Origin of the sequence: Congregibacter sp., assembly GCF_965660375.1 — a bacterium.
In the GTDB taxonomy this organism is placed as follows: Bacteria; Pseudomonadota; Gammaproteobacteria; order Pseudomonadales; family Halieaceae; genus Congregibacter.
In genome coordinates this window covers 1-52398 of the sequence record NZ_CBFHZO010000050.1, presented here as the reverse complement: position 1 = coordinate 52398, position 52398 = coordinate 1, and the positions used below count along the sequence as shown (strand labels likewise).

The 52398-nt window shown below is 58.4% G+C and carries 47 protein-coding genes; 24 read left to right on the top strand and 23 right to left on the bottom strand.

The features are described from left to right. The 5 genes from ACTG3T_RS04335 to ACTG3T_RS04315 form a co-directional block, all read right to left on the bottom strand. Positions 1-155, bottom strand: a 155-nt coding sequence (locus ACTG3T_RS04335) for a cold-shock protein (RefSeq protein WP_439101039.1), incomplete at its 3' end; no start/stop codon positions are given. Between the two features lie 399 nt (positions 156-554). After that, the gene (pyk, locus tag ACTG3T_RS04330) at positions 555-2003 is read right to left on the bottom strand and encodes a pyruvate kinase (protein ID WP_439101037.1); all 1449 of its coding nucleotides are present in this window, start codon (positions 2001-2003) and stop codon (positions 555-557) included. Beyond that, on the bottom strand, positions 2000-2374 hold the full coding sequence (locus ACTG3T_RS04325) for an MmcQ/YjbR family DNA-binding protein (RefSeq protein ID WP_439101036.1): 375 nt from the start codon (positions 2372-2374) through the stop codon (positions 2000-2002). The genes pyk and ACTG3T_RS04325 overlap by 4 nt, the downstream gene beginning before the upstream one ends. Positions 2375-2458: 84 nt before the next feature. Next, positions 2459-3532: a glycerophosphodiester phosphodiesterase gene (glpQ, locus tag ACTG3T_RS04320; RefSeq protein WP_439101035.1), complete on the bottom strand. Its 1074-nt coding sequence runs from the start codon at positions 3530-3532 to the stop codon at positions 2459-2461. A gap of 40 nt (positions 3533-3572) precedes the next feature. Next, the gene (locus tag ACTG3T_RS04315; RefSeq protein ID WP_439101034.1) at positions 3573-5033 is read right to left on the bottom strand and encodes a coniferyl aldehyde dehydrogenase; all 1461 of its coding nucleotides are present in this window, start codon (positions 5031-5033) and stop codon (positions 3573-3575) included. Positions 5034-5232: 199 nt separating this feature from the next. On the opposite strand from ACTG3T_RS04315, the gene ACTG3T_RS04310 reads away from it, so the two are divergent. Then, positions 5233-5595, top strand: a complete 363-nt coding sequence (locus ACTG3T_RS04310; RefSeq protein WP_439101033.1) for a hypothetical protein — start codon at positions 5233-5235, stop codon at positions 5593-5595. Between the two features lie 29 nt (positions 5596-5624). Beyond that, positions 5625-7145 carry a S10 family peptidase gene (locus ACTG3T_RS04305; RefSeq protein WP_439101032.1) on the top strand — a complete coding sequence of 507 codons (1521 nt, stop codon included), beginning with the start codon at positions 5625-5627 and terminating at the stop codon, positions 7143-7145. 46 nt (positions 7146-7191) lie between these two features. Here the strand turns inward: ACTG3T_RS04305 and ACTG3T_RS04300 are convergent, their stop codons facing one another. Continuing rightward, positions 7192-7836: a TetR/AcrR family transcriptional regulator gene (locus ACTG3T_RS04300; protein WP_439101031.1), complete on the bottom strand. Its 645-nt coding sequence runs from the start codon at positions 7834-7836 to the stop codon at positions 7192-7194. A gap of 121 nt (positions 7837-7957) precedes the next feature. Between ACTG3T_RS04300 and ACTG3T_RS04295 the strand changes: the two genes are divergently transcribed. The 7 genes from ACTG3T_RS04295 (at position 7958) to ACTG3T_RS04265 (ending at position 16940) form a co-directional block, all read left to right on the top strand. Then, entirely contained in the window at positions 7958-9403 is a 1446-nt protein-coding gene (locus tag ACTG3T_RS04295; RefSeq protein ID WP_439101030.1) for a sodium:solute symporter family transporter, read from the top strand. Positions 9404-9536: 133 nt separating this feature from the next. Further along, on the top strand, positions 9537-11813 hold the full coding sequence (locus ACTG3T_RS04290) for a TonB-dependent receptor (RefSeq protein ID WP_439101029.1): 2277 nt from the start codon (positions 9537-9539) through the stop codon (positions 11811-11813). Between the two features lie 57 nt (positions 11814-11870). Further along, positions 11871-13421 carry a class I adenylate-forming enzyme family protein gene (locus tag ACTG3T_RS04285; RefSeq protein ID WP_439101028.1) on the top strand — a complete coding sequence of 517 codons (1551 nt, stop codon included), beginning with the start codon at positions 11871-11873 and terminating at the stop codon, positions 13419-13421. Further along, complete coding sequence (locus ACTG3T_RS04280) at positions 13414-14301, top strand: alpha/beta fold hydrolase (RefSeq protein ID WP_439101027.1); 888 nt, start codon at positions 13414-13416, stop codon at positions 14299-14301. Before ACTG3T_RS04285 ends, ACTG3T_RS04280 begins: the two co-directional genes overlap by 8 nt. 80 nt (positions 14302-14381) lie before the next feature. Then, a complete protein-coding gene (locus ACTG3T_RS04275; RefSeq protein WP_439101026.1) occupies positions 14382-14939 on the top strand; it encodes a UbiX family flavin prenyltransferase in 558 nt (185 codons plus the stop codon). A gap of 3 nt (positions 14940-14942) precedes the next feature. After that, a complete protein-coding gene (locus ACTG3T_RS04270) occupies positions 14943-16160 on the top strand; it encodes an MFS transporter (RefSeq protein WP_439101038.1) in 1218 nt (405 codons plus the stop codon). Between the two features lie 15 nt (positions 16161-16175). After that, positions 16176-16940 (top strand): SDR family oxidoreductase, encoded by a 765-nt coding sequence (locus tag ACTG3T_RS04265; protein ID WP_439101025.1) that lies wholly within the window; start codon positions 16176-16178, stop codon positions 16938-16940. Positions 16941-16942: 2 nt separating this feature from the next. Here the strand turns inward: ACTG3T_RS04265 and ACTG3T_RS04260 are convergent, their stop codons facing one another. Next, complete coding sequence (locus tag ACTG3T_RS04260; protein ID WP_439101024.1) at positions 16943-17629, bottom strand: cupin domain-containing protein; 687 nt, start codon at positions 17627-17629, stop codon at positions 16943-16945. 118 nt (positions 17630-17747) lie between these two features. Between ACTG3T_RS04260 and ACTG3T_RS04255 the strand changes: the two genes are divergently transcribed. Then, a complete protein-coding gene (locus tag ACTG3T_RS04255; RefSeq protein ID WP_439101023.1) occupies positions 17748-18719 on the top strand; it encodes a 2-hydroxyacid dehydrogenase in 972 nt (323 codons plus the stop codon). 12 nt (positions 18720-18731) lie between these two features. Then, positions 18732-19520, top strand: coding sequence for a spermidine synthase (locus ACTG3T_RS04250; protein ID WP_439101022.1), 789 nt, complete (start codon positions 18732-18734; stop codon positions 19518-19520). On the opposite strand, the gene ACTG3T_RS04245 is transcribed toward ACTG3T_RS04250, so the two are convergent. Together ACTG3T_RS04245 and ACTG3T_RS04240 are read right to left on the bottom strand one after the other, a co-directional pair. Further along, positions 19487-20068, bottom strand: coding sequence for a DUF4136 domain-containing protein (locus tag ACTG3T_RS04245; RefSeq protein WP_439101021.1), 582 nt, complete (start codon positions 20066-20068; stop codon positions 19487-19489). The two genes, ACTG3T_RS04250 and ACTG3T_RS04245, sit on opposite strands and share 34 nt — an antisense overlap. A 74-nt stretch (positions 20069-20142) precedes the next feature. After that, entirely contained in the window at positions 20143-21021 is an 879-nt protein-coding gene (locus tag ACTG3T_RS04240) for a helix-turn-helix domain-containing protein (RefSeq protein WP_439101020.1), read from the bottom strand. A gap of 128 nt (positions 21022-21149) precedes the next feature. On the opposite strand from ACTG3T_RS04240, the gene ACTG3T_RS04235 reads away from it, so the two are divergent. From ACTG3T_RS04235 to mmsB, 5 genes are all read left to right on the top strand, one after another. Beyond that, a complete protein-coding gene (locus ACTG3T_RS04235) occupies positions 21150-22646 on the top strand; it encodes a CoA-acylating methylmalonate-semialdehyde dehydrogenase (RefSeq protein ID WP_439101019.1) in 1497 nt (498 codons plus the stop codon). A gap of 77 nt (positions 22647-22723) precedes the next feature. Continuing rightward, positions 22724-23884, top strand: a complete 1161-nt coding sequence (locus ACTG3T_RS04230; RefSeq protein WP_439101018.1) for an acyl-CoA dehydrogenase family protein — start codon at positions 22724-22726, stop codon at positions 23882-23884. After that, a complete protein-coding gene (locus ACTG3T_RS04225) occupies positions 23881-24669 on the top strand; it encodes an enoyl-CoA hydratase (RefSeq protein WP_439101017.1) in 789 nt (262 codons plus the stop codon). Before ACTG3T_RS04230 ends, ACTG3T_RS04225 begins: the two co-directional genes overlap by 4 nt. Beyond that, entirely contained in the window at positions 24662-25774 is a 1113-nt protein-coding gene (locus tag ACTG3T_RS04220; RefSeq protein ID WP_439101016.1) for an enoyl-CoA hydratase/isomerase family protein, read from the top strand. Before ACTG3T_RS04225 ends, ACTG3T_RS04220 begins: the two co-directional genes overlap by 8 nt. Before the next feature lie 20 nt (positions 25775-25794). Beyond that, positions 25795-26685 carry a 3-hydroxyisobutyrate dehydrogenase gene (gene mmsB / locus ACTG3T_RS04215; RefSeq protein WP_439101015.1) on the top strand — a complete coding sequence of 297 codons (891 nt, stop codon included), beginning with the start codon at positions 25795-25797 and terminating at the stop codon, positions 26683-26685. A gap of 183 nt (positions 26686-26868) precedes the next feature. Here mmsB and ACTG3T_RS04210 read toward each other — a convergent pair whose 3' ends face one another. The 6 genes from ACTG3T_RS04210 to gor form a co-directional block, all read right to left on the bottom strand. Then, positions 26869-27519: a transglutaminase-like domain-containing protein gene (locus tag ACTG3T_RS04210; protein WP_439101014.1), complete on the bottom strand. Its 651-nt coding sequence runs from the start codon at positions 27517-27519 to the stop codon at positions 26869-26871. A gap of 61 nt (positions 27520-27580) precedes the next feature. Then, a complete protein-coding gene (locus ACTG3T_RS04205; RefSeq protein WP_439101013.1) occupies positions 27581-28459 on the bottom strand; it encodes a DUF4340 domain-containing protein in 879 nt (292 codons plus the stop codon). Continuing rightward, complete coding sequence (locus ACTG3T_RS04200) at positions 28456-31317, bottom strand: Gldg family protein (protein ID WP_439101012.1); 2862 nt, start codon at positions 31315-31317, stop codon at positions 28456-28458. The genes ACTG3T_RS04205 and ACTG3T_RS04200 overlap by 4 nt, the downstream gene beginning before the upstream one ends. Then, positions 31307-32254 carry an ABC transporter ATP-binding protein gene (locus ACTG3T_RS04195; RefSeq protein WP_439101011.1) on the bottom strand — a complete coding sequence of 316 codons (948 nt, stop codon included), beginning with the start codon at positions 32252-32254 and terminating at the stop codon, positions 31307-31309. The genes ACTG3T_RS04200 and ACTG3T_RS04195 overlap by 11 nt, the downstream gene beginning before the upstream one ends. Positions 32255-32304: 50 nt before the next feature. Next, positions 32305-33057, bottom strand: a complete 753-nt coding sequence (locus tag ACTG3T_RS04190) for a sulfite exporter TauE/SafE family protein (protein WP_439101010.1) — start codon at positions 33055-33057, stop codon at positions 32305-32307. A 36-nt stretch (positions 33058-33093) separates the two neighbouring features. Then, complete coding sequence (gene gor, locus ACTG3T_RS04185; RefSeq protein ID WP_439101009.1) at positions 33094-34452, bottom strand: glutathione-disulfide reductase; 1359 nt, start codon at positions 34450-34452, stop codon at positions 33094-33096. Between the two features lie 125 nt (positions 34453-34577). Between gor and ACTG3T_RS04180 the strand changes: the two genes are divergently transcribed. The 3 genes from ACTG3T_RS04180 to ACTG3T_RS04170 all read left to right on the top strand — a co-directional run bounded on the left by ACTG3T_RS04180 (position 34578) and on the right by ACTG3T_RS04170 (position 37860). Beyond that, positions 34578-35906, top strand: coding sequence for a serine hydrolase domain-containing protein (locus ACTG3T_RS04180; RefSeq protein ID WP_439101008.1), 1329 nt, complete (start codon positions 34578-34580; stop codon positions 35904-35906). Then, the gene (locus ACTG3T_RS04175; RefSeq protein WP_439101007.1) at positions 35906-36709 is read left to right on the top strand and encodes an MOSC domain-containing protein; all 804 of its coding nucleotides are present in this window, start codon (positions 35906-35908) and stop codon (positions 36707-36709) included. Before ACTG3T_RS04180 ends, ACTG3T_RS04175 begins: the two co-directional genes overlap by 1 nt. 143 nt (positions 36710-36852) lie before the next feature. Beyond that, a complete protein-coding gene (locus ACTG3T_RS04170) occupies positions 36853-37860 on the top strand; it encodes a DUF481 domain-containing protein (RefSeq protein WP_439101006.1) in 1008 nt (335 codons plus the stop codon). 6 nt (positions 37861-37866) lie between these two features. Here the strand turns inward: ACTG3T_RS04170 and ACTG3T_RS04165 are convergent, their stop codons facing one another. Continuing rightward, positions 37867-38925, bottom strand: coding sequence for a 3-deoxy-7-phosphoheptulonate synthase (locus ACTG3T_RS04165; protein ID WP_439101005.1), 1059 nt, complete (start codon positions 38923-38925; stop codon positions 37867-37869). Between the two features lie 65 nt (positions 38926-38990). Continuing rightward, a complete protein-coding gene (locus ACTG3T_RS04160) occupies positions 38991-40421 on the bottom strand; it encodes an MFS transporter (RefSeq protein ID WP_439101004.1) in 1431 nt (476 codons plus the stop codon). 120 nt (positions 40422-40541) lie between these two features. Between ACTG3T_RS04160 and nei the strand changes: the two genes are divergently transcribed. Next, complete coding sequence (gene nei / locus ACTG3T_RS04155; protein WP_439101003.1) at positions 40542-41363, top strand: endonuclease VIII; 822 nt, start codon at positions 40542-40544, stop codon at positions 41361-41363. After that, entirely contained in the window at positions 41348-42742 is a 1395-nt protein-coding gene (locus tag ACTG3T_RS04150; RefSeq protein WP_439101002.1) for a ribonuclease J, read from the top strand. The genes nei and ACTG3T_RS04150 overlap by 16 nt, the downstream gene beginning before the upstream one ends. A 30-nt stretch (positions 42743-42772) precedes the next feature. Here the strand turns inward: ACTG3T_RS04150 and ACTG3T_RS04145 are convergent, their stop codons facing one another. Together ACTG3T_RS04145 and ACTG3T_RS04140 are read right to left on the bottom strand one after the other, a co-directional pair. After that, on the bottom strand, positions 42773-43204 hold the full coding sequence (locus ACTG3T_RS04145) for a hypothetical protein (RefSeq protein ID WP_439101001.1): 432 nt from the start codon (positions 43202-43204) through the stop codon (positions 42773-42775). A 5-nt stretch (positions 43205-43209) separates the two neighbouring features. Further along, on the bottom strand, positions 43210-43452 hold the full coding sequence (locus ACTG3T_RS04140) for a hypothetical protein (RefSeq protein ID WP_439101000.1): 243 nt from the start codon (positions 43450-43452) through the stop codon (positions 43210-43212). Between the two features lie 300 nt (positions 43453-43752). Here ACTG3T_RS04140 and ACTG3T_RS04135 point away from each other — a divergent pair, with 300 nt between their 5' ends. Continuing rightward, positions 43753-44394, top strand: a complete 642-nt coding sequence (locus ACTG3T_RS04135; protein WP_439100999.1) for a hypothetical protein — start codon at positions 43753-43755, stop codon at positions 44392-44394. 52 nt (positions 44395-44446) lie between these two features. Here the strand turns inward: ACTG3T_RS04135 and ACTG3T_RS04130 are convergent, their stop codons facing one another. Continuing rightward, positions 44447-45487: a PQQ-dependent sugar dehydrogenase gene (locus ACTG3T_RS04130; RefSeq protein ID WP_439100998.1), complete on the bottom strand. Its 1041-nt coding sequence runs from the start codon at positions 45485-45487 to the stop codon at positions 44447-44449. 121 nt (positions 45488-45608) lie between these two features. Here ACTG3T_RS04130 and ACTG3T_RS04125 point away from each other — a divergent pair, with 121 nt between their 5' ends. Next, positions 45609-46043 (top strand): hypothetical protein, encoded by a 435-nt coding sequence (locus tag ACTG3T_RS04125; protein ID WP_439100997.1) that lies wholly within the window; start codon positions 45609-45611, stop codon positions 46041-46043. Here the strand turns inward: ACTG3T_RS04125 and ACTG3T_RS04120 are convergent. Genes ACTG3T_RS04120 through ACTG3T_RS04110 form a run of 3 tightly spaced genes read right to left on the bottom strand, consistent with a single transcriptional unit; the run spans position 46021 to position 51501 of the window. After that, on the bottom strand, positions 46021-47625 hold the full coding sequence (locus ACTG3T_RS04120) for a transglycosylase SLT domain-containing protein (RefSeq protein WP_439100996.1): 1605 nt from the start codon (positions 47623-47625) through the stop codon (positions 46021-46023). The two genes, ACTG3T_RS04125 and ACTG3T_RS04120, sit on opposite strands and share 23 nt — an antisense overlap. Then, positions 47622-50501: a S8 family serine peptidase gene (locus tag ACTG3T_RS04115; protein ID WP_439100995.1), complete on the bottom strand. Its 2880-nt coding sequence runs from the start codon at positions 50499-50501 to the stop codon at positions 47622-47624. Before ACTG3T_RS04115 ends, ACTG3T_RS04120 begins: the two co-directional genes overlap by 4 nt. A 13-nt stretch (positions 50502-50514) precedes the next feature. After that, a complete protein-coding gene (locus ACTG3T_RS04110; RefSeq protein WP_439100994.1) occupies positions 50515-51501 on the bottom strand; it encodes an NAD(P)H-quinone oxidoreductase in 987 nt (328 codons plus the stop codon). A 151-nt stretch (positions 51502-51652) separates the two neighbouring features. Here ACTG3T_RS04110 and ACTG3T_RS04105 point away from each other — a divergent pair. After that, the coding region (locus ACTG3T_RS04105) for an iron-containing alcohol dehydrogenase (protein ID WP_439100993.1) at positions 51653-52398 on the top strand (746 nt) is incomplete at its 3' end.

Genomic DNA, 52398 nt, shown 5'->3' with positions numbered 1-52398 from the left:
GTGAATTCCACTTTCTGACCATCTGTCAGCGTTTTAAACCCATCGCCCTTGATAGCACTGAAGTGAACGAAAACGTCTGGGCCGCCTTCACGCTCGATGAAGCCAAAGCCTTTGGATTCGTTAAACCACTTTACGGTACCGGTTACTGTCGACATACTTTTTTACCTTTAATTTCGCCGCCGCCTTATTTGTCTGCCGTGCGTTTTACGCCTTGGAGATCAGTGTTGGCTAAGCGGTTTGTAGAGTACTTACACCGGATGACGACTTTACCTACTCTCTTATGCTTGCTATCACGCGGATGATGCGAGTCTGAAAAACACACAGCCAAATGACGACAGAGGAGATTGTCCCCGGCCTTCAATGGTGCAGGAAATAGACGAGCGCAGAATCTGCGAGAGCGTAAGGTAAGATTTCGTGTTCAACAACGTCTGTACTTTTCGTTCTTGTGTCGGTGTCCGGATAAACCTGCTGCTCAAGGCAGCACCCCAAGTGTAGCACTACCCGGCGCATTGCGCTTGCGGCAATAGGGCAATGATTCAAGGCGCTGAGAGGCACTATTTAACAGGTAAAATCTTCATCATGTTGGTGCCCCCCGCGGTACCCATAACTTCGCCCCGGGTCATGAGCAGGGCATCGCCTTTTGAGAGCAGGTCATTGTCGCGAAGATACTCAATGGCGCGCAGTTCTATATCTTCCTGTTCAAAGGATTCCGCATCGAAGTAAAGGGGAATGACTCCCCGGCAAAGGCTGAGCTTAGAGAGCGTACTGGGTTTGTCGGACAGGGCGAAGATAGGCAGTCCTGAGCTCAGGCGCGACATGAGCAGCGGTGTGGTGCCTGACTCCGTGAGGCAGGCAATGCCGCGGACATTGCTGTAGTGGTTTGCCGCATAGATCGCCGACATGGCGATGGTTTCCTGAGCGCTCTCAAACTGGCGTTCCAGCCGGTAGCGGGAGGTTCGGGCCACCGGGTGTCGCTCGGCGCCCAGGGCCGCGTCTGCCATGGCCTTGACCACTTCTACGGGGTATTCACCCACAGCGGTTTCTGCCGAGAGCATCACCGCATCGGTGCCATCGAGCACCGCGTTAGCGACATCAAAGACTTCGGCGCGGGTCGGCATGGAGCTGCTGATCATGGACTCCATCATCTGCGTGGCGGTGATTACCAGACGGTCTCTCCGTCGTGCCCGGGAGATGAGGTCCTTTTGTATGCCGATAAGTTCCGCATCGCCGACCTCAACGCCCAGGTCTCCCCGGGCCACCATAACGCCGTCCGATGCGCCGAGAACCCCGTTGAGGATATCGTCGTCAGCCACCACTTCGGCGCGTTCGATCTTGGCAATCACCGCGACGGAAAGACGCTGCGCTGCGAGCAATGCCTTCGCGTGTTCAATATCTTCAAGGCTGGACACAAAGGAGATGGCAACGTAATCCGGCGCGATGCGGCCAAGACCCGCGATGTCGTCGATATCCTTTTCTGTGAGGGCCGGAGCCGCGATGCCCCCACCCAGTCGATTGATACCTTTCTTTGATCCCAGCTTTCCACCCACGGTAACCGTGCAGTCCACGGCGGCTTCTTCAACGTCGTCGACGCGCAGCCGGATACGACCATCGTCCAGCAGGAGGATGTCGCCCTGCTCCAGACTGTCGAGCATGGGCAGGTAGCTGAAGCTGACGCCCCGCTGGTCACCCTCATCATCACCCAGTTGGCTGTCCAGCCGGAACCGGTCACCCACGCTGAGCTTGATGGTCCCGGCGCTGAAGCTGCTGATGCGAATTTTCGGTCCCTGGAGATCAGCGAGTATTCCCACGTAGCGGCCATGGACGGCGGACTGTTTGCGGATGCGATCGGCGACCGCGGCATGCTGGTCCACACTGCCGTGGCTGAAGTTAAGGCGAAACACGTCCACGCCGGCCTCCAGCAAGCGACCGATGGCGTCGGCGCTCTCACTGGCAGGGCCGATGGTGGCCACGATTTTTGTGCGTCGATTTACCTTGGTGGTCACGTGATGTTCTGCCCTGTTCTCATTTGTAAGGCTTTGCGTTGCTTGCCCGGAAGTCCCTGGGTAACCAGCGCGTAGGAGTTGTCGATCATGCGCTCCATCTCGCCCCGGGGAATGCTGCCATCGAGGAGTACGGTGTTCCAGTGTCGTTTGTTCATGTGATATCCCGGAACCACGGCCTCAAAAATGTCCCGGAGCATGATTGCTTCGTCCGGATCGCACTTGAGATTTGTGCGCGCGACACCGTTTTCGGTGCCCAAAGTGGCAAACATTTTGTTCAATACCTTAAAGACAGCGACGCCAGGGCCAAAGGGGTAGTCTTCCCAGGATTCCGGACGGTTCAGCAGATATCTGCGCGCGTCATCGTAGTTCAAAGCTTTTGCCTCCGACAGTTCAAAACTGCAGATTTCTGACCGATATGATGAACGTTCAGACCGGGTCTTACTATTCTGAGCAGATCACCGTGATGGTTGGGCTGTGAATTCTTCGCTGAGCGCGCGACTGCGATCCGGAAAATCACTGAACACCCCGTCCACCTGCAAATCCTGAAAGAACACCCGATGAAGCTGCTCAAAACTCTCTATACCCGGGGGCAGCTGGTCGGCCCGGAAGGTATAGGGATGAACAAGCAGGCCCCGCTGCCGCGCCCGGCTCGCCAGATCCGTCAGTTGTGGCTCGCCTTGATGGTCGACACCGGTGTAAAGCTGCATGAGCCAGGGACCGATGCCGTCCGCATATTCTGCGACGGTACTGAGTCCTTCGTCACTTCGCATAGCGTCGAAGTCCACGGTCCCGCTGTCATCCCAGGCGTTCTCCGCGATCAATTGAATCAGAGGTAATACGGTTTTGTGCTTATACTTCAGCTGACGCAGGGCCTCGGGCTCAAAGCTTTGCAGAAACACCAGATCCCGCTGCTCCGCCCAGCCCCCGTCGCTAAGCACCTTCATGACCGCTGCTGGCAGATCGTGGCCCTCGCGGTGATGAAATGCGCTGCCCTTCATTTCAACGTAGATCCCTGCGCGGTGATCGCTGCTGCGGTTCAGTCCGTCAATGAGGGCAATTTCTTCAGCCAGCGTGGGCACGCCGGACAGCCCCTTCATTGCGGGAAAGCGCTCGGGAAACACCGCCTTGTCGTCTGCGCCCCGCCGCTCGTGAGCGCGAAGCTGGCGAATTTCCGCCAGGGTGAAATCGATGGCATAAAAGCGCCCATCTTCCCGTGCCCGATGCGGAAATACGGTGGCCACGTCGGTCGTGGAGTCCAGGTGAATGTCGTGGAGCACGATGGGCACACCGTCTGCGGTGAGCACCACATCCTGCTCGATAAAATCCGCTTTCAGGGCATGGGCCATGGCCTTCGCAGGCAGGGTGTGTTCGGGAAGGTAGGCACTGGCGCCGCGGTGGGCGATGATAATCGGGCGTTCGGTGGCCAAGGTCATCTCTCCCTGGGTCAAAACGCAGAGCAACCCGCAGAGCGGGCCAACGCGCCGTAGCAAACGGCGAAACCGTGGGCGGGTGTCTGCTGGCCGCCGCACGGTCTGGCCGGGAGCTCCGTTTTCGGGTCTTCCCAGGTTCTTACTTCTTCACCTGCATCTTGATGGTCTGTTCTGTCGCCGAGTTGTAGGGCGGCAGCATGCCCCCCAGCTTGCCGATGTTAAAGCGAGACTGGCGGTAAACAGACTTGGCGTGGCTGAAGGTTTTGAAGCCGTCATGGCCGTGATAAGACCCCATGCCGCTGGGACCCACACCGCCAAAGGGCAGCTCTTCCTGCATGATGTGCATGATGACGTCATTCACGGTGACGCCACCGGAGGTGGTGCGCTTGAGCACGGCCTCTTCTTCGTCTTTGTTCTTGCCAAAGTAGTACGCACCCAGGGGCCGGGGATGGGCGTTAACGTAGTCGATGGTCTCGGAGAAGTCCTTGTAGGTGCGGATCGGCAGCAGCGGGCCAAAGATCTCTTCTTCCATCACCTTGCTGTCTTCCGGGGGATTGACCACCAGCGTCGGGGGAATCTTGAAAGTCCCTTCCTGGGTCGAAAAATCCTCATTGGCGGGATTGATGGGTGTGGCAGTGATGCCGCGCTCTGCCGCATCCGCCAGGTAGCCGTTCAAACGCTGGAAATGGCGCTCGTTGACGATGGAGGTGTACTCGGGGTTATCCAGAAGTTTGGGGTACATTTCCTCGGTGACGGCCTTGAGGGTTTCCACCACTTCGCTCAAACGCTCTTCGGGAACCATGAGGTAATCCGGTGCCAGGCAGATCTGCCCTGCATTAAGCGTTTTGCCCAGCATAATGCGCTGCGCGGCCATCTGCAGGTCCACATCCCGGGAGATAATCACCGGTGATTTGCCACCAAGCTCCAGGGTCACGGGTACCAGGTTTCGGGCGGCGGCCGCCATGATGTGCCGGGCGATGCTGGTGGCGCCGGTGAAAATCATGTGATCAAAGGGCAGACCGGAGAATGCCTGACCCACTTCCGGGCCACCGGTGAAGATAGCTACTTCTTTTTCGTCCCAGGCTTCGGCTACCATTTCGGCCATGACTGCCGAGGTGGCCGGTGTAAATTCCGAGGGCTTGATCATGGCGCGGTTGCCCGCCGCCAAAATGCCTGCCAGGGGACCAAAGGTCAGGTTTACCGGGAAGTTCCAGGGAGAAATCACACCGACAACGCCCAGGGGTTGATATTCAATAGAGGAGCGACCACCAAGAAGGTTGAGAGGGAACATCGTGGGGCGTTTTTCCGGACGCATCCACTTCTCGAGATGTTTCATGCAATGCTTCATGGGCGTGATCGACGCGGCCACATCGGTGAGAAGGGTGACCTCCCGGGCACGACAGCTGAAATCCGTATTCAGCGCGTCGATCATTTTGTCCTGGTATTTGACGCACACATCAATACCGCGCTGAAGGCGATCCCGGCGGGTCGCGGCACTGACGCCACCCTCGGCAATGTAGTCGCTGCGCTGAGCTTCCAGAGTGCTCTGCATGAGCATTTCTGCATCGGCGACATTTGTCGCAGTCTGCGGTGCGTTCATGGTTATTCTCCGTTAATCGTTATCTGTTGTAGCGCAACATTATAGTCGGAATGCGCAATTTTTGACCAATTTTAAGCCCGGGAGTTACACGGTGCTGCGCCGCCGGAGCAGGGCGAGTGTCCTTCCTTTGCAGAGCATGGAAGCACTGACTTCCCTATGCCGCCTTGCTATGCGCAGAGCGCGATGCTAGAAAGCGCCGATGTCTGAAAGCAGTCCACAGGATACCCGCACGCCATCGCCGCCCTTTGGCTATGCGAGGCTCTGTACTCTGAGTCCGGAAGAGCAGTTGGCCGCCGTGGCAAAGTTTCACGCCCACCAGATCCGGCCCAACCGCATCGCCTACCGCCTGGGCGTGGATATTGCCGTGGTGGAGGCGTTGATTGCCGGGGAACTTGAGCCAGAGCGTTTTGCGGCCGCCGTGGCATCTAATCGCAAGCAGCGCTACCGCGATCGCATGCGCGATTCCACAGAGCGCCGGGGCACCGGGCGCTACGAACTTCAGCAACAGATAGAAAAGGATTTTCAACACGAACTGGCTATCTCGGCGCCGCCGGGCTCCTGAGCCAAAACCAATAACCCACGGAGAAACTTATGAATTTGTCGAGAGCATTGCTCCCCGTATTGGCATTGGCTGCCTCGTTGTTAGTCAGCTCCCCGGGACACGCCGCCCATCACGAGAAGGCGGACAGCGAAGGTGCGGAGATGCCGGCGCTGCTTCATAGCGAGAGCACCGGCTCCGTGCGTATCGACGGGAAGACTATTGAATACACGGCGACCGCCGGCACCCTCGAAATGAAAGATGACAACGGCAAGGCCATTGCGCACTTTGGCTATACCGCCTACGTCCGCAAGGGCGGTGACAAGAAAACCCGGCCCATCATGTTTGCCTACAACGGTGGCCCCGGTTCCGCGTCCATGTGGCTTCACATGGGTATTCTCGGTCCCCAGCGCACCCAGGTGGAGGATCTTGAGTTCAACACCAAAGGCCCCTTCACCCGGGTGAACAACGAGTTTTCGGTGCTGGATAAGGCTGATCTGGTCATGATCGACCCCGTGGGCACGGGATTCTCGCGCCCGGTGGGTGATGCCAAGGGCGAAGATTTCTGGGGCGTGGATAACGATATCGAGTCCGTCTCCAACTTTATCGCCCGTTACGTATCAGACAACGGTCGCTGGCAGTCACCCAAGTATCTGCTGGGTGAAAGCTATGGCGGGGTTCGTTCCGGCGGTGTTGCCTACACCCTGCTGACCCGTCACAGCATGGCACTTAACGGCGTCATCCTGGTGTCGCCCTACATGGATTTTATTGCCGGCAACGCCTACACGGAAAACGATCTCCCTTTTGTTAATTACTTCAGCACCTACGCGGCGACCGCCTGGTTCCATGAGGCTATCGACGATCGCCCGGACGACCTCATCGCCTTTATCGCTGAGGCCGACGCATTTGCCCGTGGCGACTACGCCGCGCTGCTCCTCAAGGGACACAGCGCCACGGCTGAGGAGCGCAACGCGGTGTTGGCTGAGATGGAGCGGTTTACCGGCATCAGTGCCGAGTACTGGGATCGCGCCAACCTGCGTATCAACGAGCAGCGTTTCGCCAAGGAGCTCCTGCGTGACCGGCGCAAGACCGTCGGTCGCATCGACGCTCGCTTCATGGGCGACGGTATCGAGCATAATGCGGAGACCTTCCGCTACGATCCTTTCTTCCCTTCCGTGGGTCCCGCCTTCCTCGCTACCTTTAACGATTACTATCGTGAGGCCCTGGGGGTGAAAACAGACCGACGTTACGTGGGCTCAGCGGGGCTCTATCGCGATTGGGATCAGGCGCATAAGCGGCCCGGTGGTGGCGAAGCGCCCGTGCCCAACACCGCAGTGGATCTGGCTCATGCGATGACGCAAAACCCGCACATGCGTGTGCTGGTGCAGCAGGGTCTCTACGATCTGGCTACGCCCTACGGGGCAACCAAGTACTTTTTGGATCACATCAATCTGCCGCCGGCGCTGCGCGACAATCTCAGTCTGGAACTCTATGAGGCGGGCCACATGATGTATCTCCACCCCGCATCCATGAGCAAGTTTCGTAAAGATCTGGCAGGGTTTATCGCCGAATAAATTACCCAGGGCAGCGGCTTTTCGGGATAAACCCCTGGGAGGCCGCCTAGCCCCCGCAGATTTTCCGGAATCCCGCTGCGGTGAAGGGAATCATGTGGTCGTAAGCGGCCTGGAAATCTGCACTGTGGCACTGCCCGTTTGAGAGTTTGTCGATACGGCCGGTGTTCGCGAGGGTCAGCGTCAACGCGCCGGAAAGGTTGTGAAAACACCAGTAAATGTCGGCTTCGCTCGCTTTGGGCAGCGCTTTCTTCAATGCCGCAATGAAATCCTGCACCAGCCCGTCAAACAGCGATGACATCATGCGCGGTCCCCAGTAGGGCGAATTGTTGATATACGCGATGAGAGCGAGGTAGTGACGCCAGCCTTCGTCGCCGGTCTCCTGGGCGATCTCCAGAGGCCGCAGAAAAGCTTCGATAATCTGCTCAACGCTGGGCCCTTTGGCGCCCGATGACTCCTGGCAGGCATGGAGCGCTTCCAGTCGCGCGCTATTGAGTAACTGGGCGCGGCGATTGAAAACGGCCTTGAAGAGCTCCAGTTTTTTTCCGAAGTGATAATTCGCCAGAGCGACATCCACATCGGCGCTGGTGGCGATGCGCCTGAGGGTGACGCCGTCGTAACCGTGTTCAGCAAACAGCTCTTCCGCGGCATCCAGTATCCGGTCTCGCTTTGGCACGCTCGCTTTTTTAGGCATGGCGACTCCCTGTACCCGGCAGTGGTCTGTAGGACGTGTGTCCCAGCTACTCGCCAGAGATTGCCTTGTATATTCAACACTTGTTGAATAGTCTGTCAGAAATCATCGGGAAATAACAACAATGTCTGCCGAGTTCTTTAAGTATGCCCTAACTTTCGGATACGTCGCTCTGGTGTACTGGCTGTCCTACGTTGGTATGCGACGCACGCGGGACGTCGAAGGTTTTGCGATCGGCAACAAGGACATGAGTCCTTACCTGGTGGGTATCACCCTTGCGGCCTCCATATCGTCCACGGCGACTTTTGTCATCAATCCCGGCTTTGTCTACGAGCACGGGCTTTCCGCCTATCTGCACTTTGGCGTTGCGGGCTCCCTGGGCATTCTCAGTGCTTTTCTCGTGCTGGCCCGGGGTTTTCTGCGCCTGGGGGAGGCGGGCAGTGCCCTTACCATTCCCCAGTGGATTTACTACCGCTACAACCATCGTGGCTTTAGTCTTTTTTTTGCTTTCATCAATCTGCTGTCCATCACGTTTGTGGTGCTGATCCTCGTGGGCTGCAGTCTGCTGATGACGGGACTGTTTCCCATGGAGCAGAAAACTGCCCTGGTGCTGGTGCTCCTGTTTGTTTTTTCCTATGTGCTCATGGGCGGCACCTACGCCCATGCCTACACCAACACACTCCAGGGAATCATGATGCTGGCGGTTACCGTGGTGCTGTTCTTGCAGGGCTTTAAGTACTTTGCCGGTGACCCCGCTGCGGCATTACAAGCCGTGGGCGAGGACTATGCCCGGGCATTCAATCAAAGCAGCAGCCTGTATTTCAGCTTCTTTTCGGTGTTTGTGAGCGGCTTTGTGGTGACCTTCGCCCTGATGCTGCAACCGCATATTCTCACCAAGGTGCTCTATCTGCGCAGCGAAAAGGATGTGGGAAAGTTCATCGCGACCACGGCTGTGGTGGGCAGCCTCTTTACCCTCATGCTCATGCTGGGTTTTTACGCCCGTCTCGCAGGTCTCGAGATCGACGCCCAGGACACGGTTGTCCGGGAGTATCTGCTCCATGAGTTCGCAAGCTCCGCCTGGGGTGAATACGTACTGGTGTTTATCTTCCTCACCCTCCTTGCCGCCGGCATGAGCACCCTGGACGGGATCCTTGTGGCGCTGTCGGCGATGGTGGTCAATGACATCGTGAAGCCCCTGGCAGGAGAGAGCAGTAACGGGCTCGTACTCTCGCGCTGGGTATTGATTGCGGTGGGCATTGTGGGTGTTCTACTGGCCTGGAATCCCCCACCCCTCATCGGCCTGTTTGCACAGAAAGGGGTCTATGGCCTCGCGGCCGCATCCCTGGTGCCCGTGCTCTTTGGTGTACTTGTGCGCCGGCATATTCCTCTGTGGGTAGTGGCGGGCGCCGCCGCCCTTGGACTCGGGCTCCACCTGTTTTTCAACCTGATTGTGGGTATCGCGAACCCGGCGATCTCTGCGACCTACGGGATTTTTGCCTCGTTAATCTTTGGCCTGGGGGGCCTGGCGCTGACCCGCGGCGAAGCACGGCACGGTGAGGGCGAGGTGTAAAATTTACATCTTGACACTTCAACAACCGTTGAATACGCTAAATGGCATTCAACGGTTGTTGAATTTCTGAGATTGAAAAAACGTGCCGCGACACACGGCACTCAAATAACTTATAACGTTACAGGTGTCCGCCATGCCGTATAGAAATACTGCTCGTAAACCCCTTTTTGCTGCCACAACTATTGCTTCCCTGTTGCTGTCGGCTACCGCATCCCCCTTGGTATCCGCGCAATCCGAAGAGCCGAGCCTCGCGCTGGAAGAGGTACTGGTGACCGCAAGACGCCGTGCGGAGAACCTTCAGGACGTGCCTATTGCGGTCACTTCACTCAGCGGTGACGCACTGCGTCTGGCGGGGTCTCAGGACATCACGGAGCTCGCACAGTCCGTGCCCAGTGTCACCCTGGAGCCGTCCCGGGCCACCAACACAACGCTCACCGCGTTTATCCGGGGCGTAGGACAGCAGGATCCCCTCGCCGGCTTTGAGCAGGGTGTGGCCCTCTATCTCGACGATGTTTATCTCGCCAGACCCCAGGGCGCTTTGCTGGATATCTACGACGTGGAACGCATCGAGGTGCTTCGCGGCCCCCAGGGCACACTCTACGGCCGTAATGCGGTGGGTGGTGCGATCAAATACGTTACCCGTCGTCTGTCTGATGAGGTCGAGGCCAGCGTGCGCGCTTCCTACGGTACCTATAATCAGGCGGACCTCGTGGGCACCGTGTCCGTGCCGGTCACGGATACCTTCCGTGTGGGTGCAACGGTTGCTTCTTTTAATCGCGACGGCTTTGGTGACAATCTGTTCACCGGCGGTGAGCAGTACGACAAGGATGTTTTCGGTTATCGCCTGTCTGCGGAGTGGGAGCCCAACCCGGACCTCCTGATTCGTCTGGCCTATGACAATACCGATGATCAGTCATCGGCGGTAGCCGGCTGGCGGCCCTATCCGGGAGCTGTCAGCGGCACCCCCTCACCGAGCAGCGTGTTCGATACCAACGCTGGCGCCAGTGTATTACCCACCACCGCCGGTATTAACGGCAACAACCAGGTCGAGGCCGAGGGTTGGTCTGCCTCCGTCGACTGGAACGTGAGCGACACCATCACCCTGCGCTCTATCACTGCGGGCCGGGAGGACTTTACGGAGTCGGTGATCGACTTTGACAGCCTCGCCTCTCCGGACTTCGATGCCCCGGTAATCTATGACAATGAACAGTTCAGCCAGGAGCTCCAGCTGCTGTGGAATACGGATCGTTGGAACCTCGTACTGGGTTATTACTATCTGGATGCGGAAGCTTCCAATGATTTTGATGTGGTACTCGGACTGCTGGCGCCCGGTGGTCTTACGGCCTACACGGGCGGCGTGGTCGAGACAGAGTCCTGGTCCCTGTTCGGTGATCTAAGCTACGAGCTGACGGATCGCTGGTCTCTATCCGTCGGTGGTCGTTACACCGAAGATGAGCGTCGCGCAGATATTTTCCGCGGCACCTACCTGGGAACTGGCTCGCCGTTCTTTGGGAACGACAGCGCCATTTTGTTCGCGGCAACCAGCGACTATGAAGCCGAAAGGACCTACTACGACTTCTCTCCCCGGGCTAATTTGAGCTACGCCCTCACCGATGAGATAAAGATCTACGGAGGCTACAGCCAGGGCTGGAAAGCCGGTAGCTTCGACCCCCGGGGTGCTAACTTTGCAACACCCGCGGTGGAGCAGGGTTTCGACCCCGAGGAACTGGATTCCTGGGAGTTGGGTCTTAAATCCACCTGGTGGGATGGTCGGGCAATCACCAACGTCGCCCTGTTTTACAGCGACTATCAGGACATGCAGATTCCTGGTTCCGTCGGGGTGGACAGTGACGGCGATGGCGTCAACGACAGCTTCGTCGGTACGGTGACTAACGCGGGGCAATCAGAGATTTCCGGCATCGAGATTGAGGGCAACCTGCTCTTTACTGAAAACTTCAGCATGCAGTTCTCCGCAAGTTTCCTGGATGCGTCCTTCAAGGAATATCTGGTGGGAGGCGTTGATGTCTCTGATGATCGGGACATACAAAACACGCCGGAAGAAATGGTGTTCGTGGGACTGAACTACAACACGGATCTGGCCGGTGGCAATCTGCTCATCAATACCAACTACTCCTACAAGGGTGATGTGCAGCAGTTTGAAATTGCCTCGCAGGACATTGATCAGGAAGCCTATGGTCTGGTCAACGCAAGCATAGTCTGGACCAGTGGGGATGATCACTGGCTGGTAGGCCTCTACGGCAAAAACCTCACGGACGAGGAATACCGTACGGCGGGCTACTGCTTTGGTACCAGCGGCTGTCCGTCATCTCTGGGACTTGAGAACAACACCACGGTCTTCTTCGGCCCACCCACAACGGGTTACGTGACGGTCGAGTACCGATTCCAGTAAACATTTGCCTGCGCCGTCTTCACGGGCGGCGCGGGATTTTTTCTGGAGTATGTTGTGATGCGTGAATTTCCTGCACCCGCTCCCCTGTTGCCCGAGATTCTTGCACTTCACGGGCGATGGCGATCCGAGCGTCCGGCCGTTGTAGCGGGCGATACGCGAAAATCCTGGCGCGAGTTTGTCGGCGACAATCACCGCTTTGCTCATGGGCTTCTAGCGGCCGGCGTGCAGGCCGGCGACCGGGTCGGTGTCTTCATGGGTAACGGCTATCCCATGCTCACCGCCTTGTTTGGCACCTTGGCATCGGGCGCTGTATCCGTACCCCTGAATACCTCGGTATCCGATGACGCCATCGTTGCCATGCTGGGCGATGCGGGTATCCGGGCACTGATTGTCAGCGACGGATACCGAGCGCGGTTTGACCGGCTGTTGCCAAAACTGCCGGGGGGCATTTTATGTGTCAGTGACGTCGAGGCACCCGGCTGGCTGTCCTTAGACAGTATCAGCGCGCGGCAGCCGGAGTCTCTGCCCGTTGTGCCCCTCGCTCACGATTCACCGCTGAACATTATCTACAGCTCGGGGACCACCGGGCTGCCCAAGGGGATTTTGCATTCCCACGGTGGTCGTAGGGACTGGGCTTATGACCTGTCCATCGCGCTGCGTTATCACGGCGGTGCGCGGACTCTGCTGACCATCGGTCTGTATTCAAACATCTCCTGGGTGGCGATGCTGTGTACCGTGTTGGCGGGGGGCACTCTGGTCGTGCATCCCCGGTTTGACGCAACGGCTTTTCTACAAACCGTGGAGTCTGAGGCCATCACCCACACGGCCATGGTGCCCATACAGTTTCAGCGCGTATTGGAAGCACAGGCTGCCTCGCCCCATGACCTGTCGAGCATGCATGCCATGATGAGCTGTGGGTCACCGCTCCACGAGGGCCTGAAGCGCGCACTGTTTGAGACCTTCCCCTGCGGCATCATCGAGCTCTATGGTTTAACCGAGGGGATTATCACTACCCTGGACCCCGAAGATGCCGAGGGACGCTGGTCTTCCGTGGGTAAACCACTGGTAGGCACGGACATCCGCATTGTCGGCGACGATGACAAGCCCTGCACTGATGGTGAGGCCGGAGAAATCGTGTCCCGCGGCAGAATCACCATGCCCGGCTACTGGCAACGGGAAGACGCCAACGCCGATGCCCGTTATGTGGATGAAGAAGGTCAGGTCTGGCTGCGGTCCGGCGATATAGGCCACCTTGATAGCCAGGGCTTCCTCTTTATCATAGACCGCAAGAAAGACATGATTCTCTCCGGCGGGCAGAACATTTATCCCCAGGATATCGAAGCGCTGCTGGTTACCCATGAGGATGTTACGGACGTCGCGGTCATCGGTGCCACCAGTGAGCGCTGGGGTGAAACCCCCATTGCCCTGGTGGTGATGCGCAGTGAAGCGATGACCATGGCCACGCTGTTGGATTGGGCCAACCAGCGCCTGGGTAAGCAGCAGCGGCTGGCCGCGTGCATTGCGGTCAAGGAGTTGCCGCGCAATCCCAATGGCAAGATACTCAAGCGTGAACTTCGAACGCAGTATGGAGACAAGCGCTATGCCTGAGGATCTCACAAACGCTAGCTACAAGGACGTCTGGTACGAGAGTGCCGATGGACTGCGACTTTATGCCCGGGACTATCCGGGGCCCGAGGATTCCAGTCTGTTGCCGGTATTGTGCATGCACGGTCTTACGCGAAACTCCGCGGACTTTGAGTGGATTGCGGCGCATCTGGCTAGAACCCGACGGGTAATCAGTGTTGATCAGCGCGGTCGAGGTCTGTCCGAGTACGACAGCAACCCCGCCAACTACACACCGGCTACCTATGTGGACGATATGTTTATTCTCCTGGATAAGCTGAAACTGGAAAATATGCTGGTGATCGGCACCTCCATGGGCGGACTCATGGCGATGCTCATGGCAAACATGCAGCCAGCGCGCTTTGCAGGGGTGGTATTTAACGATATCGGTCCAGAGCTGGATCCCGTCGGTCTTGATCGCATTAAAAACTACGTAGGTAAACATCGAGAGATTCGCAGCTGGGACGATGCCGTGGCCCAGACCCGGGAGATTAACGAAACTGCCTTTCCTCTCTACACCGATGAGGAGTGGTTGCGCTTCACAAAAGGACTGTATCGAGAGGTAGACGGCGTGCCGCAGATTGCCCACGACCCCGCCATCGCCCAGGCGGTACTGGAGGCGGATGCCAATGCTGTGCCGCCGGATCTATGGCCCCTGTTTACCAATATGGCGGCCATGCCCATGCTGTTGACCCGCGGTGCGATCACCGATTTGCTGGCGCTGGATTGCGTAGAGAAAATGCAGGAGATCGCGCCGGACCTTGAGGTGGTGAATGTTCCCGATCGCGGCCACGCCCCCATGCTCGATGAGTCGGTTGCGGTGGCGGCTATCGATGACTTCTTTGCCCGGGTGGACCCCTCCTGATTCGAGGCTGAGCGCACACCCGTCACTGTGCCTTGAGCGGCGGTCCTGCTAGAGTGCTGGCCCACGGAGTAGGAGCGGTCATGCGAAGAATTATCGTCGGTATCAGTGGTGCCTCGGGGATTGTTATGGGCCTGCGGGCGCTGCAAATGCTCAGGGAAGTTGGTGTAGAGTCTCACCTGGTGATGAGTAAGTCTGCAGAGCTGACCCTCCATCACGAGCTCGATATGAGTGCTGAAGAACTCAAGTCCCACGCTGACGTGGTGTATCCCGTCAAGAATGTGGGTGCTGCCATCGCCAGCGGATCCTTTATTACCGATGGCATGCTTATCGCGCCCTGTTCGGTGCGCACCATGTCGGAAATTGCCACTGGCGTAACGTCGACCCTGCTTACCCGCGCCGCCGATGTGGTGCTCAAGGAGCGCCGCCGTCTGGTGCTCATGGTGCGCGAAACGCCACTGCATACCGGGCACCTGCGAACCATGACCGCGCTCTCGGAAATGGGGGCGGTTATTGCTCCTCCGGTGCCGGCGTTTTACACCGGTATTGAGAGTCTTGAAGAATCGGTCACCCAGAGCGTCGGTCGCAGTCTGGATCTTTTTGGCATCAGCGATACCTCCATCAGCCGCTGGCAGGGCTGAGCCATTAATCCGTCGGATGCCAAACCGGACTTCCGGCGTCACGGATTCCTGCTGTTCGCGGTAGTACTCCTGGACATGATCGGCTTTGGCATCGTGATTCCGATCTTGCCGTTTTTGTCGCCACGCCTTGGCGCCAGTGATTTTGATATCGCCATGATTATTGCCAGCTATGCCATCTGCGCGGGCGTGGCCGGTCCCTGGTGGGGCAAGCTCTCCGATCATATCGGTCGCAAACCGGTGTTGATGATCTGCACCACCGGTGCGGCCCTGGCCTATTTACTGCTGGCTTCGGCCCAAAGCTTGACCATGATTTTTGTGGCCCGGGCTTTTGCCGGGTTGATGGCGGGAAACTTCGGCGTTGCCTCGGCCATGATGGCGGACATCACACCCCCGGCCGACCGGGCCCGGGGTATGGGGATGATTGGCGCGTCCTTCGGGCTGGGACTGGTGCTTGGACCGGTACTGGGCGGGTTGCTGTCGGGGCCCGAGGGGAGTTTTGTTGTGCCCTGTCTGACCGCGGCGGTGATGTCGGTGCTTGCGGTCATTGCCGCGTGGTTCTTTCTCCCGGAGTCCCATCATCGCGACAAGAGTCAGTCGCGAACCCGTGATAGCAAGCTGTCCTTGTGGACCGTGCTGCGAGGAACCCAAAGTCGCTTGCTCATGTTGCAGTACGTTTGGCACACCGCCAGCGTCAGTGCAGCGACCTATTTGTTTCCCCTGTGGGTTTACGCGTTGCTGAACTGGAGCGCCCGGGAGGTCGGTATTGTTTTTGGTGTGCAGGGCGCGCTCATGGCGCTGACTCAGGGTCTGCTAATGGGACCGCTGGTCAAACTGCTGGGAGAGCTTCGGCTGTTGCGCGTCTGCGTCAGCGCTTTCTTTGTGGGCCTGCTCTTGGCGGTGTTTGCCGATGGCGCCGTGAGCATGGTGGGCTCGGTGCTGGTGGCTTTGACCGGCGCAACGCTGTGCATGCCGGTGCTCAACTCCTTCGCCAGTCAGCGCGCCATACCGGAGCTCCGGGGACGGATGATGGGCGCAACCAGCGCTGCTGCTGCCTGGGGGCGGGTGCTCGGTCCTCTTCTTGCCGGTGCCTTGCTGACCGTCGGCGGGTTCCGCCTTGCCTGGTCGCTGCCCCTGGGCATGGTGGCCCTGTACTGGCTGTGGGCCTTCAGTCGTTGGCCCAAGCGCCCGGTACCCATTTTTGATCCCCACATTAAATCCTAGTTAAAGGAGCCCCGAATGATTGATTCGCTATTTGATTTGAGCGGTAAGATTGCTTTGGTATCCGGCGCGAGCCGTGGCATTGGAGAGTCCGTTGCGCGACTCCTCGCTACCCATGGTGCTCACGTGATTGTCTCCAGTCGCAAGGCGGAGGACTGCCAGGCGGTGGCAGATTCCATTATCCAGGAAGGCGGCAAGGCCGAAGCTTTCCCCTGTCACGTGGGCCGCATGGAGGACATCACTGCGATTTTTGCGCATATCCGCAGCGAGCATGGCCGCCTGGATATCTGCGTGAACAACGCGGCGACCAACCCTTACTTTGGTCACGTTCTCGATACGGATCTCGGGGCGTTCAACAAGACCGTTGAAGTGAATATCCGCGGTTACTTTTTTATGTCGGTAGAGGCGGGAAAACTTATGCGCGAAACCGGCGGCGGTGCCATCGTCAATACCGCCTCCATCAATGCCCTGCAGCCGGGACCCATGCAGGGCATTTATTCCATCACCAAGGCGGCGGTGGTGAGCATGACCAAATCTTTTGCGAAGGAATGTGCCCCCCTGGGTATCCGCTGTAATGCGTTACTGCCTGGACTGACAAAAACCAAGTTCGCCGGCGCCCTTTTTGAGCACGAGGACATTTACAAAGCCGCCATGGAGAAAATCCCCATGGGGCGACACGCCGAGCCGGAGGAGATGGCTGGCACTGTTTTATATCTTGTCTCTGATGCCAGCAGCTACACCAACGGCGAGTGCATTGTGGTGGACGGCGGTCTGACGCTGTAGCGCTAGGCCTCCCGCAGGTAGGGAAAGCCGCCTTCCTTGATATACAGCTCACAGGGCGTGTTGCCCTCGGGTGTCAGTGAACTGCCCGGGGGCAGCCGCAGCCAGCTGTGCGTGGGGTACTCGCCCTCTGCATCGGCAAAGCTGCCCCGCAGGACAAAAAGCTCTGCTCCCTGAGGGAAATTCAGGGTGCCTATGTTGCCTGGGGCCGCCCATCGCTCAAGGCGCATATGGTCACTGAATGATTCCTGGGCGTAGAGCTTCTTCCAGGCGACGCCGGGGCGCACGCTGGATCGCCATTCTGCATTGTTGGTGTCCAGCGCCACACGCTTGCGGCTGTCTCCGGGAAACTGCCTGAGCTTAACGAACAGCAAACAGCCGTTCCTGGAAAAGGGCGCGTGGCGGAAGCCCTCGGGGTTCAGTAGATAGCTGCCCGCAGGCCAGTCACCGTGCTCATCACAAAATACGCCGTCCAGAACGAGGATCTCTTCTCCATCGGGATGGGCGTGTGCGGGAAACCGGCTCCCTGGTTGATAGCGAACCAATGACGTCACCTGTCCGCTCTCGGCGGGTCCCACGCGATGGAGTCGTTTGCGCAGCACTTCACCCCCCGGGCTCTCCTGCCAGTCGAGGGTGTTGCTGTCTACGGTGATGCGGCGATTTAAATCGCCATTGAGGATGCTTGCTGTCATTTTCAAACCTGTATCTGTTCGTCTTTTTCGTCGTTAATTTGGACGCTAGTGTGATCAAAGTGTTCCCCGAATGCACAGTGTCCTTTTTGTTGTCACGCCGCTGATATAAAGTGGCGCCATGGCAAAAGTACTCGTAACACATCAACTACCGGGGCAGCAGATTCTGCAGCTACCGGATCATTGCGACATGAATATCTGGATGGGTCCCGGGCTGCTCCCCGCCGCAGGTCTTCGTGATGAGCTTGCCGGCTGCGAGGGTCTGCTTTGCCTGCTTACCGACAAGATCGATGCGTCACTGATGGAAGCTAACCCGCAGCTGCGCTTCATTGCGTCCATGTCCGTGGGAGTGGATCACATTGATGTGAAGGCTGCTACCGCTCGGGGCATTGTCGTGGGTAATACGCCCGGGGTGCTTGTGGAGACCACTGCCGATGCGAGTTTTGCCCTGCTGCTGGCCGCGGCCCGGCGACTTGTGGAGGCAGACCGCTTTGTTCGCGGTGGTCACTGGCGCGTCGAGAACGCGTGGTCACCGGAGTTTTTCACGGGGAAAGACGTTGCCGGGGCGACCCTGGGGATTGTCGGACTGGGTGAGGTAGGGCAGGCCGTGGCCCGCCGTGCAGCGGGCTTCGGGATGAAGGTCCTCGCCTGGAACCGTACCCCCCGCAGCGTGCCCGGTGTAGAGGCGGTGGAGCTTGATGAGTTGTTGGCGGCGAGCGACTTCGTGAGTATTAATCTTGCCCTGGGTGAGGAAACGCGCAATCTCATTGATGAACGGCGCCTCGGACTGATGAAGCGCGATGCGGTACTGGTCAATACCTCCCGGGGCGGCATTGTGGATGAGCAGGCACTGGCCGATGCTCTGAGTCATGACCGGCTCGCGGCAGCGGGTCTGGACGTTTTTGAGCGTGAGCCGGTGCCCGATGATCACCCGCTATTGAGTTTGCCCAACGTGGTGGCCACGCCGCATATCGGCAGCGCAACGGAAGCCACCCGCATCAAGATGGCCGATATGGCCGCACTGAATATGCTGGCGGCCCTGAAACATGAGCCTATGCCCCACTGTGTAAATCCCGAGGTTTACGCGTCCTGAGTCCGGGGCTCCGTGATCAGTTTTTCTGAACTGCTGGCGTGGAGCACGCCGGAGTTTGAACGCCCCTGCGCCGTCAGCGATTGTCGCCTCTACGAGGCCCGGGGCTACCGCTGGCTAAGCAGCGGTCCCGAAGCGATTCAGACCGCCATATGCCTCGACGAGCCTGCAGCGCTCGTGCTCCCAAACCATCGTGCGATGCTGCTGGCGGCACTGCTACCAACGATGATTTCCTCGGTGCTCGATCTGGGCGCCGGGGGGGGAGGGTTTCTTCGCCATATCCGATCCTGGGAAAAGCCTCCCCGGGTTTCCGGAGTGGAGATTCATGGTGAGATGCTCCACGCGGCGCGGGAGCACTTTGCCCTGCCGCCGGAACAACTGATTCACGTCACCGACGCGGTGGATTTTCTGGGACGTGATCGCGCTCGCTACGACCTGGTGCTCTGCGATTTATTCAGCGACCGAAGCGCGCCCGCGGCGCTGCAGGATGAGTTCTTCTTCGCCACGCTTGCCCGGCGCTTGGAACCGGGCGCCGCGGTAGCCATCAATACCCTGCCGGATTCCGCGGAATCCTTACTGCGCGTTGTAAGCGCTGCGCGACAGCACTTCGACGGGGTGGGCATCGTGCAACTCAGTGAGCTGGGAAATGTGTTGCTCTTTTTGCAGGAAGAGTCGCTGGCGGACGACGAGACTTTGCGCAGACGCTTGTCGCAGTCCGCTTATGCTGCAGACCGTGATGTTGTTGAGGCTCTTGCGAGCCTTCGCCGTCTTCAGGGCGCTTCCGGCAGCGTCGACAGCCCCTGACGGATCACCTTGCGCACCGCGCCCCTGTCCACTTTGTTGGCATCCTGAATCAGCGAACTGACGCTCACCTGCCACAGGAGATCCGTGGTCCTGTTATCCAGAAAGACGATCATGAGCTTGCCGGTTTGCTTCGCACCTCCCAGCGCATAGGCATTGTCTACTGACGCACCGTCCACCTGCCGCCCGATGGTGGCGGTGGGGTAAGGGTTGACGTTGGAAGAAGTGCTCTCCAGAAGACCATCGTTGACGCCCGCCGCGGCAATATAGTCAACGAGGAACTCGGCGTCTGCCTTGGGCGTCAGGGTATAGCCAAGCTCTGTCATGCGCTCCTCAATAGCCGCGCGAATAGCGGGGTCGGCCTGATAAAGCTTGTCCTTGGAATAGGCCGTTGGGACGAGAGCTTCGCTGCGCCAGCCATAACGGGTGTAACCGCTTTTCGCCAAAAGGTCCGTATCACCGGGAATAATCTCGGCGCCGCTGCAGGCGCCCAGGGAGAAAAGTGAGCCGAGCAAGAGAAGAGCAAAAAGACCCCGGAGCGTGTTGTGCATGTGAATACCATCTGCAGGCGTTGAAGATCCGGGATGGTAGCAACAGCGTCCCCTGATTGCGATGAAGCGATACCCTAGCCGCGCTGGGATTCGCGGTATTGGGATGGAGACAGCCCCACTGTTTGTCGAAACATCCGTGAAAAATACAAAGGATCCAGATAGCCCAGCATCACGGCGATGGTCTTAACACTATGCTGGGTACTGTCCAGGAGCCTGCATGCTGCCTCCATCTTCATATGCAGGAAATGCCGCATGGGGGAGTAGCCGGTCTCCGCTTTGTAGCGGCTGGAAAAATGCTGGGGCGTCAGTCCCGTGAAGGCAGCAAGCTCCCCCAGCGAGAGGGAGCTGTTCACGTGTTCTCGCATATAGGATTGCAGCTCGGGCAGGCGCAGCTTCCCCATGTTCTGACTTCGTTGCCGGTCCCGGCACAATGCGAATTCCGCAAGGAGATGACGGAGCCGGTTCGCGGCGCCAATGTAGGCATCGAGACTATAGCCTGTGCTGCCCGCCGTGAGCATTTGATCAAAGCCTGTGAGCAGCGATGGTTCCACGCCGCTGTGCATGCGGTATTCATCGTCCGGCAGCAGGTGGTCGATAAAGTCCCCGGCGTTGCTACCCTTGAAGTGCACCCAGTATAACGTCCATGGGTCCTGCTCGACCGCCGCATAGCTGTGTTCCAGAGTCCGGGGCAGTAACACCATATCTCCGGTGGCGACAGAGAAGCCGCCGCTCGGGGTCTGCACAAATCCCCGGCCCTCGGTACATAGCAGAAGCAGGTTGTCGTCATGCTGCTCTCTACGCATGGAATGCCCATGAGCTCTGGGATAAAAGCCCATAGCGGTAGGGTAGCAGCCACAGGTCAGGGGATGCTTTTCAAGCGCCTCGAGAAGAAACCCGGGGGTGAGTATTCGCGATGCGCTGGACGACAGAGGCCAATTGGAAGGCCGGCTCATGATCGGGCCTCAAACAGTAAGCTATCTTAATATTATCCATGGTTTTGCTGGTTTCGTCGCTACTCGAAGACCCTGCGCCCTGCTACATTAGCTATTGCTAACTAATTTGAATGTTTGGAGTTTTTACCATGAGCCGCAAGATTCCTCTGTTTATCAACGGCGAGTTTATGCAGGGCAGCAGCGACCAGACCTTGCCAGTCACAAGCCCGGCCACGCAGGAAGTCCTGGCAGAGGTGACTTTCGCGACAGACCGGGAAGTGGATTTTGCAGTGGCCAGTGCCAAAGACGCTTTTGAGACCTGGCGGGAAGTCCCCATTTCTGACCGCGCACGCCTCATGCTCCGTTACCAGGCTTTGCTCAAGGAGCATCATGACGAGCTGGGAGAGATTCTGGCCAAAGACACCGGCAAGACCTTTGAGGATGCCAAGGGTGACGTCTGGCGCGGTATCGAGGTGGTCGAACAGGCTGCCAATATCGCCTCGGCCATGATGGGCGAGACCGTGGAGAACGTCGCTGGCGGCATCGACAGCTACAGCTATATCCAGCCCCTGGGCGTATGTGTCGGCATAACTCCCTTTAATTTCCCGGCTATGCTGCCTTTATGGATGTTCCCCATGGCCATCGCCTGCGGAAACACCTTTGTGCTCAAGCCCTCGGAGCAGGTACCCATGACACCGGTGCGCCTGGTGGAGCTGTTTATGGAAGCCGGCGCGCCCAAGGGGATTCTGAACATGGTTCACGGTGGTGCCGAGCAGGTCGATCAGCTTCTCAATCATGCGGATACCCGGGCCGTGTCCTTCGTGGGCTCATCCCATGTGGGAGAGCATGTGTACAAAACAGGCACGGCGGCGGGCAAGCGCGTTCAGTGCATGATGGGCGCCAAAAACCACATGGTGATCATGCCTGATGCCGATAAAAATGCGGTACTCAACGCGCTGGTGGGAGCATCCGTAGGCGCCGCGGGTCAGCGCTGCATGGCGATTTCTGTCGCCGTATTCGTGGGCGAAGCGGCTCAGTGGATACCGGAGCTTGCGGAGCGCGTGGGGAAAGTCCGTCCCGGGGCCTGGGATGACGTGGGGGCAGCCTACGGACCGGTGATCTCCAAATCCGCCCACGCGAGGGTGCTCGATCTCATCGCCAAGGGCAAAGACGAAGCAAACTGTCTCCTCGACGGATCTGATTGCACCGTGGAGGGTATGCCCGATGGCAACTGGGTGGGACCAACCATGTTTTCCGGTGTCACGCCACAGATGACAATTTATAAAGAGGAAATCTTCGGGCCGGTGCTTTGCTGTATGGAGCTGGAGACACTGGACGAGGCGCTGACCGTGATCAACGCCAACCCCATGGGTAACGGCACGTCGATCTTTACCGCGTCTGGCGGCGCCGCCCGCAAGTATCAACACGAGGTAGCCGTAGGGCAGGTGGGCATCAACATTCCCATTCCTGTACCCCTGCCGTTTTTCTCCTTCACCGGGTGGCGGGGCTCTTTCCGCGGCGATCTGCACCCCTATGGCAAGCAGGCCGTGCGTTTTTATACCGAAACCAAAACTGTCACTGCACGCTGGCGCTACGATGAGTCCGAGGCGGGCAAACAGCCTAATATGAGCATCAATCTTCGCTAGAGGTAGTCGCGGGTGCCGCTAGCTAATTGCCTTGACCTCTCTTAATAAACAGTCTTGAACTGTTTCAGGTGCCAGACATGGATTTTTCCCTTAGTGACGAACAGCAAGCCTTTGTAGAGAGCGCCCGGGCCTTCTCTGACGGTGTTCTGGCGCCCAACGCTGCTCGTTGGGATGCGGAGTCGATCTTTCCCAAAGACGCTCTTGCGGCGGCGGGAGAGCTCGGCTTTATGGGGATGTACACACCCGAAGAAGCCGGCGGGCTGGCTCTGTCCCGTCTTGATGCCAGCCTTATCGTCGAGGAGCTGGCTCGCGGCTGCACCACCACCGCCGCGTTTCTCACCATTCACAACATGGCCACCAGCATGATTGGCCGCTACTGCAGCAATGAAGTGATCGAGCAGTGGTGCCCGGACCTGGTCATGGGTAAAACCCTGGCGTCCTATTGCCTCACGGAACCCGGCGCGGGCTCCGATGCCGCATCCCTGCGCACCAGCGCGATGAAAGACGGTGACGATTATCTTGTGAACGGCAGCAAGGTGTTTATCTCTGGTGCGGGAGAGACCGACGTACTTGTGGTCATGCTGCGCACCGGCGATGCAGGACCCAAGGGCGTGTCGGCGCTGCTTATTCCCGCGGACGCCCCCGGCATTACCTATGGCAAAAAAGAAGAAAAGATGGGCTGGAACGCCCAGCCCACGCGCATGGTGACCTTTGAGAATGTCCGCGTGCCCCAGGGCAATCGCCTCGGTGCAGAGGGGCAGGGTTTCGCTATTGCGATGGAAGGCCTTGATGGCGGTCGCATCAATATTGCGACCTGCAGTGTGGGCACCGCGCAACAGGCTCTGCAGGAAGCGGCCAACTACGTAGGGGAGCGTGAGCAATTTGGGAAGGCCATTGCAGAGTTCCAGGCGACCCAGTTCAAGCTCGCGGATATGCTCACCGAGGTGGTGGCGGCGCGGCAAATGGTGCGCCTGGCGGCGAGCAAGCTCGATAGCAAAGACGGCCAGGCCAGCACCTACTGCGCCATGGCAAAACGCATGGCGACGGATCTCGGGTTTCGCGTGTGCAACGAGGCTCTGCAACTGTTCGGGGGCTACGGTTACATTCGCGAGTACCCCATGGAGCGCCACGTGCGCGACACCCGGGTCCATCAAATATTGGAAGGCACTAATGAAATTATGCGCGTGATCATCGCCCGGCGGTTGATGATGGACGGCGCTTTGGAGGTTATTCGATGATCAGCAGCAACTCCCCCAAACTTCTGGTAGAACAGCGAGAACACACCGCGCTGATCACCATTAACAATCCTGCGGCGAATACCTGGGATACCGAGAGCCTGCCGGCACTTCGCGATCTCATTGCCGATCTCAATGCCCAGTCCGATATTTACGCGTTGGTGCTCACCGGTGCCGGCGAGAAATTTTTTTCTGCCGGTGCGGATTTAAAACTTTTTGCCGATGGCGACCCGGAGACGGCCGGCGCCATGGGACGACTCTTTGGCGAAGCCTTTGAGGCCCTGGCGGATTTTCGGGGTGTCTCTATCGCGGCGGTGAACGGCTTCGCCATGGGCGGTGGCCTGGAAGTGGCCCTGGCCTGCGATATCCGCGTAGTGGAATCCCAGGCCAAGCTCGCACTGCCCGAAGCGCGAGTGGGTTTGCTGCCCTGTGCCGGCGGCACCCAGCGTCTTGCCCAGTTAGTGGGTGAGGGTTGGGCCAAGCGCATGATTCTCTGCAATGAACGCATTAATGCAGCCACTGCCGAGCGTATCGGCCTTGCAGAAGAAGTCGTGGAGACGGGAGCTGCGCTTGACCATGCGCTGGCTCTCGCGGCGCAGGCTGCCCAGCAGAGCCCCAGTGCCGTCGCACGGTGCAAACGCCTGATCCACAGCGCCAGAGACAAAGCCATCGCTGATGGGCTTCAGGCTGAGCGGGATCTGTTTGTGGAACTGTTCAGTACAGAAGACCAGCGCGAAGGGGTGAACGCCTTCCTCGAAAAACGTGAGCCGGAGTGGAAAAATGCCTGAGGCGGTTTTGATCAGCGTTGAATCTGCTACCGAGGGCAAGCTGGGTCGTTTAACACTCAACAGCCCCGAGACGCTCAACTCCCTGACGTTAGAAATGGTCGATCTTATTCAGGGCGCGCTTGACGGCTGGCGTGATGACCCGGCCATTGCTGCGGTCGTGATCGATGGCAGCGGCGAGAAAGCCTTCTGCGCGGGGGGAGATGTGCACGCTCTCCACGCTTCTTCTTCTGGTACGCCGGGCGGCCCCTGCGAGTACGCCGAGACTTTTTTCGCGCGGGAATACCGCATGAACTATCACCTGCACACTTATCCAAAGCCTATTCTCTGCTGGGGCCATGGCATTGTGATGGGCGGCGGACTCGGTGTGATGGCAGGCTGCTCTCATCGCGTGGTGACTGAGGCCACGCGTATCGCGATGCCTGAGGTGAACATCGCTTTGTTCCCGGATGTGGGCGGCAGCTGGTTTCTGAATCATATGCCCGGTGCGAGCGGCCGTTTTCTGGCGCTCACTGCAGCGTCGGTCAATGCAGCGGATGCGCTCTTTTGTGGCCTTGCAGATCGCTTCATTGCTGCCGAGCAAAAAGAAGCGGTGCTTGCGGCTCTGCTCGCAGTGAGCTGGGAGGCAGACAGTGCGAGCAATCACGCTCACATGCGTCACACCCTGCGAAGTTTCAGCGAGGCAGACGGGGGTCCCGAGCTGCCCGCACCGCAGGTGCAGCCGCATCTGGAGACCATCAATACACTCTGCGATGGTGACGATATTCATGACGTCATCGATCGCATCACCCAGCTGGAGACCGAAGACCGCTGGCTGGCTAAGGCCCGCGATGGACTGGTGTATGGCTCAAAACTGGCCGCACAGTGGATTGACCGGCAGCTCTTCGAAACTCGCCACAGTTCCCTGCGGGAAGTGTTTCAGCAGGAAGTGCAGCTGGGCACCAACATCATGCGCCATCCGGAGTTTGCCGAGGGTGTGCGTGCGCTGTTGATTGACAAGGACCGTAAGCCAGCTTGGACCTACGCCGATTCCCGCTCGGTGCCGACCGAGGTGGTCGACAGCTTCTTCACGGCCCCCTGGTCCACTAATCCTCTCGCGGACCTTTGAACCGGTAAAGGAATATCATCATGCAACAACGCGTCGCTTTTATTGGTCTTGGCAATATGGGTGGGCCCATGGCAGCTAATCTTTTGGCTGCCGACTTTGCTGTCACCGTTTTCGACTTATCTCAGGAGGCCTGCAAAGTACTGGCGGACAAGGGCGCAACCGTCGCAGAGTCGGCAGAGACCGCAGCAGAGTCTGTAGATTTTCTTATCACCATGCTGCCGGCGGGCAAGCATGTCGCAGGTTTGTATCTGGGAGATGACGGTTTGCTGGCCATGCTGGATTCGAGCACCACGGTGCTGGATTGTTCGACGATTGACGCGCAAACCGCGCGGGAAGTCGGTGAGGCTGCGGCTGCCAAGAATATCGGTTTTCTGGATGCGCCGGTGTCCGGTGGCGTCGCCGCTGCCCAGGCGGGTACGCTGGCCTTTATGTGTGGCGGTGATGCGAAGGTATTCGAGACTGCCCAGGCGGCGCTCAATGCCATGGGCCGTGCCAGTTTTCATGCCGGTCCCGCCGGCGCCGGCCAGGTGGCGAAGGCCTGTAACAATATGCTCCTTGCGGTGCATATGCTGGGCACCTGCGAGGCCCTGGCTATGGGTGAGCAACACGGTCTGGACCCGGAGCGGCTGTCTGAGATTATGTTGGCGAGCTCCGGTCGTAACTGGTCCCTCGAAGTCTACAACCCATGGCCCGAGGTCATGGAAGGCAGCCCTGCCAGCAACAGTTACCAACCGGGATTTATGGTGGACCTCATGGCCAAGGATCTCGGCCTAGCCATGGATGTTGCGAAAACCGCAGGTATCGATAATCGCATGGGGCAATTGGCGCAGGCGCTTTACGAAGAACATCAAGGCGCCGGGAATGGGACTCGGGACTTCTCAAGCGTGCTTGAGCGTTATCGGCAGAAGTAACCACCCGGCCCTGTTTCCGCCATCTCCCACCGCACGCTGTCACTCCGCTCGCTGGCGTCCTTGGTGCCGACAGGCTGGTTAGCCCTTCGTTGGCACGAGCACTTGTGCGGGCGTAGTTCTTACGCAGCAATCAGGAGCGCGCAGCGCGACGCGGAGTAAGGACTACGGTCGTGCGAGTGCGGATTACCCATGAAAATCAGAATCAGTCGTGCTCTCTGATCCAGCCATAGTGGGATACACCTCATCGAAGGTTTCGAAGATGGCATCCAGGGGAAGATCATCAAAGCTGCCGCGTTCGCGCACGTACTCCATGTGCCTGCGGCCGCTGGTGTCATAGGGGTGCATAAGCGCGCCGTTGATAGGATCGAACTCCAGGGCTTCAACCCCAAAGCGCTCGCACAGTTCGATGTTGAAGGCGGTGGAGAGCTTTACCCATTGCTCGTTGAGCCACAGTTCGGCGTAGCCGTGCCAGGCGAAAAGGTCCGTGCCCATGCTTTCGCTGAGCTTGTCACTGGTCAGGTGATTGAGCACGTCTGCAAAACCCAGGCGTGCCGGGATACCGCGAGCGCGGGCGCAGGCAGTGAGCAGCACCGATTTGGGCACACACCAGTTGCTGCCCGAGCCGGCGATGACACTGGCCCGGTAAACCGATGGGTCGCGGGAGACCTGGTAAGGGTCGTAGCGGATACCATCGCGCACCGCGTAGAAAAGTTCCTCAGCAATGGCGACGGGATCTTGGGCGTTGTTACCGGTCTGCGATGCGAAGTCGCGCACTGCCTCGCTATCGCTATCGAGAAACCAGCTTGGACTGAGGGTCTGGGAGGAGGGAGTCATGGACAATTTCCTGGGCTATGTGACGCAAGAGTAAAGCGTCGTTGTGTTCACTGCGATCAAATCAGTTCTCACTCGTCATTAAGGATTTCGCCGAATCCAGAAGACGCTCGGCGTCATAGGCGCTGGTGCTGAAGATTCCTTCGAAGCGTTCACTGTCAAAGTAATACTGATCGGATTCTACGTTGTGTAGCACCGCAAGCTGGCTGACTTTGCCGCTATAGCTCAGCGACACTCTCAGCACCTCATCGGCACTCGCCGCATCATGGTCGGCGGGATCAACGAGTCCACTGATCTGCATGCTGCCCAACGCATCCGCAAAGGCAGTCGCCAAGGTCTGGTCCACGACCGTATTGTCATTGCGGGACCATTGGCCATCGATCAGTGAAAATTGCACGCCGTAAAGAGAAAATTCAGTGGCGGCTTGTAAAGCCAGGAGTCGTGTATCCAGCCAGCTGTCGATATCCGCCGGTGCATCAAAGCTGCTCAGGGGCAGGACATACACCGCGGACTCACCGTCCACCCGCGCGTGGATTTTGCGTAACGCCGGGGTGCTCCCAAGAAAGACAGTGGCGTAACCATCGTCATTGGCAAAGGTGATTTTTCTTTCGAAACCCGCATCTGACACCTCGAAGCGCTTCGCTGCGGCCTCGCTGTCCGCGATGGGAAAGCCGGGATCCGTTGTCAGCAGAGCATTGAGCAGTGAGCGAATCTTGCTGTTGTCTGCGGGGAGGCCGAGATCCAGATTCCACTGATCTCCGTCTCGCAGCAGTACAAGAGTGGCACCTTCATCCGTAGAAACCTCAACCCGATTCACCGTGTCCGGGTTAACTGCTGTTACCAGTGCATCGCGGCTGGTTTGTCTGGGACTTTCCGGCCAGTAAAGGTAAGCGACCAACGCGAGTTGGGTCAGGAAAAGGACCGTGAGAATTCGCACTATCACAGAAGAACCCTCCCCAGTTGCTTCTCCCGCCGTCTGCGCTGCAGACGCCAGATACCGTAGATCACGAGAAGGAAAATCAAGGCTCCCGCATAGTTGGCATATTCAATCCTCGCCTGCATATTTTGCGGCAGAGCGGGGAGCGTACGATTAAAGTGTGCCCGGGAGCGAATGTTCATCAGACTACTGTCCTGCAGCGCCCAGTCTACGGCGTTCATCAGAAACTCCAGAGGTCCGAAGTACTGGGTGCCGGACGCGGCAATAACGCCGCTCAAGACCTGATCACTGGCAAAATCGTTGGAGCTCACAACGATGAGGCGAGAAGAGGATGGAGATTTACTGATCAACGGCGTGCTGGGTGCCTCCACATCCCCGTCCTCAGCCATGCCTTCATCTGGCGATGCTGCTGCCTCGAGCGGGGGCACCTCCTGAAAAAAGCTGGTGAATTCACCGCTCAGCAAAACACCTACGGAAGCGCGCTGTCGTGATTTTCCTGCTCCCGAAAAGCTGCTTTGGCCACTGTCAGTCACCGTGGGCATGACATCGCTTTGCACGGACAGCCAGGCTTTGTCCGAGCTGCTTAGCAGGGTTGTGCTCACAACGTTCGCAGCCGGCTCCACAGAAAGAGGCGACGCCCAACCTACCGTGAGATTGGGAAGACCCTGGGTGATGGGGTGATCAGGGTTCAAACCCTCATCGCGGATATCCAGTAAGTAAGGGTAGTCAACGAACTGCATGTCCCGGAATTCATAATCTCCCACGCGTCGCAGCACCGGGACGGGGAATGCCGCCTGGCGATCATCCAGCACCACGGTGTCCTCGATGCGAATGCCCTGGTGCGAAAGCCACTCTTCCATGCCGCTGTCTACCCCGCGCAATTGCAGGGCCGTGCCGCGGGCTTCGATGGACCGTGGCGATGTGGCGAGAATGACCGTGCCGCCGCGCATGAGGTATTGATCAACAGCGAACAGCGCTGCGGGCGGAAGCGACTCGGGGGCCATGACCATAAGAAGATCTGCGCTGGCATCTACCCTGCCATCGGCAAGATCTTCCATAAGGATGCTGTGATCCTGACTGATGGATTGTTGAAGCGTGCCAAAGCTATGCCCCTGAGGTGGCATACCACCCCGCGGCTGACTACTGCCGGGTAAGGCGAGGGCGATCGTGCGGGTAAAGCCGCTGGCAAAGCGTCGCAGGCCTGCCTCCAGGGCATCACCAAAGTCGCTGCTGTCAAAACGTCCGGTGGGGAGCTGGATGACCTGGTGATCGTCTTCCAGGGTGAGGTAAAAGTAGAACTCGTTTTCATCGCCCAGGGCCGTAATCATGGGCTGGAATCCCCACTCGTCCAGAATACGCGCGGCTTCGGCACCGTTGTTTGCTTCCGGCTCCACGAAATCGATGTTGAACTTGTTCTGGGAGTTGGGAATAAGGGCCTGGGCCTCGCCGCGGATGGCGTCGCGATAGTCCACCAGCAATTGGGGCAGTTTGCTGTCATCGGAGACGTAGGCCCTCAGCGTCACGGGCTTGGAAATCTGGTCAAACAGCTCCCCACCGCTGCGATAGCGATAAAGCACGTCGCGGATAGCCCGCGTTACGTCGAACTCGGGGTTGCGCAGGAGTACGTCAGGTTCTCCCCCCGCAGCCATCTTCACCTCAATGAAATCCGAGAAACCCAGCACTTCTTTTTCGTTGCCGTACTGCACCAGCACATTAAAGTAGGCGTTCACCAGCGCCGATTGATAGCGATCCGCTACCTGAAAGGGGGTGGCCTGAATGCCATACTCTTCATTAGCCTGTTTCTCCGCCGCCGCGTCTTCGGCGGGGTCCACAAACTCCACGCGAACCTTGCCTGCCCCTGCTACTGCGTACTCCCTGAGGAGGTCTCGCAGTTGTGGCACCAGCGGTGCGAGGAGGGGATGGGAGCGCTCGCTGAAGTATCCGCGGATAAGCAGGGGTTCCTCGAGTTGTGACAGCAGTGTCTCGCTCGGTTCTGAGAGCGAGTAAAGTTTGCCTTCGGTCACATCTGTCCTGACCCCGGGGACCTTGTGAAGCCAGAAGCCGGCGAGGAGCAGATTGAGCACTACCAGTGTGAGGCCAAAGCGCCAGGCTCGATGCCGGGTATTTGAACGTCCGGACCAGCGACCGCGTTCCAGGGCGTAAACGTTAAGGCTCAGGAAACCGGCGGTGACAGCGAAGTAGTAATACAGATCCCGTAAATCGAGCACCCCGCGGGTGATGCTTTCAAAGCGCGAGCCTGAGCCCAGGAGGCGAAGGAACTCCGCCATGTTTCCGCCAAAGAAACCCAGGAGGAGTTCGCTGCCGGCAAGATAAAGCAGGCCGCAAAGAGCAACACTGCCAATGAGACTGACGATGGCGTTATCCGTGCGCGAGGACACAAACAAACCCACGGACAGATAGCTGCAGCCCATAAGAAGGGTTGCGAGATAACCCGCAAACACGGGCCCCCAGTCCAGTGTCGCAATACCCGCTACGGTGAGCGGCAGGAGCAGCGTTGCCAGAAGCGCCAGGGTCAGCACCGTGACGCAGGCGAGGAATTTGCCGATGACAAACTGCCATAGGGGCACGGGCAGGGTGAGAACATGCTCCAGGGTGCCGCTGCGTCTCTCTTCACTCCAACTGCGCATGGTAAGCGCGGCGCTGAGAAAAATAAGAAGCAGGGGCATCCATTCAAAGAGGGGACGCACATCCGCTATGTTTCGGGCGAAGAACGCTTCTACCCAGAAAAATATGAAAAGACACAGAGTCAGGAAGCTCGCCAGGAACATCCAGGCGACAGGCGATGCAAAAAACAGCTGCAGCTCTTTGCGGGCAACGCGAAACAGCACGACATCAGGACTCATGGCTGCCTCCTTTCTCGCGCACCGCTTCGCGAAAGATCTGCTCCAGGTTGCGCCGCAGGGGCGTCAGCGAATACAGCTTTGCGCCGCTCTCCATAACGATGCGACTGATATTTCCCGCGGCCGTATCCATTGCTGCGTTATCGTTTAGCTCCAGGCTTAAGGTTATCTTGCTGCCGCTATCGTCCAAGGCCGACACCCTGGCTACCTGGGGTAGGCGCGACAGAAGATGCTCCATGTCAGTGGTATCGTTGCTGCAGCTGAGAAGGAGCTCGCGACTTTCCCGCAGCACAGCCAGGGGCGAATCCAGCGCCAGGGCGCCGTTGGACAGCACCAGGACCCGCTCGCATAGCGCGTTCACTTCCTGCATCACGTGGGTTGAGAGAATCACCGTTGCCTGACGGGACAGCTCTCTCACCAGCTCTCGCATGTGTTCATTCTGCTGGGGATCCAGGCCGTTGCCCGGTTCATCCAGAATCAGGAGCTCGGGCTGTCCGAGGATTGCCTGCGCCACCCCCACGCGTTGTTTGAACCCCCGGGAGAGTTGGCCGATGGGATCAAAAAATCGCGCTCCCAGTTCCGTGGCGTCGACGCTGTAGCGTAGGGCGCGACGCTTTTCATCTCCCCGCAGACCCTTGAGCCGCGCGGCGTAGTCGAGGTAGTCCGCGATGGTCATTTCCGGATACACAGGAAGGTTTTCCGGCAGATAGCCCAGGCGCTGCTGAATCTCTGTTGTGCCTGGGCCCAGGTCCTTGCCGCTTATACTCACGCTGCCGGCGGAGGGCTCCAGATAGCCGCTGAGCATCTTCATTACCGTGGTTTTGCCGGCGCCGTTATGGCCCAGGAGACCCACGATCTGGCGCTCGTTGATAGAAAAAGAAACATCCTGGACGGCCGGGGTTTTGCCGTAGTACCGAGTAAGCGATTTTACGTCGATCATGGTTTTTGGCTGTCTTGAAAGGGGTTAATGAAGGGTGATCCGGGTAATCCTCAGGGAAGCACAAGCTTAATGATAAAAATGATCAGGACCGCTGTGAAGATGCGGCGTATCCAGACTTCTCCACCCTGCACGGAAAAACGTGCACCGAAGTACCCACCCATGGCGTTGCCAGCCGCGAGGGCCAGACCAAACTGCCAGTGGATGGATACGGCTGTGGCAAACACCACAATCGCGAACAGGTTGTAGGTCAGGGCAATAAACACTTTGTGCATGTTCGTGCGCACCAGGTCCAGTCCCATCACCCGATGGAGGATTGGCATGAGGATAAATCCAACACCCACCTGAATGAACCCTCCCCAGCAGCCCGCGCCGAACATCAGGATGTGGCCGAGCACCAGGCGCCTGCGGGTCAAGAGCCCAGTAGACTCCGCTGATTTTTTACCGGGAATCTGCATCAGCACGAGCACGACCAGCATCACCAGCGCCAACACGCGGTCAAACCATTCGCCGTCCAGCTGCACCCCGACCAGGGCTCCGAGGATGGCCCCGGGAATTGCAGCGGCAGAAAGGGTGAGGCTCAGCCGGAACTCGGAAAAGCCCCGACGGAAAAAGGTGCGCACCGCTACGATGTTCTGCGCAATGATGGAGATGCGGTTGGTGCCATTGGCTTCGGGCCCGGACAGCCCCAGAAACAGCATAATCGGCACAGTCATGAGCGAGCCGCCACCGGCGATGACGTTGAGCATCCCCGCGATGGTGCCGGCGGCGATGAGTAAAGCCAGCTCCCAGAGCTCGACGGTCACTGTTTATTCGGCTCTTCGGCGCTCAGGGACGGGTCCTTAATCGTCGCCCCAGGGCTCCCGCATGGTGACGAACTCCTCCGCGGCAGTCGGGTGAATGCCGATGGTGCTGTCAAAGGTTGCCTTGGTGGCACCGGCCTTCAGTGCAATCCCGATACCCTGGATGATCTCGCCGGCATCGGGGCCCATCATATGTACACCCACTACGCGATCCGAGGCGTCATCGACGATAAGCTTCATGAAGGTTTTTTCATCGCGACCGCTGATGGTGTGCTTCATGGGCTTGAAGGTCGATTTGTACAGGGTGATGTCGCCGAATTCGATCTCCGCCGCACTTTCGGTGAATCCCACGGTGCCGATATTAGGCTGACAGAATACCGCGGTGGGTATGAAGTCATAGTCCACGTTCTTTTCCATATCGCCGTACTGCCGGCGGGCAAAGGACATACCCTCAGCTAGCGCCACCGGTGTGAGCTCCATGCCGCCAATAACATCACCCACGGCAAAGATGCTCGACTCGGCGGTTTGAAAGTGCTCGTTGACGTCGATGGTGCCATGGCTGGTAAGTTTTACATCCGTGTTCTCCAGCCCGAGGCCCTCAAGGTGAGGTCGCCGTCCTGCCGCGCAGAGAATGGCATCCACCTCAATGCTGCTGCCATCAGTGAGCTCCACCTCCAGTCCACCGGAGCCCCGTTTTGCACTGACCACGTTGGTCTCAAAGCGCAGATCTACGCCGGTTTTGCGGATCTCCTGGGCCGCGTGGGCCCGGATATCACTGTCAAAACCGCGGAGGAACAGCGGGCCGCGATACAGCTGGGTTACCCGTGAGCCCAGGCCGTTGAAAATGCCGGCAAACTCCACGGCGATGTAGCCGCCGCCGATGATCAGCAGGCGTTCGGGAAAACGCTCCAGATCAAACACTTCGTTGCTGGTCACCGCCAGCTCGTTGCCCGGAAAGTCGGGTTTGTAGGGCCAGCCACCGGTGGCAATGAGGATCTTGCTGGCGGTGTAATGCTGGTCGCCCACGGCTACGGTGTTGGCGTCTATGATCCGTGCGCGGCCGTCAATGAGCGTCGCGTTGGCACCATCGAGCATGTTTCGGTAGATCGCGTTGAGTCGCGCTATTTCGGTTTTTTTGTTGTCCCGAAGTGTGCTCCATTCAAAGCGACGATCGCCACTTTCCCAGCCGAACTCCCGGGCATCGTCGAAGGCTTTACCGAACTCGGATGCGTAGACGTAGAGCTTCTTGGGCACGCAGCCTACGTTGACGCAGGTGCCACCCATGTAGCGGTCCTCGGCTATCGCTACGCGCGCGCCGAAACCGGCTGCCATGCGGGCTGCCCGGACACCACCGGAGCCTGCACCGATAACAAATAGGTCGAAATCTAGATCACTCATTGCTGTTCCTCCTGAGGGCGGGCATTCTATCAGGCCTGCGCCATCGGTATTGTGAGAGCTTCTCCTCACTTTTATGTGGCCTGTGCAGACCATCACGTCGGACACCGAGCACTGAGAGTAGTTGCATGAAAAAAATAGTTAAGTTGCTGTCTCTGGGACTTCTGGTTACGTTGCTGTTCGGCCTTTGGACTGCCAGGAACGCCATGCAGGTCGCGGTGGGCTACAGTGCCAAGCAGGTTTGCTCGGGCGTTTTCCTCTCGGGTCTATCCGAGGAATTTGTCCGGGACCGTGATGTTTCCCCCAATATGGCGATTCTGGGCCCCTTGCTCGGAGCCCTGAAGATCAATACGGACAAAGAGGAGGGCGTGGTAGCGGCGTCTCTTCTGGGTGTGAAGGCGAAGGCGGTGCATCTTCCCGGCAGGGGATGCACCCTCAATGGCCGGGGTGAGGGTATCCCGCCAATGGCGTTGGCCTCCGCTGAGGAGAAAAGCCCCGGCGTACCGGCCGGGTGGCGCTCAGCGGTGAGCGCCGCATTCGCGGAGCCCGAGATCTCGACCGGTGCCCGCAATACCTATGCACTGCTGGTAGCAAGCCAGGGCGAACTGCTTCTGGAGGCCTACGCCAGCCCCATAACAGCCCGGACCCGCCTCCAGGGCTGGTCCATGAACAAGAGCCTGATGGCGACCTGGATAGGCATGCAGACTCACAGGGGGCTTATCGATCCGGCCCAGTCCCTGGGGGTACTGTTGGCGGATGATCCGGAGGTTCCGGATCTTGATCCCGGGCTGACGCTGCTGCACTTGTTACAGATGGAGAGCGGCCTGGATTTTGTGGAGGTCTATGGTCCTGGCAGCGATGTGACCAAAATGCTGTATACCGCGCCCGCCATGTGGCAGGTGCCAGCGTCAAAAGCTCAGGCTTACGCACCGGGGGAGCATTTCTCCTATTCCAGTGGCGATACGGTTTTCGCCAGCTATCTGTGGCAGCGTACGCTGGATGAGCCCTACGAGGCATGGATTGCCCGGGAGTTTTCCGCGCCGTTATCTATGGACTCCCTGGTGGCTGAGGCCGATGCCAGTGGTGTACAGGTAGGATCGAGCTATGTGTATCTCACCGCCCGGGACTGGATGAAAGCGGGACAGTTGTGGCTGGATGCCTGGCACGGTCGATCCGAGCTTCTGTCGCAAAGCTGGCTTCGAGACTCGGTGACCGCCCGTCCCTCGGATGACAGGGGCCGCTATGGGCGAGGGTTCTGGCTTAACACCGGTGGCGTGGCCTTTGAGGGACTCCCCGAGAACCTCTTTTATGCCGGGGGTCACGCCGGACAGTTTGTAGTGGTAATCCCCGAGTGGGAGACGGTGGTCGTGCGTCTCGGGTTGACCGGGCCGGGCGTGGACAAGGGCATGCATGAGTTTTTGCTGGCCCTGGCAAAGCTTCGTTCCCCGGCGTCCTGATGGCGATGCAGCTTTCAGGCATCTATCGCTACCCGGTAAAGTCCGCGCAGGGTCACGGGGTGAACTCCGCAATGATCGACCGCTTTGGCCTGGCGGGGGATCGCCGTTGGATGCTCATCGACAGCGACGGGCAATTCTACAGTCAGCGCCGGGCTCCCGCGTTGGCTTTATTGGCGGTGGCGCCGCGTGAGACCGGGCTGCGCCTGAGCTTTGACGAGCAAAGCATAGATGTTGACCTGCCGGGCTCTCAGAACAAGGAGGTCACAGCCACCGTGTGGGAGCATACGCTTCTTGCCCGCTGTGCAGAGCCCAGGGTCAATGTCTGGCTCAGCGAGCGTCTCGGTGAAGACCTCCGCCTGGTGTTTTGTCCCGACAACGCTACCCGGAGTGTCGATGCCGCTTATCTACCCGAGAGCCTTGGGGAACAGCGCGTGGCGTTTTCCGATGGTTTTCCGCTATTAATCGTCTCTCAAGCGTCTCTCGATGATTTGAATGCGCGGTTGCCGGCATCCGTGTCCATGGACCGCTTCCGTCCCAATCTGGTTGTCGCGGGCAGCGAACCCTATGCCGAGGATCAGTGGCAGGGTTTGCGTATCGGATCCACAACGCTGGCAGTGGTCAAGCCCTGCTCCCGCTGCGCCATACCATCGGTAAACCAGCAAACCGCGGAAAAAGACCCGGTGATCAATCCTGTGCTCGCAAGTTACCGACGGCGAGACGGCATCATTTACTTTGGTATGAACGCTATTGTCACGGCCGGGGATAGTTTTACCCTTGGCGATACCGTGTCAGTGCTGGATTAATCCTAAATATTGCCAAAGCGGCATCAGCCTGATTTTCAGACTCGGGCTGCTACACTGCGCGCGTTTTTTTATCCTGCTCAACAACACGCGGAAATTATTGAGGCATCACCATGTATACACTTTTGCGCAGCAGTAGTTGTTTTTTGACGACCAGTGTTTTATTCATCAGCAGCTTTTGTCTATCGCTCAGCGCCGCCGCAGTGGATCGGATCGAGATGCAGGACGGCTCTGTGGTCCTGGGCACCGTGCAGGACGCCGATGCCGGCAAGGTAATAATAGATACTGCCTTTGCCGGCACCGTGGAGATTGATCAATCGGCAATTGTCGCTATGACAGTGGAGTCCGATCTCGTGCTGCAAATGGACGACGGCAACGTATTGGAAGCTCCGGGGCTGGAAGTCGCTGAAGAGCAATTGGCGCTACCCCGGCAGACACAGCAGACTTACGCGCTCAAGCAGCTTACCCGTATCAACCCCGAGCCCTGGGAACTGGGTAACGGCTTTAAGTTCGGTGGACTGGCAAGTTTTGGCTATAACAGTCAGCGTGGAAACACGGACACCGATGAGCTGGATTACCGCTTTGAAGCCAACTGGGAAAGCCTGGTGGATCGCTATCGCGTTGAGGCTTTCGGCGAAGTTAACGAAGCTAACGGGACAAAGAACGCTGAGAACTGGACTGCTCGAGCTCGCTATGATCGCAATCAGACCGGCAACTGGTACTGGGGCGGTGGTGTATCGGCGGAGCAGGACTTGTTCGCTGACCTGGACCTGAGAACATCCATCGGCCCCTATCTGGGCCGAAAGTTTTTCACCGACGAGATTTTCGCCCTGGAGGCCGAAACCGGTCTTGCGTACATCACGGAAGATTTTGTGAGCGCTGCGGACCGGGAATACTTAGGTAGTACCTGGGACGTCCACATTAATTCTAATTATCTGGGGGGAAACTCCCGCCTTTATATCGACCATAAAGGCATCTGGAACCTCGATGAGGCCTCCAACGTTGTGCTCAACACGACCTTCGGTCTGGCGTTTCCGCTTCTTTATGGTATTGAAGCATCGGCAGAGCTAGCCTATGACATCAATACCGGGGCGCCCGAAGGTACGGAAGAGGTTGATCAGACCTACCGAATCCGTCTGGGTTACACCTGGTAAATCGACCTACAGCCTTGCCCGGCGCACCGCTGCGGCAAGGCTGTCCAGAACCGGAAGCGTATCTTCAATGGACAAACAGGCATCGGTGATGCTCTGTCCATAGGCCAGGGAGTCACGGTCGGCAATAGCCTGGTTACCACCGACCAGATGACTCTCCAGCATCACCCCTCGCAGGGCATTCTGCCCTTGTTCAATCTGGTCGCAGATATCGGCGGCAACGATCGCCTGACGCTGCGGGTCTTTCTCGCTGTTGCCGTGACTGCAATCCACGATCACGCCGGGTTCCAGCTTCGCCGAGGCCATTGCCGTGGCCGCCTCATGCACCGCTGCGCTCGCATAGTTTGGTCCACTGCTCTTGCCGCCCCGAAGGATGAGATAGCTGTGAGGATTACCAGTGGATTGCAGTGTGGCTGGCGTTCCCTCCCGGGTAAGGGATGGAAACCAGTGACTGTGGTTGGCACTGCGAATGGCATCGATGGCAACGCCGATATCCCCATTGGTTGCGTTTTTGAATCCCACGGGCATGGACAGCCCCGACGCGAGTTCCCGATGGATCTGACTCTCGACCGTGCGGGCACCGATGGCGGCGAAGCTTACAAAATCCGCGTAATACTGACCAAAGGTGGTGTCCAGAAATTCACTCGCGGCCGGCAGGCCGAGGTCGGCAATGTTCCGAAGTACCTGTCGCGCCAGTCGCAGGCCTTTGTTGATGTGAAAACTGCCATCAAGGTCCGGATCATTGATGAGACCCTTCCAGCCCACGACAGTGCGGGGCTTCTCAAAGTAAACCCTCAGCACCGGCAGAATCGCATCGTTGAGGTCGACGCAGTGGGATTGAAGTTTCTGTGCAAACTCCAGCAGGGCAGCCGGATCATGTACCGAGCAGGGACCTACGATAACCAGCAGGCGCGGGTCTTTTCCTGCCAGCACGTCTTCAATCTGCCCTCGGGCTTTTGCTATGGTGGCGGCTTGCTCATCCGACAGAGGCTGCTCGTTGGCAAGCACCCAGGGAGTGATCAGGGGTTGGGCCTGGCGGATGCGTGTATCATAAATACCTTGGGTCATGGTTAGTGCCGTGATGTTCTGAGCCGCGCATTTTGCGCCGCCGGGACGACTCCCACAACCCTGCTTCAGGCTTCTGCGGTCGCTGCACGCTCCCGAAGCATGCGCTGAAGATCCGCCACCCGCGCCCGGCTGATGGTGATTTTTGTGGAGAACAAAAGTGCCAGTAGGAAACCGGGAATGGACCCCAGGCCAAAGGCAACAACCAGTCCGTCGAGCACTGAATCGCTGAGAGTTCCGGGGAGCATGCCCGCCTCAAGACCGATGACATCCAGGGCAAGGCCGCCGTAGAGGGGGCCAAACACCGTCGCGAATTTCTGCGAAAAATTGTTGGCTGCAAAAAAACCGGCTTCCTGGCGTATGCCGTGCTCCCACTCGTGCTCGTCGGTGATATCAGCAATGATGGATTGCGCCTGTATACCGCGCATGAGGAAGCAGTACATAAAAATGAGCATGAAGACGAAGTTCAGTGAGAACAGCAGAGTTCCGTTCTCCTCGGGCAAAATATGCAGCATTCGCAGGGGATAGAGCCAGAGACAGTTGAGTATGAGGCCAATCGTGGCGTATTGAAGCAACTGATACTTCTCGAGATGGCGCCCCAGGGGTTGTAGGCTGAGCATTACCAGCATGACGGCCAGCAAACTGGGCAGGGAAAGAATAATTGAGATCTGCCGGGCATCGAACTCCCAGTAGTAGGTCCATACCAGCATGTTCAGCGCGGAAACAGCACCGTAGCTTGCCATCAGCGTCACCTCAAAGCCGATGAGATAGCGGAAACTGCGATTGCCGAGGGTGCGCAGCAGGTCCTGAGTGAGGGTGTTCCCCGCCTTCCGCGGTGGAGGTAGGGGTTGTGAATCGGAAGGCTGCGCGTAGCGACGGGTTCCCAGCGTGGTGATACTGGCGAAAATCCAGCAGACCGCGCAGGAAAACGCGCCATAAATCGGGTAATTGCCCTGGAGGAAGCGGCCGTCCTCACCGCCCACGGATTGAAAAATTATCGTCAGCGCTATCGCGGGGATGAGCACGCCAAAAAGAAAAAGATAAGCCAGTCGCGCGCCGAGTACCTGACTTCTGCCCTGGTAATCATTGGTAATCTCCGCGGACAGTGCGAGGTGGGGGATGGAGAATGTGGTGACAAAGGTGCGCACCCACAGCGACCAGAACAGCAACCACGCCGCCAGCAGTGCCTGCGAAGCGACTAATGCGCTTGGCGGTGAAAACAATCCGATGAATCCGAGCCCCAGGGGGACAATGCTCCATGCCATAAAGGGATGGCGGCGGCCGTGGGGGCTGCGGAGGCGATCCGAAAGCGTACCCACCAGAGGGTCCGAGATCGCATCCCAGACCAAACTCAATGCGATGATCAGGCCGGTAACCGTGCCATTGAGGCCGAGCACCTGGGTGTAAAACAGCAGGATGAACATTGTGTAGGCCGCTTCTTTGACAGCGTACACGGCCCCCCCGGCGCCATAAATGAGGCGGGTACTTAGCGGGGGCATGAAGGGTTCTTGGTCATTCTCGAAGCAATTGCTCTTATCGTTGATTACAAGTATCACCCATCCTTGAGGCCTGTGTCTGCGTATGCATGAGGACCGTAGAAAAAGAGGAAGAAGCGCGCAATGCCTGAGGGACCGGAAATCCGCCGCGCAGCGGACCGCATCGCCAATGTGCTCGTGGATGAGCCCATCGAGGAGGTGGCGTTTGCCTTTCCCGAGCTGCAACGCTTTACCCCGGTGCTCAGCGGCCAGCGTGTCCTGGAGGTTGAGACCCGTGGCAAAGCGCTTCTGACCCATTTCGACAACGACTACGCGATTTACTCCCACAACCAGCTTTATGGTGTCTGGAAAATTGCCAGGCGGGGCAAAATGCCCGCGACAAACCGCTCCCTGCGTTTAGCGCTGCACACGGAGCGCCACAGCGCGTTGTTGTATAGCGCATCGGATATCAGCGTGTGGCCCAGGGAGGAGCTGGGCATGCATCCTTTCCTCGCCACGCTGGGGCCGGATCTTTTGTCGGCGAAGCTGGAGTGGCGGGATATCAGCGAGCGTCTTGCCATGCCGCGCTTTGCGGGACGCTCCCTGGCCGCGCTGTATCTTGATCAGCATTTTCTGGCGGGGAGCGGCAACTATCTCCGTTCGGAAATTCTGTTTTGCGCGGGGATAAACCCCAAACGCCGGCCCAGGGATCTCAGCCGCGGGGAGCGAGGCCTGCTGGCACGGGAAACACTCAAACTCCCCAGGCGCAGCTATGAAACCGGGGGTATCACCCTGCCACCGCGTCTCGCCGCAACCCTGAAGAAGAAAGTAAAGGGTTTTGAGCGGCGACGCTTCTACGTGTTTGGACGGGATGGCCGGGCATGCTACCAGTGCGGGGACACCATTCGCCGGGACAGCATTGGCAGCCGGCGCATTTACTGGTGTCCCAAGTGTCAGCCCGAATGATCACCCCGGGCCCCAAGGATCTCTGGTTCCTCCCCCTAGGTGGTTGCGGTGAAATCGGCATGAACCTCAACCTCTACGGCCATAACGGCGCGTGGTTGATGGTGGACTGCGGTATTACCTTTGAGCGGGACACCCATAGGATTCGCCCCCGGGTACAGACGCCGGATCCGCAATTTATCGTTGAGCATAAGGATGCCCTGGCCGGTATTGTTCTGACCCATGCCCATGAAGATCACATCGGTGCCATGCCGCTTCTTTGGGAGCGCTTTCCCGTGCCGGTATACACCACACCATTTACCGCCGAGGTTTTGCGGCGCAAAGCCGCCGGGCGTGGAGGCAAAGTTCCCAGCCCTCTCATTGAATGCCTGCCCGGTGAGAGCCAGCGCATCGGTCCGTTCGATGTCCGATGGCTACCCATCACTCACTCCACTCCGGACACCTGCGCGCTGCATATTCGCTGCGATGCCGGCAACCTGCTGCATACCGCCGACTGGAAGATCGACAGGGCGCCACAGGTGGGACCGGGTTTTGATGATGCACTGTTTACCGCAGCGGGAGACAGTCAGCTGGATGCGGTGATATGCGACTCCACCAACGCGGTGGTGCCGGGGCACTCCATTAGCGAGTCCGAGGTGCGCGATGGACTCATGAAAACCGTTGCAGCTTGTGAAGGCCGCGTGGTAGTGGCCTGTTTTGCGAGCAACATCGCCCGTATCCACAGCCTGATAAATGTGGCGAACAAAACGAAGCGGTACCTGAGTTTGCTGGGGCGGTCGCTACAGACCATGCACTCCGCCGCTCTGACCGTGGGCCTCCTTGAGCGTTCTCCCCGTCTCATAGAGGCGGGACATCTGGGTTACCTGCCCCGGGAGGAGGTACTCATCGTCGCGACGGGGAGTCAGGGGGAGCACGGCGCGGCGCTCCAGCGCCTTGCCAACGGCTCTCACCCGCAACTGGAACTGGAATCGGGAGACACGGTGATCCTGAGTTCGCGCATCATTCCTGGCAATGAGGAGCCTGTAGAACGTTTGATTAAGCGTTTTCGCGATCAGGGCATCACTGTTATCGACAGCGATAGTGCGGTGCAGACGGTGCACGCGTCCGGGCACCCCTGTGCCGATGAGCTGGCGTTCATGTATCAATGGTCCCGCCCGCGCCTCGCCGTACCGGTGCATGGGGAGCAGCGACACATGAAGGCCAATGCCAGGATAGCCCGGGCCAATGGCGCAAAGATGGCTTTAACCGGTGAGAATGGTGATCTCTTTTATCTTGCACCGGAGCCGGGTCTTCGCCGAAAGGTAGCCAGGGTCGGTCGCCTCGAGCAGGATGAAGAGGGCCGCCTATCTCCCCTTGCGGTACCTGAGCTACCCACGGCCTAGGGCTTTAGCCCGTCGCTATGCAGCGGCTGTTCAGGGAGCTCGCTTTGACGACCCTTTTCCGCTGAGTATTCGGTCATAGCGGGAGCGTAGATGATCGTGTTCTTCGACATTCGCGAGGGCATCAAGGTGCCCCCTGGGTGTCTCATCGGCTGTTGAGCCTCGCTCGTGATTTTTGTCTGCCAGATCGGCGGCTCGCGCCTTGCCGTCAGCACTGGGTTTTGCGCTACTTCGAAACTGCAGCAATACAAATAGCAATGAGCCGTAAACAATGACGATTTTCGCGATCAGTGCATAGATAAGTGTGCCCGGATGCTGTTGGGCGAGGTAAATCCTCACGTCGTCGTAGATCAGAGAGCTCACAAAAGCAAAAAGCAGTACCGCAGCCGAGCGCGCAAGCTTGCTGCGATGCTTGCTCAGAAAGTAAATCAGTGAGGAGTATTTTAGAATCCGAAAGATGGACATGTTCCTCAAATACCGATGTTAATGCCCAGGAGCAAGGCCACTACCCCGAAGCTCTTCCAGCCAAGGCCCGACCAGATCTCCTTTTCCTTTTCGGCGACCAGGTATTCAAGATCCTCATCATCGTAGTCGGCCTCCGTGCGTCCCGCATGAATAATATCCTGGCGGACTTTCGCTACCGCGGCTTCCCGCAGGCGCTTGCGAACGGCTTTGGGCATGCGAGTCTTCGACGCGCTCTCTGCCTCTGTCATTGTTTGAGCTCCGTTTCTCCGGTGGTTACAACCTTGTTCCACAGCATAGTACTCGCCCTGTGGGCGATACAACTGAGACCTTGTACCACACCGTTAGTCTGCGACCGTTTGAACCCTTGCTGCGACGAGCTGGCAAGATCCGGAGCAGAAGCTCAGCCCGGGCCAAAAAATCACCGTTACAAAACCCTGTTTTCTCCCTACACTGGAGTTGGGGTAACGTAATAACACTAAAAGGTACCGCGTATGTTAGAGAAAGAATTAGCTCAGGCTACCAAGATGGCGGAACAGGCAAGCAAGCGTGTGGAGCAGCTTCGTCAGCGTTTGCTCAAGGAAACAGAGCGCGCGCACAGTTCCGCAAAACGGGAACTGGCATCGGTCAAGAAAAAGCACAAGGTTGCCAATGATCGACTGAAAAAGGCACGGGCGTCACTGCGCAAGAAAGGTAGCAGTGCTGATCGTGAAAGAGTTGATGCCCTTCTAAAACAGGTCCAGGACTTGAGTGATACGGTGAGTCAGATCGCAAAGGCTGCCTATGACTATGCGGAAAAACTGGTCCCCATGCGTGCAGATCTGGCACTGGAGGCGCGCAAAGCGCAGGCGGCAACCCAGGCGGCTGAGATGGTAGAAAAAGCTGCGGCCCGTCGAGCCAAGGCGAAAACGAAGGCCAAAACAAAGACTAAAGCGAAGGCGAAAACCAAGGCCAAGGCAAAAGCGAACACACCACGTAAAGCGGTAGCAAAGAAAGCGGCAGTAAAACGAGCTCCCGCTAAAAAGAAAGCGGCGGCCAAGAAAAAAGTAGCGACGAAGAAAAAGGCCGTCGCCAAAAGGCCGGCAGCGAAAAAGAAGGCGCCCGCAAAAAAAGCAGCCGCCAAACGCAAAGCTCCTGCCAAGAAAAAAGCGCCAGCCAAAAAGAAAGCCGCCGCAGGCAATAAGGCGGCCTAGTGCTCAAGGTGCCCGCCGGCTGACGACCGGCGGGTTTGATACTCATTCGGTGTTAGTTTGGCAGGACGCGTATCAGTGCACCCTGCTCGCCATCGGTGAGCAGATAGATTTCATCATCGAATACCCTGACGTCGCGGATGCGGCTCTCCAGCTCAGAGAACAACGCTTCTTCCTCCACCACTTCGCCGTTGTGCAGCTTCACGCGTCGCACCTCCTGATCCACCAGAGCCCCTACCAGCAAACTGCTGCGCCAGTCCGGGAAGTGATTGCCGTTATACCAGGCCATGCCCGAAGGAGCGATGCTGGGCACCCAGGTCCACAGGGGATCCTCGAAGCCCGGCGCGGACTTGAAGGGTGAAACGTAGGCGCCGCTGTAGTCCACGCCATGGGTGACCGCCGGCCACCCGTAATTGTTGCCGGCCTCCAGACGGTTGATCTCATCACCACCTCGGGGCCCGTGCTCATGAAGATAAACAACGCCGGAGCTACTGTCCAAAGCCAATCCCTGCGGATTGCGATGCCCCAGGGTCCACAAGCGTCGGGGTTTTCCCTCCTTATCGAGTAAGCCCGCGGGACTTCCATCGTCATGAATGCGTAGCACTTTACCCAGTTCGCTATCGGGAGACTGAGCTTCCTCCCGATGCTCAAAACCATCGCCCGTGGTGATGAGCAGGGTGAAGTCTGCAAGAAACATCATCCTTGCACCGTAGTGCTGAGGCGTGGTCTTATCCTGAGTAACGCGCAGAATCCGCTGACCATTCAGGAGCGCATCGTCCCGGAACTCTGCGCGAAAGATCGCCGTGCCGTTGGCCGACTCTACACCTTCGGCATAGCTCAGATACACAAGGCGGTTCTCCGCAAATTTTGGATGGAGAACCACATCAAAGTAGCCCCCCTGTCCCGCAAACAGCGTGTCGGGTGTACCTTTCAGAACGTGACGAACACCTGCGTCGTCGAGATGTACCAAGCGCCCCTCCCGTTCCGTAATCAAAAAGCCATCATTCGGGAGCTTTGTGACGGACCAGGGCCAATGCAATTCATCAGTGACGGTGAGCAGTCGATACTCTTCCCCCTGAGCTACTAATGCACCCATCGTCAGCATCAGGAGCACCGGCAGAGAAGACCAGAATTTCTGAGGTGGTTTCTGTTTTGCCGACACGGCATCATGACGACTTGAAATCCTGGTGAAGAATCGAAGAAATCGAGGGCATCGAATGTTACGTGCGGTCATAGTGTTTTTTCCTGCGGTGCTGGGTGCTTATATTCTCGGCAGTGTTTTTGCGACCCAGACTATTCTGGCTGAGGTCCAGGCCATGGCCATGCCGGTCACTCTGCGTGATCGTCTGCACGCCACGGGGCACGATCTCATCGGTCTGGCTGCAAGTTATCTGCCTTTGATGTTACTTGCTTTTCTAGTGGCCATGCCGGTGGCAGCGGGGCTGAGCCGTTATCTCCCAAAAGCCCGGGTGTTTCTCTACGGACTTGCCGGGGCAGTAGCCATTCTCGCACTGCATCTTATTATGAAAGCGGTACTGGGGCTCAACGGTATTGCTGCGGTACGTGAGCCTTTGGGGCTTGGCCTCCAGTGTCTGGCGGGCTGGTTCGGGGGCTATCTATTTTACGTATTCACCGGTCGAGCACATCGCTGATGCCCGCGGCCCGTCGCGCCTCGGCCCGCTGGAGTTCCTGTTTAGCCACCATGCGATAGGTCAGGTAATAGCGGAAGATATTGGATACGTACTGTACGGTTTCTCGCCCGATTTCTTCGGCCGCGACGAGCTCCACATTGTCGAACCAGACATTGGGGTCGTAGCCCTTCTCTTTTGCTTTGGCCCGCATACGAATCATTCGCGCGGGCCCGGCGTTGTAGGCGCCGAGGGACAGCAGGGCCCGGTTCAATGGGGTGATTTCCGGGTCAGAGAAGTAACGATCCCTGAGAAAATCCATGTACTTGATACCCGCATGGATGTTCGGTTCCACATCTGTGATGTTGGGTATGGCGACGCTTTTGTCCGCGGCCGTTGCCGGGAGTAATTGCATCACCCCGACGGCACCGGCGTGGCTGCGGACGCTTTGATCGAGGCGTGACTCCTGGTAGCCCTGGGCTGCGGCAAAGAGATATTCGAAGCCGTACTGTTCCCCGTATTTCTGGAAGATGTGCTGCAGCTCGTTAAAGCGCGCATAGTCTTCTTCGCTGAGCGCATTGGCCGCCCAGTCAAAGTCGCGGATGTAACGATTGATCAGAATATTGCCGTAGAGCGTACCGGCGCGGTTTTTCTTGAGGAAGGCATCCACTGACGCTTTTAGCAGCGGACTGTCCTTACGCATGGCCCAGGCACTGCGGCCCCCCTCGCGGAACACCAGATCATCGCGCACCACCAGGTCGGTAAACACCCCCTCCCAAAGCTGCGGTTTGTAGTCATCGACGATGGCCCAGGGAAGAAGCCCTGCATTGACCATTTCAATGAGGTCATCATCCTCCAGGGAGCCGGGCATGCTCTTGATCGTTACCGGTGCCAGACCCCGGTCGGCCAAACGCTGGTTAAGGGCATCGACGCTCTCCCGGTAGCTGCTGCTCTCCCGAAGATAGACGGCCTCTCCCGACAGGTCGTCAAGGGTAGTGATCGCAGGAGCGCTGGGACCGGTGACCAGGATTTCATTCAAGGGCTTGCTCGCGGGGATACTGAAATCCACCACCTCCTGACGCTCGGGAGTAATGGTCAGTCCCGCAGCTATCAAGTCTCCCCGGCCATCCAGTAAGGCGGGAATCAATTGATCTCGGGCGACGGGAATGACGATGGTAAATACCCGGATGTGTTTGCGTGCAATATCTTTGTTGAGGTGCTCTTCAAGGCGCGTCGCCATTTCAGCGATGATGCCGCGACCCCGACCCTCTTCCAGATGAAAGCGGCCGGGTCCGTAGACGGTGAGGATGCGAACCACCCTGCGGTCTTCCATCTCATCGAGATCCCCGGTCCATCGTTGCACCCCGGGCGCTTCGGGATTTTCCCCGGGGTTCATGTCACCACCGGAGGTTGCGATGTTGCTGTCCATGAGATCTTCCGTGGTCTCGGAACCGTCTGACGCACTGCTTACGGGAGCTTGCTGCGTCATTGCCGGAGCAGCGGTCGCTTGAGAAGCATTTGCTACGGACTGACTGTCTCCGCAGGCACAAAGGAGGCCGGCGGCCAGAAACAGAACGCTCAGCTTTTTCGAAGAAAAGGAAGTCATGGTGAAGTGGCTTCTCTGCGTAACAGTGGGAGCGACCCTATTGTGCCACTACTTTGGCCGTTGGCGCTTGCGGCACCGGGCAGGGCCACGAGATATTCAATGGCAAAGGTGAGGTCATTGCGATTGCGGTCAAAGTTAACCGTCAGGGGTTGATCAATAGTCAGATAAGCACCACAGGCTTCTCCTGCATCGCAAATCGTCAGATCATTATCCAGGTCTGTGCCGGCAAAGAGCTGGTACATGCCGGCCGGGGTCTCGGGGAAAGCAAAGTCGAATACGGCACTGCCCACGTCGATGACAGTCTGAGCCACCACGCTGTCCGTGGCGGGATCAAACAGTAAAAGGTACACGACACCCAATTCCGCATCGCTTGCATCGGTCACCGACAGGAGGATACGTATGGAAAGCGTATTGGCGCTGGAACTGGCGGTCACGCTCCCTTCATAGACCCCGGGCGAAAGGCTATCGCGATTGACCTCAATGGCGTAGCGCCCCGCCCCCTGTTCATCAACGCTCAGTGCACTGACCGTGATCCAGCTTTCATTCGCCTGGAGCTGTACATCTTGCAATTCGCCCCCACCGCTGTTGCGCAGCACCAACTCCAGTCGGGTGCGCTGGGAGCTGAAATTCAGTGCGCTGCTGGAGGCTCCGAGACGGGGGTCGACGACAGAGCTGTCTCCCGCTTCCGCCAAAGCGGCTTCGATGGCTTTGCGGGCGTTGATAACCCCGAAACCGTAGAGATTGTCGCGACCCTCAACACCAATGTCGTCGGTGAGATCCCCCTGTTCCAAGAGCCTGTCTACATCGTCGGGGCTTAGATTCCCGTTCACGCTCTTCATCAACGCCATAACACCAGCAACATGGGGGGAAGCCATGGAGGTGCCACTGAGGAAAGTGTAGGCAAACTGTCCATCAGAGACACCAGTGCTAAGCACCCCGTCGGGGTACCCGTCGCCATTAACGTCCTGGCTGCCATCGCCACCCGGTGCCGCGATATCGATGCCGGCGCCGCTGTTGGAGTAGTTTGTGATGCGCTGCTGGGTGTCCAGGGCGCTGACGGAAATCACATTCTCATAGCTGGCAGGGTAATTGGGTGCGGTGCTGCTCTCGTTGCCCGCGGCAGCCACTACGATGATGCCCAGGGCACGAAGCTCGTTGTACAACGCCTGGGTGTTGGGAGAAAAACCGCCGCCGGACAAACTGAGATTAATGATCTGTGCGGGCTGATCGGGGAGTGTTCCTGAGTCATTCTCCAGGCCGGCGGCGAAGCGCACTGCCTGATTGACGTCGTAACCGGTGCCGCCGCTGGCGGCGAGGGCGCGAAGGGGCATGACGCGGGCGCCGTAGGCGACGCCGGTAACGCCAATGCTGTTATTACCCCGGGCGGCTATGGTGCCCGTAACGTGAGTGCCGTGGTAGTTGACCGCCGCAAGATCGCCACCACCGATGGTTTCTTCGGGGTTGGGATCGATGCCGTCACCATCCGCCGCTTCCGCGGCATCGCGGATAAAATCGTAGCCCGGCACCAGCTGTCCTGCCAGATCCGGATGTCCAGAGAGTACGCCCGTATCAACCACGGCAACGATGACATCCGGATTACCCGTGGTGGATTCCCAGGCTCCGGGGACGCTGATCAGCGGGTAATGCCATTGCAGGGAGTAGGCCTCATCATTTACCGAGGCCGTGGGTCTCACGCGATAGTTCGGTTCCGCGCTGGCGATCCCCGCTGTGCGAGCCAGACGCTTGATACTCAGCAGCGTGCTCCAGCGCTTTGCGAGTGCCTGCTCGGTGAATTGCTGGCGGCGAAATTGCTGGGCGCCCAGGCGCTGGGTAAGCAGTTGCCTATCTTCGCCGGCACTTTCCATGGCCATGAGTCGTGACCGTCGCGGTCCACCGCCGAGCTGCCGCATGCGCAGACGCTGGGTAAGAGACTCTGCGGTGTTTGCAGCGGGGGTCTCGGCGTCTTCATAGGAGAGGATGACCTGCCCCGGAATGACATCCTCGTAGTGGGGTCGACTCACGGGCACGAGTCCCGAGCCGATTGCCAGGGTGTAGTTGGTCGCCCCGGCAAAAATCGAGACATTCACCAGGTAGGAGCCGCTCTGGTCGATGATGAGGGTTTCACGGGGCCCGGTTTCGATGGAAAAATCCAGAAGCTCCCCGACGCTGGAATACAGATAGAGATCCGCATCCGCATCCTGGTACTCGGCCACCAGAAGATTGATGCTCTGTCCTGCCAACAGCTCCACAAGAAAGTAATCCTCGCGGTCGCCATTTATCTGTGACCGGCCTTCGGCACCAGTCCCGGGCTCATTGACGTAGCCTCCGAGGGTGGTCGGATTGGTGATGCGCTGAGGCTGCTCGGGACTGTCATTGCTGAGCAGGGGATTGAAGGGATCATTGGTGTCGCCATCCAGGCTTTGACTGGCAGACGGCACAATACGGCCACTGATGGAAACCTCCTCGGCCACGGTCGCCGCCAGCACCGTGACAGTCACCGTATCACTGGCCGTGGCGCCATCGTCGTCGGTGACGCGCAGAGAAAACAGCAGCTCACGGTCTTCACCGAGGCTGGGTGCCGTGAATGTCGCCTGCGACTGGTCAGCGGCGCTAAGCTCCACAGCCGGACCCTCGATCTGCGACCATGCAAAGGCGGTAATGCTGCCGTCGTTATCTCGGCTGGCATCGCCGCTGAGCATCACCTCGACCTCTGCATCGACGGTTTGTGAGTCTCCCGCTTCGGCTACCGGCGCCGTATTAACGGGCGGTGGCACGGTGTTGGAGCCACTGCCTCCACCGCCCCCACCACAGGCCATAAGGAGCAGCGTCAGGATGGACGGCGCTAGAAGCTTGGCAGGGTCAGCACCTCGATACATGATGGACTACCTTTCAGGGCCGTAACAGAATTTTGCCCATGTGTACCCCGGACTCCATGTACTCCAGCGCTTTCTGGGCCTGCGCCAGGGGAAACTCCCGGTCAATAACCACCTTTATGGAGCCATTGTTGAGGTGCTCAAAGAGTTCTGCGCGAATCTCGCGCATCATCTGTGCCTTCTGCGCTTCGGATTGGGCCCGTAGTGTGGAGCCGGTAAGGGTGAGGCGTTTAAGCAGCATTGGTAGAAAATTCACGTCGGCGTTAAAGCCGCGTAGAAACGCGATGTTCACGATACGCGCTTCCGGTGCAGCGACCTCAAAGTTACGCTCTATGTAGTCGCCACCGACCATGTCCAGAATTACTGAGATTTTGCCCTTGAGGCCCAGGGCATCAAGCTCCTCCACAAAATCCTCTTCACGGTAATTGAATACCCTGCTCGCCCCCAGCGCTTCCACGCGGCGGCACTTTTCGTCGCTTCCCGCCGTGCTGAATACCGTTGCTCCCATGGCCTTGCAAATACCTACACCCAGGGTGCCGATACCGCTGGCGCCGCCGTGAATGAGCACATTTTCACCCGCTTTTAATCCCGCGCGCTGGAACACGTTGTGCCAGACGGTGAGAAGCGCCTCGGGCAAAGCGGCGGCCTCGTGAAGGTCGAAGGCCGCGGGCACCGCCATGGTCTGGCCCTGAGGGGCAATGGCATGACTTGCGTAGCCACCGCCGTGGGTGAGGGCGCAGACCTTGTCGCCTGGCTGAAATTCGGTCACTGCCTCGCCACAGGCCACCACGGTTCCCGAGACCTCAAGGCCCATGATGGGGGAGGCATCGGGAGGCGGGGGGTAAAGGCCTTTCCATTGCAGCAGGTCCGCGCGGTTGATGCCCGCCGCTGCGACCTCAATGAGGAGTTCGTCGGCGCCGGGTGCCGGGGCCTGGTCCTCTTGCAGAGACAGACTTCGGTCGTCTTCATCAATATGCACAAACCGGCGTGTCGTAGCTGTCATCAATAATGGTCCTTTGCTGTGAAGAGGGGCATGCGCCTGCGGGGCATCCAACATCGCATCCGTTCGATAAAAGGGCAAGCTCGCCGCCCTCGCTGTGAATGAGCTGACTTGCTACCCTTCCCGCTTTCCAAAATCGGACACAACGCTATCCATGAACAAAATCAAAAACAAACTGCTTTTCATTTTAGCCAAGATCCTCACTGCGTCGGCACCGGGGGGAACCTATCTGGCCTTTGCGGGCGCAGGCAGCGCGGCGCAGCTTTGCGGACACATTCGCCGCTCGGGGTTCAAGCGAGTGCTGGTGGTCACGGACACCGTGCTGAGAGATCTGGGTATCGTGGATAAGGCCCTGGAGGGATTCAGGGACACGGATGTGGATATCGCCTTTTATGATGGTGTTCAGCCAGACCCCACCTTTGATCAGGGTGCGGCAGGTCTGGCGATACTGAAAGAGCACGGCAGCGATGCGGTGCTGGCCATCGGCGGGGGCTCTTCTATCGACTGTGCGAAATTGATCGCGGCATCGGCAACCAGTGATGAAGACCCCCGTAACTGGATAGGCTTTGCCAAGGTAAAGCACGAGGTCATGCCGCTCTTTGCAATTCCTACCACTGCGGGTACTGGCTCGGAAGCCACCATGGGTGCGGTTATTTCTGATTCGGCGACCCATGAGAAGGGGGTGATTTCCGGTGCGGGACTGGGGACGGGTGCCACGGCCCTGGATCCCGATCTGCAGATGGGGATGCCCCCGGCTATTACCGCGGCGACGGGTATGGATGCCCTAACCCACGCCATCGAGGCTTACATTTGTCGCTGGGACCGCGGAACGCGCAAGGAAAATGCCGAGCGTGCCATCCGCATCATTTTTGCGAACCTCGAGCGCGCCTATACCCAGGG

Excerpts from the sequence above, each read along its gene's own strand:
- ACTG3T_RS04165 (WP_439101005.1), bottom strand. The coding sequence starts at position 38,925 with ATGACCCAAGGTATTTATGATACACGCATCCGCCAGGCCCAACCCCTG.
- ACTG3T_RS04235 (WP_439101019.1), top strand. The coding sequence starts at position 21,150 with ATGAGCCGCAAGATTCCTCTGTTTATCAACGGCGAGTTTATGCAGGGC.
- ACTG3T_RS04125 (WP_439100997.1), top strand. The coding sequence starts at position 45,609 with ATGTTACGTGCGGTCATAGTGTTTTTTCCTGCGGTGCTGGGTGCTTAT.
- ACTG3T_RS04300 (WP_439101031.1), bottom strand. The coding sequence starts at position 7,836 with ATGCCTAAAAAAGCGAGCGTGCCAAAGCGAGACCGGATACTGGATGCC.
- ACTG3T_RS04225 (WP_439101017.1), top strand. The coding sequence starts at position 23,881 with ATGATCAGCAGCAACTCCCCCAAACTTCTGGTAGAACAGCGAGAACAC.
- ACTG3T_RS04220 (WP_439101016.1), top strand. The coding sequence starts at position 24,662 with ATGCCTGAGGCGGTTTTGATCAGCGTTGAATCTGCTACCGAGGGCAAG.
- ACTG3T_RS04260 (WP_439101024.1), bottom strand. The coding sequence starts at position 17,629 with ATGACAGCAAGCATCCTCAATGGCGATTTAAATCGCCGCATCACCGTA.
- ACTG3T_RS04290 (WP_439101029.1), top strand. The coding sequence starts at position 9,537 with ATGCCGTATAGAAATACTGCTCGTAAACCCCTTTTTGCTGCCACAACT.
- ACTG3T_RS04145 (WP_439101001.1), bottom strand. The coding sequence starts at position 43,204 with ATGTCCATCTTTCGGATTCTAAAATACTCCTCACTGATTTACTTTCTG.
- ACTG3T_RS04280 (WP_439101027.1), top strand. The coding sequence starts at position 13,414 with ATGCCTGAGGATCTCACAAACGCTAGCTACAAGGACGTCTGGTACGAG.
- ACTG3T_RS04255 (WP_439101023.1), top strand. The coding sequence starts at position 17,748 with ATGGCAAAAGTACTCGTAACACATCAACTACCGGGGCAGCAGATTCTG.
- ACTG3T_RS04115 (WP_439100995.1), bottom strand. The coding sequence starts at position 50,501 with ATGTATCGAGGTGCTGACCCTGCCAAGCTTCTAGCGCCGTCCATCCTG.
- ACTG3T_RS04285 (WP_439101028.1), top strand. The coding sequence starts at position 11,871 with ATGCGTGAATTTCCTGCACCCGCTCCCCTGTTGCCCGAGATTCTTGCA.
- ACTG3T_RS04245 (WP_439101021.1), bottom strand. The coding sequence starts at position 20,068 with ATGCACAACACGCTCCGGGGTCTTTTTGCTCTTCTCTTGCTCGGCTCA.
- ACTG3T_RS04305 (WP_439101032.1), top strand. The coding sequence starts at position 5,625 with ATGAATTTGTCGAGAGCATTGCTCCCCGTATTGGCATTGGCTGCCTCG.
- ACTG3T_RS04120 (WP_439100996.1), bottom strand. The coding sequence starts at position 47,625 with ATGACTTCCTTTTCTTCGAAAAAGCTGAGCGTTCTGTTTCTGGCCGCC.
- ACTG3T_RS04295 (WP_439101030.1), top strand. The coding sequence starts at position 7,958 with ATGTCTGCCGAGTTCTTTAAGTATGCCCTAACTTTCGGATACGTCGCT.
- ACTG3T_RS04140 (WP_439101000.1), bottom strand. The coding sequence starts at position 43,452 with ATGACAGAGGCAGAGAGCGCGTCGAAGACTCGCATGCCCAAAGCCGTT.
- ACTG3T_RS04195 (WP_439101011.1), bottom strand. The coding sequence starts at position 32,254 with ATGATCGACGTAAAATCGCTTACTCGGTACTACGGCAAAACCCCGGCC.
- ACTG3T_RS04275 (WP_439101026.1), top strand. The coding sequence starts at position 14,382 with ATGCGAAGAATTATCGTCGGTATCAGTGGTGCCTCGGGGATTGTTATG.
- nei (WP_439101003.1), top strand. The coding sequence starts at position 40,542 with ATGCCTGAGGGACCGGAAATCCGCCGCGCAGCGGACCGCATCGCCAAT.
- ACTG3T_RS04265 (WP_439101025.1), top strand. The coding sequence starts at position 16,176 with ATGATTGATTCGCTATTTGATTTGAGCGGTAAGATTGCTTTGGTATCC.
- ACTG3T_RS04315 (WP_439101034.1), bottom strand. The coding sequence starts at position 5,033 with ATGAACGCACCGCAGACTGCGACAAATGTCGCCGATGCAGAAATGCTC.
- gor (WP_439101009.1), bottom strand. The coding sequence starts at position 34,452 with ATGAGTGATCTAGATTTCGACCTATTTGTTATCGGTGCAGGCTCCGGT.
- ACTG3T_RS04130 (WP_439100998.1), bottom strand. The coding sequence starts at position 45,487 with ATGGGTGCATTAGTAGCTCAGGGGGAAGAGTATCGACTGCTCACCGTC.
- ACTG3T_RS04110 (WP_439100994.1), bottom strand. The coding sequence starts at position 51,501 with ATGACAGCTACGACACGCCGGTTTGTGCATATTGATGAAGACGACCGA.
- ACTG3T_RS04310 (WP_439101033.1), top strand. The coding sequence starts at position 5,233 with ATGTCTGAAAGCAGTCCACAGGATACCCGCACGCCATCGCCGCCCTTT.
- ACTG3T_RS04180 (WP_439101008.1), top strand. The coding sequence starts at position 34,578 with ATGAAAAAAATAGTTAAGTTGCTGTCTCTGGGACTTCTGGTTACGTTG.
- ACTG3T_RS04175 (WP_439101007.1), top strand. The coding sequence starts at position 35,906 with ATGGCGATGCAGCTTTCAGGCATCTATCGCTACCCGGTAAAGTCCGCG.
- ACTG3T_RS04240 (WP_439101020.1), bottom strand. The coding sequence starts at position 21,021 with ATGAGCCGGCCTTCCAATTGGCCTCTGTCGTCCAGCGCATCGCGAATA.
- ACTG3T_RS04200 (WP_439101012.1), bottom strand. The coding sequence starts at position 31,317 with ATGAGTCCTGATGTCGTGCTGTTTCGCGTTGCCCGCAAAGAGCTGCAG.
- ACTG3T_RS04230 (WP_439101018.1), top strand. The coding sequence starts at position 22,724 with ATGGATTTTTCCCTTAGTGACGAACAGCAAGCCTTTGTAGAGAGCGCC.
- ACTG3T_RS04210 (WP_439101014.1), bottom strand. The coding sequence starts at position 27,519 with ATGACTCCCTCCTCCCAGACCCTCAGTCCAAGCTGGTTTCTCGATAGC.
- ACTG3T_RS04160 (WP_439101004.1), bottom strand. The coding sequence starts at position 40,421 with ATGCCCCCGCTAAGTACCCGCCTCATTTATGGCGCCGGGGGGGCCGTG.
- mmsB (WP_439101015.1), top strand. The coding sequence starts at position 25,795 with ATGCAACAACGCGTCGCTTTTATTGGTCTTGGCAATATGGGTGGGCCC.